Genomic DNA, 56,862 nt, shown 5'->3' with positions numbered 1-56,862 from the left:
TGCCGCTGCTGCCGGTGCGCCCGGTGCGGGCCGCCGAGCTGGCCGAGCTGTTCCAGGTGCGGCGGCTGAGCGAATCCGTGTCCGGGGCGGTCGACTCCGAGGGCGCCGAGCACGACGTGCCCGAGTCGGTGCGGGTGCTGCTCGGCCCGCGTACGCCCTCGTCGTACGTCGAGCACGAGGAACTGGTGGTCGACGGTGTGGAGATCGACTGGCGGCTGACCGACGACGGTGTGCTGCACGCCTCGACCCTGGAGGGTGTCGCCGCCGGGCTGGCCTGGGCGGCGGGGCAGTGGCCGCGCCGGTTCGAGGTGGCCGCGCTGCTCGAAGACCCCTCCCGTACCGCGGAGTTGGCGCGGGACCGCTGGTTCGACTGAGTCCCACCCGGGGTTCAGCCACGTCGATCCGGTCGTGCGAGTCGACCGGCTCCGCGATCGGTCGGCGTGGGCGAAAACGGGCATGCGCGAGCGAGTCACCCCGGGCGTCGTCACCGGCGCCCCGGCCTCTCCACCCGTGCCGTCCCGGCGCCCCTACAAGCCTGCCCCGGACCGGCGTGGGCGACCGAAAAACTTCGCACAAAATCTCCGCAGTCCGTACAACCATTCCCCTGCGTCACTGATCTGATCATCCGAGTCAACAGACTCCTCGACCACTTAGGCCTCGCCACGCTCACGGACCGTGTGCATCGAAGGGCAACGAGGCCTCTCCTTACGTGGGGAACAGACATGCGTATGCGTGCCACCCTCGGCGTCGTCACCGGCGCCCTGGTCCTGTCCGCTTTCGCCGCGCCGGCCGCCATGGCCGACGGTTCCGAGGGCGACACCAAGATCACCAAGGTTGTCGTGGACGGCGACAACGCGGTGGCTGTCGGTACGACCGCGAAGAAGTTCAAGGTCAGCGTCACGGCGACGGACAACTCGGGCATTCTGGGCGCCGAGGAGTTCACCCTGTACGGGCCGGGCTACGGCATCCTCGACAGCACCAAGCCCACCTGCGTGGCCGCCAACGCCACCACCTCGACCTGCACCGGCTGGGTCACGGTCGACCCGAAGGTCGACATGCTGTTCAACAACAACGCCGGCACGTGGTACGTCGACGCGTGGATCGACGCGAAGGACGACGACTACATCTGGAAGGAGAAGGCGGGCCCCTTCAAGTTCCAGCGCCACACCAAGCTGACGACCAACGCCTCTCCCGAGCCGGTCCGCAAGGGCAAGGCCATCACGGTCACCGGCAAGCTCACCCGCGTCAACTGGGAGACGCTGAAGTACAACAACTTCAGCAGCCAGTACGTGAAGCTCCAGTACAAGAAGAAGACCGCGACCGCCTGGTCCACGCTGAAGACGATCAAGTCGAACAGCCTCGGCAACCTGAGCACGACCACCACGGCCACGTACGACGGTTACTACCGCTTCGTCTACGCCGGCACCAGCGCCGCCGCGCCGGTCTACTCGGCCGCCGACTACATCGACGTCCAGTAAGTCTCCCGGTCCCACAAGACCGTCGACCGGCCCCGGCAACCAGCCGGGGCCGGACCCGTTCGCACACCGAATCACGAAGGATCTGCATGCGTACCCGTGCCACCGTGGCCACCGCTCTCGCCGCTCTCGCCGTGTCCGCCCTCGCCGTCCCGGTCGCGCAGGCCGACGACGGCGCCGGGGACACGACGATCTCGAACGTCGTCGTGAACGGGGGCAAGCCGGTCGTGGTGGGCGCCACCACGACGAAGCGGATCACGGTCTCCTTCACCGTCAAGGACCCGTCGGGCGTCAAGAACGCCATGGCCCTGCTCTGGCACGGCACGACGTTCGACACCTCCGACAGCGGTGCCGTGGCCAACACGAGCAACCACTACTCCGTCTGCACCGCGGTGAGCGCCACCACCTCGACCTGCAAGGCGACCTACGACCTCAAGCCGCGCTACAACGCCGTCGACCAGGTCGCCGGCTACTGGAAGGTCTGGGCGATCGCCTCCGGCAAGGACGCCGACTTCGTCCAGAAGGACAACGTCAAGACCTTCAAGCTCCAGCGCCTGTCCCGGCTCGCGGCGGCCAACGCCTCCCCGGAGCCGGTCCGCAAGGGCAAGACGCTCACCGTCACGAGCAAGCTGACCCGTGCCAGCTGGAACTACGCCAACTACGGCAACTTCAGCAGCCAGTACGTGAAGCTCCAGTACAAGAAGAAGGGCGCGACCGCCTGGTCGACCCTGAAGACGGTCAAGTCGAGCTCCACGGGCGCCCTGAGCACGACCACCACGGCGACCTACGACGGCTACTACCGCTTCGTCTACGCGGGCATCACCACCAGCTCCTCGGCCGTCTCCGCGGCCGACTACATCGACGTGCAGTAGTCCCGTCGGGTCCTCGTGACCCCTCGTCGGCATGCGCCGAGCCGCGCTGCCGCCTACGCCGGGAAGCGGCGGTCGACCCCTCTCCACAGGAGTTCCAGGGCGGCCGCCGCGACCGCGGCGATACCGACGGCGAGCCAGGGCATCGTCACCCCGACCAGCCGCAGCGCGAAGAACTCCTGGAGCCACGGCACCACCAGCACCAGCAGGAAGGCGCCGCCCATGGAGGCGACCAGCAGGACGCGCCACCAGGTGTAGGGGCGGGCGATGATGGCCAGCACCCACATCGACACCAGGAACAGCGTCAGGGTCGCCGCGCTGGTCTCGGCGTCCAGCGCGTCCTCGCCCGAGTAGTACCGGCCGGCGATCAGATACGTGGTGAAGGTCGCGGCCGCGGCGACGACCCCGCCCGGGATCGCGTAGCGCATGACCCGCCGCACGAAGTGCGGTTTCGCGCGTTCCTTGTTGGGCGCGAGGGCCAGGAAGAACGCCGGGACGCCGATGGTGAGGGTCGACAGCAGGGTCAGATGGCGGGGCAGGAACGGGTAGTCCACCTGGGTGCAGACCACCAGGACCGCCAGCAGCACCGAGTAGACCGTCTTCACCAGGAACAGCGTCGCCACGCGCGTGATGTTCCCGATCACCCGGCGGCCCTCGGCCACCACCGACGGCAGGGTGGCGAAGCTGTTGTTCAGCAGCACGATCTGCGCGACCGCCCGGGTCGCCTCCGAGCCGGTGCCCATGGCGACGCCGATGTCGGCGTCCTTCAGCGCGAGGACGTCGTTCACTCCGTCGCCGGTCATGGCGACCGTGTGCCCGTGGGACTGGAGGGCGCCGACCATGTCCCGCTTCTGCTGCGGGGTGACCCGCCCGAACACTGTGCCCTCGTCCAGCGCGGCGGCCATGCCGTCCCGGTCGGCGGGTATCCGGCGCGCGTCCACCGCCGAACCGGCGAGGCCCAGCTTGCCCGCGACCGCGCCCACCGACACCGCGTTGTCGCCGGAGATGACCTTCGCGCGGACGTTCTGCTCGGCGAAGTAGCGCAGGGTGTCGGCGGCGTCCGGGCGCAGCCGCTGCTCCAGCACGACCAGTGCGGCGGGCCGGGCGTCGCGGCCGACCTCCGGGTCGTCGAGTTCGCGCGCGGTGCGGGCGAGCAGGAGCACCCGCAGCCCCTCCTCGTTCAGCCGCACGGTCTCGCCGAGGGCCGGGTCGTCGTCGGCGAGCAGCACGTCGGGGGCGCCCAGCAGCCAGCTGCTGGACTCCCCGTCGCCCTCGCTGAAGGCGGCGCCGCTGTACTTGCGCGCGGAGGAGAAGGGCAGCGCCTGCACGCACCGCCACTCCTCGCTGTCCGGGTAGGCGTCGATGATCGCCTTCAGGGAGGCGTTGGGCCGCGGGTCGGACTCGCCGAGCGCGCCCAGCACCCGGCGGACGTAGGTCTCGTCGAAGCCGTCGAGGACGCGCAGGGAGGTGACGTCCATGCCGCCCTCGGTGAGGGTGCCGGTCTTGTCCAGGCAGACGATGTCGACCCGGGCGAGGCCCTCGATGGCGGGAAGTTCCTGCACGAGGCACTGTTTGCGGCCGAGCCGGATCACGCCGATGGCGAAGGCGACGGAGGTGAGCAGCACCAGCCCCTCGGGGACCATCGGGACGATGCCGCCGACCGTGCGGGCGATGGAGTCCCGCAGGTCGTTGCTCTCGACGACCAGCTGGGTGACGATCAGGCCGAGCGCGGCCGGGATCATCATCCACGTCACGTACTTCAGGATCGTGGAGATGCCCGAGCGCAGCTCGGAGTGGACGAGGGTGAAGCGGGAGGCCTCCTCGGCGAGCTGGGCGGCGTACGCCTCGCGGCCGACCTTGGTGGCCCGGAAGGCGCCGCCGCCCGCGACCACGAAGCTGCCGGACATCACCTGGTCGCCGGGGCGTTTGACGACCGGGTCGGCCTCACCGGTCAGCAGCGACTCGTCGATCTCCAGGCTGTCGGCCTCGACGCACACGCCGTCCACGACGATCTTGTCGCCCGGCCCGATCTCCAGGATGTCGTCCAGCACGATCTCCGAGGTGCCGACCTCCACGGCCGTCCCGGCGCGGCGCACGGTCGGCCGGACCTCGCCGATCACCGCGAGGGAGTCCAGGGTCTTCTTCGCACGCCACTCCTGGAAGATGCCGATCCCGGTGTTCGCGATGATCACGAAGCCGAACAGGCTGTCCTGGATCGGTGCCACGACCAGCATGATCAGCCACAGCACACCGATGATCGCGTTGAACCGGGTGAAGACGTTGGCGCGGACGATCTCGGTCAGGGACCGGCTGCTGCGCACCGGTACGTCGTTGACCCGGCCGGCCGCGACCCGCTCGGCGACCTCGGCCGCGGTCAGTCCGTGCGCCGGGTGGGACGGCACGGGTATGGGATGCACAGGATCGAGTTCGGCGCCCGCGTCGATGTGCGACATGCCTTCGACGGTACGTGCGGAGCGTGGCGTTCACCCGCCGAGTGCGCACAAGTTCCGACCACGGGAGGAGACGGCTCCTGCCGTGGTTGTACGGGGGACGTCGTGGGCGTGCCCGGCGGACCCGCCCGGCCGCTCCCCGTGTCCGCCCTGCCTCGGCGCGGCTAGGAGGCCGGTGCTTCCAGCCCCGCCGCCTCGGCGCGCTTGATCGCGGCGTCGCGCCGGCGGACGTACCAGATGCCGATCAGCCCGAGGCCGGCGCCCGCCAGACAGGTCCACACCCACCAGGCGTGCCCGTGGTCGTCGAACCAGCCGTAGAACGGCAGCTGGACCAGGAAGAGGACGAACCAGAGGATCGTGCCGCCGACGACGACGGGCACCACCGGACCCTCCAGGGGTTCCGGCGCCTCGTGCTTGGGGATCCACTTCGCCATGCGCACAGCTTACGAGGCCGATCGGGCGTGCCCGCAGCTGCACGCCCCGAACCGGGTCTACGCGCGGAGATGGCGGCTGAGAACCTCATATGTTCATACTGAAACCGTTTATGTCTGACCACTTCTGTTCGTAGGAACCAACAAAATGCCCACCTCGGCCCCCGCCAAGGTCCCCGCTCCGGAGCAGCCCGGCGGCGCGCCGGCCTACGGCGCCCTCGACCGTTTCTTCAAGATCTCCGAGCGCGGCAGCACCCTGTCCCGCGAGGTCCGCGGTGGTTTCGCCACCTTCTTCGCGATGGCCTACATCATCGTGCTGAACCCGATCATCCTCGGCAGCGCGAAGGACATGTACGGCCACCAGCTCGACAATGGCCAGCTGGTCACGGCCACCGCGCTGACGGCCGCGTTCACCACCCTGCTCATGGGGGTGATCGGCAACGTCCCGATCGCGCTGGCCGCCGGCCTCGGCGTGAACTCCGTCGTCGCCCTCCAGCTCGCCCCGCGGATGTCCTGGCCGGACGCCATGGGCATGGTCGTGCTGGCCGGCTTCGTGGTGATGCTGCTGGTCGCCACGGGTCTGCGCGAGCGCGTGATGAACGCGGTGCCCTTCGGGCTGCGCAAGGCGATCTCGATCGGTATCGGCCTGTTCATCATGCTGATCGGTCTGGTCGACGCCGGCTTCGTCTCCCGCATCCCGGACGCCGCCCACACCACGGTCCCGCTCCAGCTGGGCCTGGACGGTCACCTCAACGGCTGGCCGGTGCTGGTCTTCATCCTGGGCGCGCTGCTGACCCTGTCCCTGATCGTGCGCAAGGTACCCGGGGCGATCCTGATCTCGATCGTCGCCATGACCGCCCTCGCGATGATCATCGAGGCCGTCGCACACATCCCGTCGTGGGGTCTGACCACCCCGAAGTGGCCGGGCAACCCGGTCGCCACCCCCGACTTCGGGCTGGTCGGCGAGGTCAGCCTGTTCGGCGGCTTCGGCAAGGTCGGCGTGCTGACCGGCGTGCTGTTCGTCTTCACCGTGCTGCTGTCGTGCTTCTTCGACGCGATGGGCACGATCATGGGCGTCAGTGACGAGGCCAAGCTGACCGACGCCCAGGGCCAGATGCCCGGCATCAACAAGGTGCTCTTCGTCGACGGCCTCGCGGTCGCCGCGGGCGGTGCCAGCTCCTCCTCGGCCACCACGGCCTTCGTGGAGTCCACCGCCGGTGTCGGCGAGGGCGCCCGCACCGGCTTCGCGAACCTCGTCACCGGCGGTCTGTTCACGCTGGCGCTGTTCCTCACGCCCGTCGCCACGATGGTTCCGTCCCAGGCCGCCACCCCGGCGCTGCTCGCGGTGGGCTTCCTGATCCTGGCGGGCTCGGTCAAGGACATCGACTGGGCCGACTACACGATCGCCGTCCCGGCCTTCGTGACCATGGTGATGATGCCGTTCACGTACTCGATCACCAACGGCATCGGGATGGGCTTCATCACCTTCGTGGTGATGCGGCTGGCGGCCGGCCGGGGCAAGGACATCCCGGTGGCGATGTACGTCGTCTCCGCCGTGTTCCTCTTCTACTACCTGATGCCCGCCCTCCAGCTCACCTGACGGGTGGCGGCCGGGGCGTCGGCGGAAGGCCGTCGCGGGGCGCCTCAGGCGTGGCCGTAGAACTTCTCGGTCTCCTCGACGGCGGCCTGGAACCGCTGGTCGAAGTCGTCGCGGATGAGCGTCCGGACCACATAGTCCTGGACGCTCATTCCTCTTTTCGCCGCATGATGCCGGAGCCGTTCGAGCAGCTCCCCGTCTATGCGCAGGCTGAGCACGCTGGTCCCCATGCGTACGAGGGTCGCGGCATGCGGGCGGCCGATGGGTCGCTTTTCGCCACCCTCTCACTCATATGGGTGACCTTGCGTTAGCCCGGATGACGAGGGCGTTCGAGTGGCGCGGGTCACGGGTGTCCCGGCGCGCCCCGAGTGGTCTTTAGCGAGAGTAATGAGTTACGCTAAGGACATGCCGGACCTCACCCATGGCGACGACGCTGCCGCCGTGAACTCCCTGCGCTCCGCCGTGATGCGGCTCTCCCGCCGACTCAAGCACCAGCGGGTCGACGAGTCGCTGAGCCCCACCGAGATGTCGGTGCTGGGCACCCTGTCCCTCTGCGGCCGGGCGACCCCGGGCGAACTGGCCCGCAAGGAGCACGTCCAGCCGCCGTCGATGACCCGCATCGTCGCGCTGCTGGAGGCCAAGGGCCTGGTCCGGCTCGAGCCGCACCCCGAGGACCGACGCCAGAAGGTGGTCACCCGCACCGAGCAGGCCGAGGCGATGCTCGAGGAGAGCCGCCGCAAGCGCAACGCCTTCCTGGCGGCTCTGGTCGAGGACCTCGACGAGGACGAGTGGGCGAAACTGCGCGCCGCCGCCCCCGTGCTGGAGAAGCTCGCGCATCTGTAAGCAGACACCGAGGAGGCGAACCCTTTTGAGTACGGGACCCGGAGCACACTCCGCCCCCGCACCGACCACCCACGACTCCGACTCGCCCCCGACCGGGGATGCCCGCCGGACCCCCGCACCACCGCCCGAGGCCCGTCGCCGGACCTCGATGTTCGCCTCGCTGAGAATCCGTAACTACCGCCTCTTCTTCCTGGGCCAGGCGGTGTCGAACATCGGCACCTGGATGCAGCGCATCGCCCAGGACTGGCTGGTACTCAGCCTCACCGGCTCGGCCACCGCCGTGGGTGTCACCACGGCCCTCCAGTTCCTGCCCATGCTGCTGCTCGGCCTCTACGGCGGCGTCCTCGTCGACCGGCTGCCCAAGCGCGGCACCCTGCTGGTCACCCAGGCCGCGATGGCCGTCACCGGCCTGGCGCTGGCGCTGCTGACCCTCACCGGCCGGGTGGAGGTCTGGCACGTCTACGTAGCCGCCCTCGCCGTCGGACTCGCCACGGTGGTCGACAACCCGGCCCGGCAGTCCTTCGTCACCGAGATGGTCGGCCCCGACCAGCTCCAGAACGCCGTCAGCCTGAACTCCGCCAACTTCCAGTCGGCCCGGCTGGTCGGCCCCGCCGTCGCGGGCCTGATGATCACCGGGGTGGGCACGGGCTGGGCGTTCCTGTTCAACGGCCTGTCCTTCGTGGCACCGGTCGCCGGACTGCTGCTGATGCGGGCCCGTGAACTGCACGCGGTGGAACGCGCCCCGCGCGGCAAGGGCCAGCTCCGCGAGGGCCTGCGTCATGTCTCCGGCCGGCCCGAGCTGATCTGGCCGATCGTGCTCGTCGGGTTCGTCGGCACCTTCGCCTTCAACTTCCCGGTGTATCTGTCGGCCTTCACGGACGACGTCTTCCACGGCGGCGCGGGCACGTACAGCCTCTTCAACACCCTGATGGCCGTCGGCTCGCTCGCCGGCGCGCTGCTGGCCGCCCGGCGCGGCACGGCCCGGCTGCGCGTGATGAGCGTGGCGGCCATGGCCTTCGGCCTGATCGAGATCGTCGCCGCCGCGAGCCCCGCCCTGTGGATGTTCGCGCTGCTGATGATCCCGCTGGGCCTGTTCGGCATGACGATCAACGTCACGGCCAACACGGGCATCCAGATGGCCACCGACCCGGCCATGCGCGGCCGGGTGATGGCGCTCTACATGATGGTGTTCCTCGGAGGATCGCCGATCGGCGCCCCGATCGTCGGCTGGGTCACGGACACCTACGGCCCGCGCGTCGGCCTGGCGGCGGGCGGTGCCGTCGCCGCGCTCGCGGCCGCGGTGATCGGATTGATCCTGGCCCGCACGAGCGGGCTGCGGCTCTCGGTGGGCTGGGCGCACGGACACCCGGTGGTGCGGTTCGTGCCGCGCGAGCGGCGCGAGGAACTGGCCGCGGTGGCGTGACCCGCGGCGGCCGTCCGGACCGGACCGACGGCCCCCGCGGGGCCGGCCCCGCCCGGACGGCCGCCTCCGGTCCCGGCCGGTGGCAGGGTGGCCCCTATGAGACTCTTCGCCGCCGTGCTGCCCCCCGCCGACGTGATCAGCGAACTGGCCGCAGAGGTCGCCGAGTTGAAGAAACTGCCCGGCGCCGACCGGCTGCGCTGGACCGGCCGCCCGGGCTGGCACTTCACCCTGGCCTTCTACGGCGAGGTCGACGACACCGTCGTACCGGAACTGTCGGAGCGGCTGGAGCGGGCCGCGCACCGCGGTGACCCCTTCCCGCTGGCCGTGCGCGGAGGGGGCCAGTTCGGCCACGGCCGGGCCCTGTGGGCGGGGGCCGAGGGCGATCTGGAGGCACTGCGGCGCCTCGCCGACCGCAGCGAGGCGGCGGCGCGCAGGGCGGGCGTCGACATGGGCGCCCACCGGCGCTACACCCCGCACCTCACGGTGGCCCGCAGCCGCGACGCGGTCGACGTGCGGCCCCAGCTCGACCTGCTCGCCCGATTCACCGGCAGCACCTGGACGGTGGGCGAGCTGGCCCTGGTGCGCAGCAGCCAGCCGGTCTCCGGAGTGCCCGGCGAGCAGCCCCGCTACGAGGCGGTCGCCCGACTGCCGCTCGGCGCGTCCGGTTAGGCTCGGTCCCGTGGACCCGAAGACCAGGAACCGGATCATGGCCGGTGCGCTCGTACTGATGTTCGTAGTCGTGGCGATGGCGGCGGCCGTGGGGAAGTAGACCAGGCCGCCGCATCGCTGAGCCGCCGTGCGCGCCTACCAGGCGAAGGCCTCCGGGGAGGGGCCCGGGCCGGGGAAGATCTCGTCCAGTTCGCCGAGCAGCTCGGGGGCGAGGTCCAGCTCGACGGCCCGCAGCGCGGAGCCGAGCTGTTCCGCGGTGCGCGGGCCCACGATCGGCCCGGTCACTCCCGGCCGGGTGAGCAGCCACGCCAGCGCGACCTCGCCGGGCTCCAGCCCGTGCTTGTCGAGCAGGTCCTCGTAGGCCTGCACCTGCGCCCGGACGGCTGTGTCGGTGAGCGCCTCGGCCGTGCGGCCGCCGGCGCGCCGGCCGCCCTCGACCTCCTTGCGGATCACCCCGCCCAGCAGTCCGCCGTGCAGGGGCGACCACGGGATGACGCCGAGCCCGTACTCCCGCGCGGCCGGGACGACCTCCATCTCGGCGCGGCGCTCGAAGAGGTTGTAGAGGCACTGCTCGCTCACCAGGCCGTAGGAGCCGCGCCGGGCCGCGGTCTCGTTGGCCTGGGCGATCTTGTAGCCGGGGAAGTTGCTGGACCCGGCGTAGAGGATCTTGCCCTGGGCGACGAGGGTGTCGACGGCCTGCCAGATCTCCTCGAACGGCGTCGACCGGTCGATGTGGTGGAACTGGTACAGGTCGATGTGGTCCGTGCCCAGCCGCTTCAGCGAGGCGTCCACGGCCCGCCGGATGTTGAGCGCGGACAGCTTGTCGTGGTTGGGCCAGGCCTCGCCGTCGGCGGCCATGTTGCCGTACACCTTCGTGGCGAGCACGACCTTGTCGCGGCGCTCGCCGCCCTTGGCGAACCAGCTGCCGATGATCGACTCGGTGCGGCCCTTGTTCTCGCCCCAGCCGTAGACGTTCGCCGTGTCGAAGAAATTGATGCCGGCGTCCAGCGCCGCGTCCATGATGGCGTGGCTGTCGGTCTCGTCCGTCTGAGGGCCGAAGTTCATCGTGCCGAGGACCAGTCGGCTGACCTTGAGTCCGGTGCGTCCGAGCTGCGTGTACTCCATGGTCCCCAGCCAACGGCCTGGAGTGCGCTCTAGGCAAGGACCCGCCGTCGCGTCACCGGTGCGGCGTGTACCTGTCTCCCAGGCCCCACGCCTGGTGCATCGCCTCCGCGAAGGCCGCCGCCAGTTTGTGCTCGCCGCTCGCGCTCGGGTGGGTGCCGTCGTAGGTGTCGGTGAGGAGGTCGTAGGACTCCCCGACCGAGGCCAGCAGGAGCGGGGAGCCCGGTTCGTCGAGGTCGGCGATCTCCTTGGCCAGCAGCACGTTGAACTGCGCGACCTGCTCGGCGAAGTCCGCGTCGTCCTGGGCCCGGACGTTCGGGATGACCGGCAGCACGACCATGCGGACCCGGGGGTTGGCGGACCGCGCGGCCGTCACGAAGGCGCGGACGTTCTCCGCGGTCTGCTCGGCGTTGGTGTAGAAGCCCAGGTCGATCAGGCCGAGCGAGACCAGCAGGACGTCGGCCCGGCAGCGCCTGACCGCGTCGGCGATCAGCGGGGCCATGTGGAGCCAGCCCTCGCCCCAGCCGGCCAGGTGGGCGCGGGGGAAGTCCGGGTCGGCGTACTCGTGGGAGGTGGGCTCGCCCGTGGCCGGGTCGTGGAGCGTCTCGCGGGGGCCGACCAGCGCGAAGGGACCGCCGTGGGTGTCGCGCAGGTGCTGCCACATCCGGTGGCGCCAGGTGTGTTCGCCCGCGCTGCCTATGGTCATCGAGTCGCCTACGGGCATGAACCTGAGCATCCGCTCATCATGGAGGATCGGGCGTCCCGCCGGAGTCCCCCGGCGGTGTGAGGACCACCACCCGGCAGGTCCCGCGCGGTCCCCGGGCCGATCAAACCGCCGCCGAGGTGGCAGGCTTGAGCGCATGCGCCGATCCCTCGCCGCCGTGCTGTCCGCGGCCGCCGCCTGCCTGCTCGTGGGCCTCGCCCAGCCCGCCTCCGCCGCCGACGGGGACGAGGGGTTCACCATCAAGGACCCGCGCATCACCGAGTCCAGCGGCCTGACCGCCTCCCGGCAGCACCCGGGCATCTACTGGACCCACAACGACCAGGACACCGGCGCCTTCCTCTACGCCGTCGACAGCGCCACCGGCGAGACCGTCGCCACGGTCACCATGACCGGTGTCGGCGCCCCGCGCGACGTCGAGGGCATCGCCATGGGACCCGACAACCAGCTCTACGTCGGCGACATCGGCGACAACCTCGGCGGCACCTGGGAACACGTCTGGGTGTACAAGCTCCCCGAGCCCAAGGAGCTGAAGGACCAGTCGGTGCGGGCCACCCAGTACGTCGTCAAGTACGCCGACGGCCCCCGCGACGCCGAGTCGATCCTGGTGCACCCGAAGACCGGGGACGTCTACCTCATCGACAAGAACGAGGACGGCGGGCACCTCTACGCCGCCCGCGCCCCGCTGTCCCCCTCCGGCACCAACATGTTCGAGCGGGTCGCCCCGATCGACCTGTGGGCCACCGACGCCGCCTTCTCCCCGGACGGCGAGCGGTTCGTGGTGCGCGGCTACCTGGGCGGCATCGCCTACGACTGGAACGACGGCAAGCCCCGGCGGCTGGAGCGGGTCAGCGTCCCGCTGGGCCAGGGGGAGTCAGTCAGCTACTCGGCCGACGGCACGAAGCTGATGCTCGGCATGGAGGGCGCCGGCAGCGCGGTGGAGGCGCAGGACGCGCCCGGCGGCTCCGGCGGCTCCGACTCGCCCTCGTCCGGCGGCGGTTCGGGCGCCGCCGCCGACGGCGACGAGAGCGGGTCGGGCCTGCGCGTCGAGTACGTCGTCATCGGCGCCGTCGCCCTCGGCCTGTTCGGCGTCACCCGGCTCAGGAGGCGGCGCTCGTAGGGACTTGGGTTCCGGTGGCCCGGCGTTCAGGTGTGCCGGGCCCGGGCCGGTGAGCCGTGCTCACCTGTTCCAGTGCCGGCGTACGTGCTCCTCGACGGCCTGCGCCCACTTCTCCCGGTCCATGTCCGCGTAGGCGAGCGTCACCGGCGGGTTGCCGCCCGGGTGGACGTCCATCTCCTCGGCGAAGCTGATGAGGACGGTCTCCAGCTCCCAGCCCTGGTAGTCCCAGGACTCGGGGAAGTGGAAGTCCAGCTCCTGCCAGTAGTCCGTGGAGCGGCGGGCCTTGTAGCGCTCGGGCCAGGCCTGGGAGAAGACCTTCACCTCCGACTCGTGGAAGCGGAAGCCCAGGTCCTCGTAGATGTCGAAGAGCATGTCCTGCGCCGGCAGCGCGTGCACCTCGATCTCGTCGAAGTCGCCGCGGTCGACGGCCCCGTCGACGGCCAGCTCGGTGCGCACGGCCACCCGGCTGCCGCGCAGGCGCTCGCCGCGGGCGTGGGTGAACGGCATGGTCCAGGGCACGTCGACGCGGACCTGGCGGGTGAGTTCCGCCCCGGCCGGGAGACGGAAGGGCTCCTCGGTGACGGCGGTGACGGCGTACGGGCGGTTCCAGGCGGTGGAGCCGTCCACCTCGCGGTCCTCGGCCCGGACGACGAGCTCCAGGTGCAGCCGCTCCACGTCGAGGTCGGCGCCGCCGCCGCGGAGCCGGACGGTGAGGTCGAGCGGGGCGCCGGGCAGGACGCGCCCGGTGTCGACCACGGTGTCCACCGTCGGGGCGTTGGAGCCGAGCGTGCGCAGGAACGTGCGAAGTGCCATGTGGCGGGTCCCCTCCCGTTGGTGACGGTCCGTTCGGGGGCCGTCGTTCCGGGAGCCTATGCCGAAATGATCAATTCCGGGCGCGCTGTGACACCAGCGACTCGAGGCCGTCGAGCATCCGTTGCAGTCCGAACTCGAAGTGGTCGAACTCGGGGCCGAAGGCGTCCTCGGAGAGGGCGGCGAGGGCGGGGTAGCGGCCGCTCGTCATGACCCGCTCGAGGAACGGGTACTGCGCCTGCCAGAACTCGGCGTCGGTCAGGCCGGTGTGCCGCTCGGCCTCCTGTGCGTACAGCTGGGTGCGGGCGGCGCCCACCACGTACGCGTCGATCATGATGATCACGGAGACCAGCTCGGGGTCGGTCAGGCCCATGGGCGGCTTGATGCGGGTCAGCACCGCCTCCATGCCGCCGAGGGCGCTGGGGCCGAGGATCGGGCGGTACTGGTTGACCCCCAGCAGCCAGGGGTGGCGGCGGTAGAGGCCGAGGAGTCCGCGGGCCGAGGCCTCCAGGGCGGCCCGCCAGCCGTCCTCGGGGGCGGTGGCGGTGAGTTCCGGCGACGGGACCTGGACGCGGTCCAGCATCAGGTCGAGCAGCTCGGCCTTGCCGGGGACGTGGCGGTACAGGGACATGGCGCCGGTGCCGAGCTCGGTGGCCACGCGGCGCATGGAGAGCGCCGCGAGGCCCTCGGCGTCCGCGACCCGGACGGCCGCGTCCACGATCCGGTCGAGCGACAGGGCCGGTTTCGGCCCCCGGGTGGGCCGGTGTCCGGTGTCCCACAGCAGTTCGAGGGTGCGGACGATGTCGCCCCTGCCGCTGGCCTGCGTACCGCTGTCACCGCTCGTCATACGGGTCAGTTTAGGACCTCGCGAAAAAACTGAGTACGGCGTACGCGTAATCGGGTACGGTGTACTCAGTTCTGGAGGAGGGGCTATGGACGACGACGGATACGCGGTACGGGCGCACGGGCTGGAGAAGAGGTACGGCGACAAGCGCGCCCTGGACGGCTTCGACCTGACCGTCCGGGAGGGCACCGTGCACGGCCTGCTCGGGCCGAACGGCGCCGGCAAGACGACCGCCGTGCGCATCCTGTCCACGCTGGTCGGGCTGGACGGGGGCAGCGCCACGGTGGCGGGCCTGGACGTGGCCCGGCAGCCGCGCGAGGTGCGCGCGCGGATCGGACTGACCGGGCAGTACGCGGCGGTCGACGAGGTGCTCACCGGCCGGCAGAACCTGGAGATGTTCGGACGGCTGTTCCACCTGGGCGGCAGGCTCGCCAGGTCCCGCGCGAGCGAACTGCTGGAGCGGTTCGACCTGACCGACGCCGCCGACCGGGGCGTCGGCAAGTACAGCGGCGGCATGCGGCGCCGCCTCGACCTCGCCGCCTCGATGATCCTCGCCCCGGCCGTGCTGTTCCTCGACGAGCCGACGACCGGGCTGGACCCGCGCAGCCGCGGCGAGGTCTGGGAGTCCGTACGGGCGCTGGTGGCGAGCGGCACGACCGTGCTGCTGACCACCCAGTACCTGGAGGAGGCCGACCGGCTCGCCTCCCGGATCACCGTCATCGACCAGGGACGGGCCATCGCCGACGACACCCCCGACGGACTGAAGAGCGCGGTCGGGGGCGACCGCATCGAGGTCGTCGTCGCCGAACGGTCGGACATCCCCCGGGTCGTGAAGACCGTCGCCCGGGTCTGCGACGGCGAACCCGAGGCGGACGAGGCCGAGTTGAGGGTGCACGCCCAGGTCACGGACCGGGTCGCCGCGCTCACGGAGGTGGCCCGCACCCTTCAGGACGAGGGCGTCCGGGTGGAGGACATCGGACTGCGCAGGCCGAGCCTCGACGACGTGTTCCTGCGCCTGACCGGACACCGCACCGAGAAGGAGGAGGCGGCCGCATGAGCGCCCCGGACCTCACCGCCCCGCGCCGCGGACGCGTCCACTGGGCGCTCGCCGACTGCTGGAACATCGTCCGCCGCGGCCTGACCCACTACCAGCGCCAGCCCGTCAACATCGCCTGGCAGCTGGGCTTCCCGATCCTGTCGGTACTGCTGTACGGGTATGTCTTCGGCTCGGCGATGACCGTGCCGGGCGGCGGCGACTACACCGAGTTCCTGATGCCCGGCATGTTCGTGATGACGATGGCGTTCGGCTTCATCAACACCGCGACGGTTGTCGTGTACGACTCCACCAAGGGGGTCATCGACCGGTTCCGCTCCATGCCGATGGCCTCCTCGGCCGTGGTCGCCGGGCGCGGCGTCACCGATCTGCTGATCGCCTGCGCCGAGTTGGCCATCATGATGCTCACCGCCCTCGCCATGGGCTGGCGGCCGGACGGCGGCTTCGGCTTCCTGGCCGCCTTCGGGCTGCTGCTGTGGCTGCGGTTCGCGCTGATCTGGCTCGGCGTCTGGCTCGGGCTGCTGGTACCCAACCCGGAGGCCGCGGGAGGGCTGTTCGCGGTCGCCTTCCCGCTGACGATGATCTCCAGCATCTTCGTCGCACCGCAGCTGATGCCCGACTGGCTGGGGTGGGTCGCCGCGTGGAACCCGATCTCCTCGACCGCCGCCGCCACCCGTGAGCTGTTCGGCACGCCCGCCGGGGCCGGTGACTCGTGGGTGGAGCAGCACGCGCTGCTGATGGCGGGGGTGTGGCCCGTCGTCCTCACGGCTGTGTTCCTGCCACTGGCCGTCCGGCGGTTCCGGGGCCTTAGCCGCTGAGAGACGGCGAAGGGGCGCCCGCCGTCCTGGCGGGCGCCCCTTACCGTCGTACCGGTTACGGCTACAGCTTCTCGATCACGTAGTCGACGCACTTCGTCAGCGCCTCGACGTCCGCCGGGTCGATCGCCGGGAACATCGCGACACGCAGCTGGTTGCGGCCCAGCTTGCGGTAGGGCTCGGTGTCCACGATGCCGTTGGCGCGCAGCACCTTGGCGACCGCGGCCGCGTCCACGTCGTCGGTGAAGTCGATCGTGCCGATGACCGCCGAGCGCTTCGCCGGGTCGGTGACGAACGGGTTGGCGTACTTCACGTCCTCGGCCCAGCCGTACAGCGTGCGCGCGGAGGTGGCCGTGCGGCGGACCGACCAGTCCAGGCCGCCCTGGCCGTTGATCCACTCCAGCTGCTGGTTCAGCAGGAAGAGGGTGGACAGGGCCGGGGTGTTGTACGTCTGGTTCTTGCGGGAGTTGTCGATCGCCGTGGGCAGGCTGAAGAACTCCGGGATGTGCCGGCCGGACGCGTGGATCCGCTCGGCGCGCTCGATCGCCGCCGGGGAGAACACGCCGATCCACAGGCCGCCGTCGGAGGCGAAGGACTTCTGCGGGGCGAAGTAGTAGACGTCCGTCTCGGCGATGTCGACCGGCAGGCCGCCCGCGCCGGAGGTCGCGTCGACCAGCACGAGGGCGCCCTCGTCGGCGCCGGCCACGCGCTTGAGCGGCATGGCCACGCCGGTGGAGGTCTCGTTGTGGGTGAGGGCGTAGACGTCCACACCCTCCTGCGCGACGGCCTCGGGGTGCGTGCCCGGCTCGGAGGCGATGACGTCCGGCTCGGCGAGCCAGGGGGCCAGCTTGGCCGCCTTGGCGAACTTCGAGGAGAACTCGCCGAAGTTCAGGTGCTGCGACCTGTTCTCGATCAGGCCGTGGGTGGCGATGTCCCAGAACGCGGTCGAGCCGCCGTTGCCGAGGATCACCTCGTAGCCCTCGGGCAGCGAGAACAGCTCGGAGATGCCCTCGCGCACCTGGCCGACCAGGTTCTTCACCGGGGCCTGGCGGTGGGAGGTGCCGAGCAGGGACGTGCCGGTGGCGGCCAGGGCGTCCAGCGCCTCCGTCCGCACCTTGGAGGGACCCGCGCCGAAACGTCCGTCGGCGGGCTTGATGTCAGCGGGAATCTGGATCTCAGCCACGGGGGGAGCGTAGCCGGTGGGGGTCGGCTCGGTGAAACGTCGTCCGTCGCGTGAGACGGGGTGCGTGTCGAGGGGCTGGGGGCTGTGCCCCCTTGTCCTCAAGCGCCGGACGGGCTGGGAGTGCCTGCGGCGGCCCGTTCCTGTCCGGTGGGGGTCGGCGTGGCGCGTTCGGTGGGGCTGTGGTGCGGGGCCGGGCCGGGGGGTATCCGTCCTCGGTCCGCCGATCCGGTCTCCTACGGGGGTTCTGGTGTCTGACGGCGGCCGCTGCGGGCGGACACCCCCCGCCCCGTCCCCTTGCCGCCGTACGCGTCTTTCCGCCGCCGCTGCGGGCATGCGTGCCTCCCCCAGTGCCTTAAGGGCCTGGGAGGTACCCCCAGGGCGGCACGGGTGGGCGCTGCGGCACCTCGTCGCGCCGAGTTGCGCACCGCCCCCGCATCAGCAACCGCCGGGCGGCACCTCGCTGACGCCGAGTTGCGAAACGCCGCGGCTTCCCGACGTCCCTCGCCTCACGGCTGGTTGAGTGGCGGCATGTCCGAGTTGCAGGCCGACCTGCGTTCCTCAGTCCGCGGCGACATCCGTTTCGACGTCACCTCCCGTGCCCTGGTCACCATGGACGCCTCCAACTACCGGCGAGTCCCCCTCGGCGTGGTCGCCCCCCGGGACGCCGAGGACGTGGTCACCGTACTGGAGGTGTGCCGCGAACACGGCGTGCCGGTCGTGCCGCGGGGCGGCGGTACGTCCATCGCGGGGCAGGCGACCGGGACGGGCGTCGTCCTCGACTTCACGCGGTACATGAACCGGCTGGTCGGCCTGGACCCCGAGAGCCGGACCGCCGTCGTCCAGCCGGGGCTCGTCCTCGACCGGCTCCAGGAGGCCGCCGCCCCGCACGGGCTGCGCTTCGGGCCCGACCCCTCCACGCACAGTCGCTGCACCCTCGGCGGGATGATCGGCAACAACGCCTGCGGCTCGCACTCGGTGGCCTGGGGGACGACCGCGGACAACGTGCGGGAGCTGGAGGTGCTCACCGCGCGCGGGCGGCGGCTGCGCCTCGGGAAAGGCTGGGCCGGGGCTCCCGACGGGCTGCGGGAGCTGGCCGAGGGCGAACTGGCCCGGCTGCGGACCGGATTCCCCGCGCTGCCCCGCCGTATCTCCGGCTACGCCCTGGACGCCCTGCTGCCGGAGAGGGGTGTGGACGTCGCCCGCTCCTTCTGCGGATCGGAGGGGACGTTGGGCGTGTTGACGGAGGCGGTCGTCGGTCTCGTGGAGGTGCCCCGCGCGCGTGCCCTCGCGGTGCTCGGATACGCCGACGAGAGTGCGGCGGCGGAGGCGGCGGTCGGGCTGTTGTCGTACGGGCCGCTGACCGTGGAGGGCATGGCCGCCGATCTGGTGCCGTCGCTCGCCGATCTGCCCCTCGGCAGGGCCTGGCTGTTCGTGGAGACCGGCGGGGAAACGCAGGGGGAGGCACGCGCGTGTGCGGACGCGATCGTCCGTGCGGCCGACTGCCTCGACGCGATGGTGGTGAGCGATCCGGTCGGGCAGCGGGCGCTGTGGCGCATCCGTGAGGACGCGGCCGGCACGGCGACACGTATGCCGGACGGTACGGAAGCCTGGCCCGGCTGGGAGGACTGCGCAGTACCACCCGCGCGGCTCGGAGGGTATCTGCGTGAGTTCCGGGGGCTGCTGGGCGCGCACGGGCTGCGCGGGACGCCGTACGGTCACTTCGGGGACGGCTGTGTTCATGTCCGCATCGACTTCGATCTGCTGAGTGAGGCCGGGGTGGCCCGCTTCCGGCGCTTCTCCGGGGATCTGGCCCGTCTGGTCGTCGCCCACGGCGGTTCGCTCTCCGGCGAGCACGGCGACGGGCAGGCGCGTGCCGAGCTGCTGCCGGTGATGTACGGCCTCGAGACGGTCGCCCTGTTCGAGCGGGCCAAGGCCGTGTGGGACCCCGACGACCTGCTCAACCCGGGTGTCCTCGTGCGTCCCGCACCCTTGGACGCCAACCTGCGGTTCGCCGTGCTGCCCCGTGAGCCCGTCGACGTCGCCTTCGGCTACCCCGCCGACGGCGGCGACTTCTCGGCCGCCGTCCGCCGCTGTGTGGGCGTCGCCAAGTGCCGTACGACGGGGTCGGGCGGGGCGTCCGTGATGTGTCCGTCCTTCCGGGCGACCGGTGAGGAGGAGCACTCCACGCGCGGGCGGGCCCGGCTGCTGCACGAGATGCTCGCCGGGGAACTGGTGACCGACGGCTGGCGGTCCACCGAGGTCCGTGACGCCCTGGACCTCTGCCTGTCCTGCAAGGGCTGCCGCTCGGACTGCCCGGTCGGCGTCGACATGGCCACGTACAAGGCGGAGTTCCTGCATCACCACTACGCGGGGCGCCGCCGCCCGGCCGCGCACATCGTCATGGGAAGGCTGCCGGAGTGGCTGCGGTGGGTGGCCCGGCTGCGGGCGGCCCGCGTGCTGAACGCGCTGGCGGGCGTACGGCCGCTCGCCCGGTTCGCCAAGCGGCTGGGCGGTGTCGCGGCCGAGCGGGAGATCCCCCGGCTGGCGGCCGAGCCCTTCGGCCGGTGGTGGCGCCGCCGCCGCGAGCCGGGAGCGAGTGCGGGCGCTCTGGTGGTGCTGTGGCCGGACACCTTCACCGAGCATCTGTCCCCGTCCGTGGGGCGGGCGGCCGTACGCGTGCTGGAGGCGGCCGGGCTGCGGGTGGCGCTGCCGCCGACGCTGCTGCCGCGAGGGCGGCGGCTCGCGGACGGGCGCACCCGGTCCGCCGCCGCGCTGCTGGGGGTGCGCCGGGGGCGCGTGTGCTGCGGGCTGACCTACGTCTCCACCGGGCAGCTCGACCGGGCCCGTACGGTGCTGCGGCGCACCGTGGATCTGATGGAGCCGGTCCTCGACTCCGGGGCGCCGGTCGTCGTGCTGGAGCCGAGCTGCGCGGCCGCGCTGCGGACCGATCTGCCCGAGCTGCTCGGCGACGACCCCCGTGCGGCACTGCTGGCCGGGCGGGTGCTCACGTTCGCGGAAGTGCTGGAGCGGCATGCCCCGGACTGGCGGCCGCCTGTGCTGGACCGGTCTGTGACCGGGCAGACCCACTGCCATCAGCACGCGGTCCTCGGCGACGCCGCCGAACGGCGGCTGCGGGCGGCGGCGGGCCTGACCGGGGAGCTGGCGGGCGGCTGCTGCGGCCTGGCCGGGAACTTCGGCTTCGAGCGGGGGCATTTCGAGGTCTCGGTGGCCTGTGCGGAGGAGCAGCTGCTGCCGTCCGTGCGTTCGGCCCCGGCGGGGACCGTGGTGCTGGCGGACGGGTTCTCCTGCCGTACGCAGCTGGAGCAGGTGGGCGGGGTGCGGGGGCGGCATCTCGCGGAGATCCTGGCGGAGGGCCTGGCGGAGGGCCTGACCGACGGGGAGTCAGGGGTGTGAGGGCTGTACACGCCTGACGTGAGTCCATTACTGTGGACTGGTAAGTGCATCGTGATGAACATGATCATGTCCGCGCCCAGCCTCAGGAAGCCCCCGTGAGCACTTCGAGCACCACTCCCACGCCGGCCCCGGCGTCCACGGCGGCGTCCGCGCCGGTGAGCGCGGGCGGGCCCGGCCGGCGACGCGGCGGCTCACTGGGGTCCCTGGGACCCGTCGGGCTGGTGCTGGCGGGCGGGATCTCCGTGCAGTTCGGCGGGGCGCTCGCCGTGACGCTCATGCCGCGGGCCGGCGCGCTCGGCGTGGTGACGCTGCGGCTGCTGGTCGCGGCGGTCGTGCTGCTGATCGTGTGCCGGCCCCGGCTGCGCGGCCACTCGCGTGCCGACTGGGGCACGGTGGTCGTCTTCGGCATCACCATGGGCGCGATGAACGGGCTGTTCTACGAGTCCGTCGACCGCATCCCGCTCGGTGCGGCCGTCACCCTGGAGGTGCTCGGCCCGCTCGCCCTGTCCGTGATCGCCTCCCGGCGTGCGGTGAACCTCGTCTGGGCCGGGCTGGCCCTCGCGGGGGTGTTCCTGCTCAGCGGCGGAGGCTTCAGCGGACTCGACCCGGTGGGTGTGGCGTTCGCGCTGGGGGCGGGCGCGATGTGGGCGGCGTACATCGTCTTCAGCGCCCGCACGGGCCGCCGCTTCCCGCAGGCCGACGGCCTCGCCCTGGCCATGGCAGTGGCCGCCCTGCTCTTCCTCCCCCTGGGCCTCGCCGAGTCCGGCGCGAAGCTCACCGACCCGGTGACCATCGCCCTCGGCGCGGGCGTGGCGATCCTCTCCTCCGTCCTGCCCTACACCCTCGAACTCCTCGCCCTGCGCCGCCTCCCGGCCCACACCTTCGCCGTCCTGATGAGCCTGGAACCGGCCATCGCCGCGGCAGCCGGCTTCCTCATCCTCGACCAGGCCCTCACCACCACCCAGTCCGCCGCGATAGCCCTCGTCATCGCCGCGAGCATGGGCGCGGTGCGAACCCAGGTGGGCCGCCGGAAGGCAGTCCCCGAGGTTTGAGCCGCCCGTGCGGTCCGGCCGGACTAGAGTCGGACTCGTGGTCCGAACCAACCGGCAGCCGGCGCTCGGCCGGTCCGTCGGCCCCCCGGGCACGAAGGGAACGGCAGCATGAGCCTGCAGCACAACGAGGCCGCCGACGACCGCCCCACGATCCCTCGCCCTGAGCGGTCACCGGGCGCTCTGCGTGCGGCCTGTGCCGTTGTGGCCCCGGCGCCCCTCCCGGCCTGTGACAGGGCCAAGGACCAGGCGCTGGCCGAGGCCGTCGAGCATGGGTCGCTGAAGCCCGTGCACGCCTATCTCGCCCACTGGGCCGCCCTGATCGAGATCGAGAGGCACCCGGAGACGGCCAAGCGGTACCACCGCGCCGAGTATCTGGCCCGTATAGCCGCAGTCCCGGAGGAGGCCCGCGAGCACCTCACCACGGCGAGCGTCCTCTACCGCGCCGCGGCCGAAGCGGTGGCGACGCGGTGACCTGGAGTCGGGAGTACATCCCGGACGAGGAAACCGTGGCGGCGGGTGCGCCGCCCGGATTTCTGGCCGAAGTGGAGAAAGCCGCCGACGAACTGGTTCGTGCCGCGGCGGCTCTGTATCTTCACGGGCCTGCGTACCCGGAGGCGGACGAAGGCGCGAAGCACGCCTTCGTCCGCCGGGTGGCTTCTTCGTCTACATGGTCACGCCGAGGTCGGAGCTGGTCACCATCTGGCAGATCACGCCCGACCCCGAGCTGTGACTGTGTCAGTGCTTGACCGACTCCAGGAAGGCCGACCAGGCGGTCGCGGGGAAGACGAGTGCCGGGCCGTCCTTGGTCTTGGAGTCGCGGACGGCCAGGTGGGGGGTCAGACCGGCGACCTCGACGCAGTCGCCTCCTGTGCCTCCGCTGTACGACGACTTACGCCACTGCGTCTTGGTCAGGCGCTGGCTGTTCTGCATAGCGTTCCTCCCGTACGCGGGCGATCAGTGCTGCCGAGTCCTCCACGGAGAGGGCCGCGGCCTGCAGATGATCGTAACGATGCGAACAGTCCGTGACGACGTCTGGGTTGGCGGTCATGTACCCCTTGTCGTAGTTCTCGGAGTAGACGAGGTCGGGGTCGCTGTCGAAGCGTAGGACGTTGAACGACCCGGCTGTGGCCGGGTGGTGCCCTACGCCGAGCGGCAGCACCTGCATCCGCAGCCCCCGCTGCTTCTGGAGGCTCAGTAGGCGCGTGAGCTGTTCCCGCATGACCTTCCGTCCACCGAACGGTCTGTGCAGCACCACCTCGTCCAGGACCACCCACACCAGGGGCGGCTTCTCCCGCGTGAGGATGCGCTGCCTGTCCATGCGCGCCGCAACCTGGTCGTCGAGCTTGTCCGCCAGGCCGGCCTCCAGAACCGCCCGCGCGTACCCAGGCGTTTGAAGCAGGCCGTAGACCACTTGGGACTGGAACGTAGAGATGTACGCCGCCCTGGCCTCCATCTCCGCATAAGGCTGAAACCAATGCGGCAACTGGCTGCGCAGCACCAACCCCACCAACCGCGAGAACAACCCGTCCGTCCCCAGCGCGGCGTCCACCCGTTCCGAGAACTCCCTCGTCGGGACCTTCAACGTCGTCTCGATCTGGCCGATCAGGGACCCCGTGCAGAAGACGATCGAGCCCAGGGCCTTCTGGGTCAGCCCGGCCGCCTCTCGCGCGGCGCAGCTCGTAGCCGTAGTAGTCCAACGGGGATGCGCTGGGGTCGAGTTCGCGGATGTGCACGGTGACCACCTCCTGTCACCGAGCGTAGCCACGCGATCGCGAACAGGTGCGGGGGTGTGGAGAACTAATTAATGCAAGCATGCTTGATTGTTTCTGGTGTCGCTGCCATGCTCCCCACCACGACACCCCGGAGGGGAGCGAACCCGTGTCCGATCCGACGCCCGTGTTCGACGATCTGCGTGCCGAGAGCGAGGAGCTCGACCGGCTCGTGGCCGAGCTGGAGCCGGGGGAGTGGGCCACGGCCACCCCCGCGCCCCGCTGGAGCGTGGCCCACCAGATCGCCCACCTGGCCTGGACCGACCACTCGGCCCTGCTGGCCGTGACCGACCACGACGGTTTCACCGCGCTGGTGGAGCAGGCGCTGAAGGCGCCCGGGTCGTTCGTCGACGACGGCGCCGACGCGGGTGCCGCGCTGGCGCCCGCCGAGCTGCTCGCCCGCTGGCGGGAGGGGCGCAGGGCCTTGGACGAGGCCCTGCGTGCTGCGCCGCCCGGCGCCCGTTTTCCCTGGTACGGGCCGCCGATGTCGGGCGCGTCCATGGCCACCGGGCGGCTGATGGAGACCTGGGCGCACGGCCAGGACGTGGCCGACGCGCTGGGTGTCGTACGGCCGCCGACCGACCGGCTGCGGCATGTGGCCCGGATCGGCATCCGCGCCCGCGACTTCGCGTTCGGCGCGCACGGGCTGACCCCGCCGGCCGAGGAGTTCCGTGTCGAACTCGTCGCGCCGTCGGGGGACCTGTGGGCCTACGGGCCCGAGGACGCCGCCCAGCGTGTCACCGGGAGCGCGCTCGACTTCTGCCTGCTGGTCACCCAGCGGGCCCACCGGGACGACGTCGCCCTCACCGCCACCGGCGCGGACGCCGACCGGTGGCTGGACATCGCGCAGGCCTTCGCGGGGCCGCCCGGTGAGGGCCGTAAGCCCAAGGGGGCCGGGGCGTGACGCTGCGCATCGGCAATGCCTCCGGCTTCTACGGCGACCGTTTCGACGCGATGCGCGAGATGCTCACCGACGGTGAACTCGACGTCCTCACCGGCGACTACCTCGCCGAACTGACCATGCTGATCCTCGGCCGGGACCGGCTGAAGGACCCCGGCGCCGGGTACGCCCGTACGTTCCTGGGGCAGTTGGAGGAGTGTCTGGGGCTGGCCCGGGAGCGCGGGGTGCGGATCGTCGCCAACGCGGGTGGGCTGAACCCCGCCGGACTGGCCCTGCGTGTCAGGGAGTTGGCCGAGCGGCTCGGCATCTCCGTCCGGGTCGCCCACGTCGAGGGCGACGACCTCACCGCCGCCCACCCCGGCAGCCTCGCCGCGCACGCCTACCTCGGCGGCTTCGGTATCGCCGAGTGCCTGCGGCAGGGCGCGGACATCGTGGTCACCGGGCGCGTCACGGACGCCGCGCTGGTCACCGGGCCGGCCGCCGCGCACTTCGGCTGGGGTCCGGGCGACCTGGACCGGCTCGCGGGCGCGGTCGTCGCCGGGCATCTGCTGGAGTGCGGCCCCCAGGTCACCGGCGGCAACTACGCCTTCTTCGCCGAGGGCGACGTCACCCGTCCCGGCTTCCCGCTCGCCGAGATCCATGAGGACGGCAGCAGCGTCATCACCAAGCACCCCGGCACCGGCGGCTTCGTCGACGTCGGCACGGTCACCGCGCAGCTGCTGTACGAGACGCAGGGCGCCCGCTACGCCGGCCCCGATGTCACCGCCCGTCTGGACTCCGTACGGCTCACCCAGGACGGGCCCGACCGGGTCCGCGTCGAGGGCGTGCGCGGCGAGGCCCCGCCGCCGACCCTCAAGGTCGGCCGCAACACCCTCGGCGGCTGGCGCAACGAGGTCGTCTTCGTCCTCACCGGCCTCGACATCGACGCCAAGGCGGCGCTGGTGCGGCGGCAGCTGGAGCCCGCCCTCGCCAAGGTCGCCGAGGCCCGCTGGGAGCTGGCCCGCACCGACCACGGCGACGCCGCCACCGAGGAGACCGCCAGCGCCCTGCTGCGGCTCGTCGTGCGCGACCCCGACCAGGCCGCCGTGGGCAAGGCGCTCGGCGGTGCCGCCGTGGAACTGGCCCTCGCGAGCTACCCCGGCTTCCACGTCGCCGACCTGCCCGGAAGGGGCACGCCCTACGGCGTCTTCGAGGCGGCGTACGTCCCTCAGGAGACCGTCGGCCATGTCGCCGTGCTGGACGACGCCAGGCGCGTCCCCGTGCCGCCGCCGGGCCTCACCCTCGTACCCGAGGACGTGCCGGAGCCCGCCCTGCCCGGACCGTTGCCCGCCGGGCCGGTGCGCCGCGCGCCCCTGGGGCTGGTCGCCGGGGCCCGCAGCGGCGACAAGGGCGGCGACGCCAACGTGGGCGTGTGGGCGCGCACGGACGACGCCTGGCGCTGGCTCGCGCACGAACTGACCGTCGGCCGGTTCCAGGAGCTGATCCCCGAGAGCCGCGACCTGACGGTCACCCGGCACGTGCTGCCGAACCTGCGGGCCCTGAACTTCGTCGTCGGGGGCGTCCTCGGCCAGGGCGTCGCCGCCCGGCACCGCTTCGACCCGCAGGCCAAGGCCCTCGGCGAATGGCTGCGCTCCCGCCACCTGGACATCCCGGAGGTACTGCTGTGACCGCCCCCGAACCGCTGGAGGCCCTGCTGTGACGGTCCTGTCCTCGGCCCTCGACCCCGCGAGCGCGGAGTACCGGGCGCACCGCGAGGCCATGCTCGCCAAGCTCGCCGAGTTGGACACCGAGCACGCCAAGGCGCTGGCGGGCGGCGGTGAGAAGTACATCGAACGGCACAGGAAGCGCGGCAAGCTGCTCGCGCGGGAGCGCATCGAGCTGCTGCTCGACCCGGACACGCCGTTCCTGGAGCTGTCACCGCTGGCGGCGTGGGGGAGCGAGTACGCCGTCGGCGGCTCGCTCGTCACCGGCATCGGTGTGGTGGAAGGCGTGGAGTGTCTGATCACCGCCAATGATCCGACCGTGCGCGGCGGTGCCTCGAATCCCTGGTCGCTGAAGAAGGCGCTCAGGGCCAATGACATCGCGCTCGCCAACCGGCTTCCCTGCATCAGCCTCGTGGAGTCCGGCGGCGCCGATCTGCCCTCCCAGAAGGAGATCTTCATCCCCGGGGGCGCGATCTTCCGCGACCTGACCCGGCTGTCGGCGGCCGGAATCCCCACGGTCGCGGTCGTGTTCGGCAACTCCACCGCCGGCGGCGCCTACATCCCCGGCATGTCCGACCACGTGATCATGGTCAAGGAGCGGGCCAAGGTGTTCCTCGGCGGCCCGCCGCTGGTGAAGATGGCGACCGGCGAGGAGAGCGACGACGAGTCGCTGGGCGGCGCCGACATGCACGCGCGCGTGTCCGGCCTCGCCGACTACTTCGCCGTCGACGAGCACGACGCCCTGCGGCAGGCGCGGCGGGTGGTCGCCCGGCTCAACCACCGCAAGGCGTACGGCGATCCGGGCCCGGCCGAGCCGCCCAAGTACGACCCCGACGAGCTGCTGGGCGTCGTGCCAGGCGACCTCAAGGTCCCCTTCGACCCGCGCGAGGTGATCGCGAGGATCGTCGACGCCTCCGACTTCGACGAGTTCAAGCCGCTGTACGGGACGAGCCTGGCCACCGGCTGGGCCTCCCTGCACGGCTACCCGGTCGGCATCCTCGCCAACGCCCAGGGCGTGCTGTTCAGCGAGGAGTCGCAGAAGGCCGCCCAGTTCATCCAGCTCGCCAACCAGCGCGACATCCCGCTGCTGTTCCTGCACAACACCACCGGCTACATGGTCGGCCGCGAGTACGAGCAGGGCGGCATCATCAAGCACGGCTCGATGATGATCAACGCGGTCAGCAACTCGAGGGTCCCGCACCTGTCCGTCCTCATGGGCGCCTCCTACGGCGCCGGGCACTACGGCATGTGCGGCCGCGCCTACGACCCGCGCTTCCTGTTCGCCTGGCCCGGCGCCAAGTCGGCCGTCATGGGCCCGCAGCAGCTCGCCGGCGTGCTGTCCATCGTGGCCCGGCAGTCCGCCGCCGCGAAGGGGCACCCGTACGACGACGAGGCGGACGCCGCCCTGCGCGCCATGGTGGAGCAGCAGATCGAGTCGGAGTCGCTGCCCATGTTCCTGTCCGGGCGGCTCTACGACGACGGCGTCATCGACCCGCGCGACACCCGCACCGTCCTCGGCCTGTGTCTGTCCGCCGTCCACACCGCGCCCTTCGAGGGCGTGCGCGGCGGCTTCGGCGTCTTCCGGATGTGAGACGAATGATTACTTCTGTTCTGGTCGCGAACCGGGGCGAGATCGCCTGCCGCGTCTTCCGCACCTGCCGTGAGCTGGGCATCCGTACCGTCGCCGTGCACTCGGACGCCGACGCGAACGCCCTGCACGCGCGCGTCGCCGACACGGCCGTACGCCTCCCGGGCGCGGCCCCCGCCGACACCTATCTGCGCGGCGACCTCGTCGTGAAGGCCGCCCTCGCCGCGGGCGCCGACGCCGTGCACCCCGGCTACGGCTTCCTCTCCGAGAACGCCGGCTTCGCGCGGGCCGTCCTGGACGCCGGACTGGTGTGGATCGGGCCGCCGCCGGAGGCCATCGAGGCCATGGCGTCCAAGACCCGTGCCAAGGAGTTGCTCGGGATCGCGCCCCTGGCCGAGGTCACCGAGGCTGATCTGCCGGTGCTGGTGAAGGCCGCCGCGGGCGGCGGCGGGCGCGGCATGCGCGTCGTACGCCGCCTGGCGGACCTGCCCGCCGCCCTGGAGGGCGCCCGCGCCGAGGCGGCGAGCGCCTTCGGCGACGGCGAGGTGTTCACCGAGCCCTACGTCGAGAACGGCCGCCACGTCGAGGTGCAGATCCTCGCCGACACCCACGGCACGGTCTGGGCCCTCGGCACCCGCGACTGCTCCCTCCAGCGCCGCCACCAGAAGGTGATCGAGGAGGCCCCGGCACCCGGCCTGTCCGCCGGACTCGCCGAGGAACTGCGCACGGTGGCCGTCCGCGCCGCGCGGTCTGTGGACTACGTCGGCGCGGGCACGGTCGAGTTCCTCGTCGCCGACGGCCGGGCGCACTTCCTGGAGATGAACACCCGCCTCCAGGTCGAGCACCCCGTCACGGAGGAGATCTTCGGCCTCGACCTCGTGGCGGAGCAGATCAGGATCGCCGAGGGCGAGGCGCTCGCCCAGGACCCGCCGCCCGCCCGCGGCCACGCCGTCGAGGCCCGCCTCTACGCCGAGGACCCGGCCCGCGACTGGGCCCCCCAGACCGGCACCCTGCACCGCCTCGTTGCCCCCGGTGCCGTCCGCCTGGACACCGGCTACACCGACGGCGACGACATCGGCGTCCACTACGACCCGATGCTCGCCAAGCTGGTCGCCCACGCCCCGACCCGGGCCGAGGCCGTCCGCAGACTGGCCGGCGCCCTGGAACGCCTGACCCTGCACGGCCCCGTCACCAACAGGGCCCTGCTGCTGGCGTCCCTGCGGCACGAGGAGTTCGCGTCGGCCCGCATGGACACCGGCTTCTACGACCGCCATCTCGCGGACCTCGGCGCGCCGGGCGACCCGCTCGCCCCGCTGGCCGCCGCCCTCGCCGACGCCGCCCACCGCGGCTCCCGCTTCGGCGGCGGCTGGCGCAACGTCCCCTCCCGGCCGCAGCTCAGGCGCTACGAGCTGGCGGGGGAGGAGGTGGAGGCCCGCTACTCGTGGACCCGGGAGGGACTGCGGGCGGACGGCGTGCGGGTCGTCCACGCGAGCGCCTCTCTCGTCGTCCTCGAAACCGACGGAGTGGCCCGTAAGTTCGAGGTCGCGGCCTACGGCGACCGGATCCACGTCAACGACACGGCCCTGCGCGCCCTGCCGCGCTTCCCCGAGCCCGAGACCCAGCACGCCCCCGGCTCCCTGCTGGCCCCCATGCCGGGCACGGTCGTCCGAGTGGCCGACGGCCTCACCCCCGGCTCACCCGTAAAGGCGGGCGACCCCCTGATCTGGCTGGAGGCGATGAAGATGCAACACCAGATCACCGCCCCGGCGACCGGAACCCTGACAGCTCTGCAAGCGACCCCGGGACAGCAAGTGGAGGTAGGAGCACTCCTGGCCGTGGTCGAAAGCGACGCCGCCTAGGGGCGAGGGCCCGTACCGATCTACTACTCCGCCGAGTGAGCGCGACCAACCTGCTTCTAGGGGCGCGGGCCTGTATCGATATGCGGCTCCGCCGAGTGAGCGCGAGCCACCCATCTTTTAGGGGCGCGGGGAACTGCGCGACCAGCCACCCACGACGGAAAGCCCGAGGAGAACAGTGACCACCCACATCGAATCGGAAGAACACAAAGCCCTCCGAGACGCAGTCGCCGCCCTCGGCAAACGCCACGGCCCCGACTACAACCGCGAACACCTCTGGGCAGAAGCCGGCAAACTGGGCTACCTGGGCGTCAACCTGCCGGAGGCATACGGCGGTGGAGGCGGCGGCATCACAGAACTCTCCATCGTCCTGGAGGAACTGGGAGCCGCGGGCTCACCCCTGCTCATGCTGGTGGTCAGCCCCGCGATCTGCGGCACCGTGATCGCCCGCTTCGGAACGGAGGCCCAGAAACAGCACTGGCTCCCGGCCCTCGCCGACGGCACGAAGACGATGGCCTTCGGCATCACCGAACCCGACGCGGGGTCCAACAGCCACCGCATCACGACGACCGCCCGCAGGGACCCCGCGTCGGGCGACTGGCTGCTCACCGGCCGCAAGGTGTTCGTCTCCGGCGTGGACATCGCGGACGCGACCCTCATCGTCGGCCGCACCGAGGACGCCCGCACGGGCAGCCTGAAGCCCTGCCTGTTCATCGTCCCCCGGGACGCCGAAGGCTTCCAGCGCCGCCATATCGACATGGAACTCCAGGCCGCGGAGAAGCAGTTCGAGCTGGTCCTCGACGACGTCCGGCTGCCCGCCGACGCCCTGGTCGGCGACGAGGACGCCGGGCTGCTCCAGCTCTTCGCCGGACTCAACCCCGAGCGGATCATGACGGCCGCGTTCGCGATCGGCATGGGCCGCCACGCGCTCGGCAAGGCCGTCGAGTACGCCCGCGACCGCACGGTGTGGAAGACGCCCATCGGTGCCCACCAGGCCATCGCCCACCCCCTCGCCCAGGCGCACATCGAGCTGGAGCTGGCCCGGCTGATGATGCAGAAGGCGGCCCACCTCTACGACGCCGGTGACGACATCGGCGCCGGAGAGGCCGCGAACATGGCCAAGTACGCGGCCGGAGAGGCCTGTGTGAAGGCCGTCGACCAGGCCGTGCACACCCTCGGCGGCAACGGCCTCACGCGCGAGTTCGGTCTCGCCCGATTGATAACCGCCGCACGCGTGGCTCGTATTGCTCCGGTGAGCCGGGAGATGATTCTCAACTACGTCTCCCACCAGACCCTGGGCCTGCCCAAGTCGTACTGACCGGTGCCGCGCCCAGCGAGGAGGAACCGTGTTCCGCAGCGAGTACGCAGACGTCCCGCCCGTAGAACTGCCCATCCACGAAGCGGTCCTGGGCCGGGCCGCCGAGTACGCAGACACGCCCGCGCTGATCGACGGCACGGACGGCACGACCATCACGTACGCCCAACTGGACCGGTTCCACCGGCGGATCGCCGCCGCGCTCGCCGAGGCGGGCGTGCGCAAGGGCGACGTCCTCGCCCTGCACAGCCCGAACACGGTCGCCTTCCCGACCGCGTTCTACGCCGCCACCCGGGCGGGTGCCTCGGTGACCACCGTGCACCCGCTCGCCACCGCGCAGGAGTTCGCCAAGCAGCTCGACGACAGCGCGGCCCGCTGGATCGTCACCGTCTCCCCGCTGCTGGAGACCGCCCGCCGGGCGGCCGAACTCGCGGGCGGGGTGAGAGAGATCTTCGTGTGCGACAGCGCGCCCGGGCACCGCTCGCTGCTCGACATGCTCACCTCCGAGGCGCCCGAGCCCGACGTCGCCGTCGACCCGGCCGAGGACGTCGCCGCCCTGCCCTACTCCTCCGGCACCACCGGCGTCCCCAAGGGCGTCATGCTCACCCACCGCCAGATCGCCACCAACCTCGCCCAGCTGGAACCGGCGATCGACGCCGAGCCCGGCGAACGCATCCTCGCGGTCCTGCCGTTCTTCCACATCTACGGCCTCACCGCGCTGATGAACGCACCCCTGCGGCAGGGCGCCACCGTCGTCGTGCTACCCCGCTTCGAGCTGGAGACCTTCCTCGCGGCGATCCAGAACCACCGCATCACCGGCCTGTACGTCGCCCCGCCGATCGTGCTCGCCCTGGCCAAGCACCCGGCGGTCGCGAAGTACGACCTGTCCTCGCTGAAGTACGTGGTCAGCGCGGCCGCCCCGCTGGACGCCGAGCTCGCCGCGGCCTGCTCCGCCCGGCTCGGCCTGCCACCCGTCGGGCAGGCGTACGGCATGACCGAGCTGTCGCCCGGCACCCATGTCGTCCCGTTGCACGCGATGGAACAGGCCCCGCCCGGCACGGTCGGCCGGCTCATCGCCGGCACCGAGATGCGGATCGTGTCCCTCGACGACCCGGGCAAGGACCTCGGCGCCGGCGAGACCGGCGAGATCCTGATCCGAGGCCCCCAGGTGATGAAGGGCTACCTCGGCCGCCCCGACGCCACCGCCGCGATGATCGACGGCGAGGGCTGGGTGCACACCGGCGACGTCGGCCGGGTCGACGAGGACGGCTGGCTGTTCGTCGTCGACCGGGTCAAGGAACTGATCAAGTACAAGGGCTACCAGGTCGCCCCCGCCGAGCTGGAGGCCCTGCTGCTCACCCACACCGGCATCGCCGACGCCGCCGTCATCGGTGCGTACGACGCCGACGGCAACGAGATACCGCACGCCCACGTCGTACGGCAGCCCGGCGCCGCCGGCCTCACCGAACAGGACGTCATGGCGTACGTCGGCGAACGGGTCGCCCCCTACAAGCGGGTCCGCCGGGTCACCTTCATCGACAGCGTGCCGCGGGCGGCCTCCGGGAAGATCCTGCGGCGAGAACTCAGGGAGCGCACGTGACACTGATCGGCCGTACCCGCACACGGGGAGTCGAGACACTGTCCCTCGACTCCCGGGCCACCCGCAACGCGCTCTCGGCCGCCCTGGTGGGCGAGCTCGCGGACGCGCTGCGGGACTGCGGCAAGGACGCCGAGGTGCGCGCGGTCGTCCTCACGCACTCCGGCAACACCTTCTGCGCGGGCGCCGACCTGCGCGACCCGCCCGACCCGGACGCGCTGGTCGCGCTGCTGCGGCAGATCGTCGAGCTGCCCAAGCCGGTCGTCGCCCGGGTCACCGGGCACGTCCGCGCGGGCGGCCTCGGCCTGCTGGGCTGCTGCGACATCGCGGCCGCCTCCGCCACGGCGAGTTTCGCCCTCACCGAGGTCCGCATCGGCGTCGCCCCGGCCGTCATCTCACTGCCGCTGCTGCCCCGCACCGAGCCGCGCGCCCTCGCCCGCTACGCCCTGACCGGCGAGCGCTTCGACGCCGCCGAGGCCGCGCGCATCGGCCTGCTCACCGTGGCGGGCGGGGACGGTGAGGACGGTGAGGATGTGGACGCCGTACTGGAGCCCGTCCTGGACGGGCTGCGGCGGTCCGCGCCCGAGGCCCTGGCGGAGACGAAACGGCTGCTCACGGCTAGGGTGCTGGCAGCATTCGACCGGGACGCGGCCCAGCTCACCGCGCTCTCGGCCCGGCTGTTCGCCTCCGCGCCCGCCCGCGAGGGGATGACGGCCTTCCTCGAACGACGGGATCCCCCATGGGTGCTGTGACGGCAGACGAACGTGTCGACCGCGCCGACCGTGTCCCCAAGCAGGACCGCAGCCGGGCCACCCGGCAGCGGCTCCTGGAGGCCGCCGTGGCCTGCCTCGCCGAGCACGGCTGGGCGGGCTCCACGGTGTCCGCGGTCGCCGAGCGCGCCGGTGTGTCCCGGGGCGCCGCCCAGCACCACTTCCCGACCCGCGAGGACCTTTTCACGGCCGCCGTCGAGTACGTCGCCGAGGAGCGGTCCACGGCCCTGCGCGACCTGTTCCCCGAGGGCCCGGGCGACCGGCGGGCGGTCGTCGCGGCCCTCGTCGGCCTCTACACCGGCCCCCTCTTCCGGGCCGCCCTGCATCTGTGGGTGGCCGCGTCCAACGAGGAGCAGCTACGCGGGCGGGTGACCGAGCTGGAGGGCCGCGTCGGCCGGGAGAGCCACCGGATAGCCGTGGAGCTGCTCGGCGCCGACGAGTCCCGGCCCGGAGTCCGCGAGACCGTCCAGGGGCTGCTGGACATGGCGCGGGGCCTGGGCCTGGCGAATCTCCTCACCGACGACGGGGCGCGGCGCGAGCGGGTCGTGGCGCAGTGGGCGGAGCTGCTGGACGAGGCGCTGGACTGAGGCCCGGCGGGCGGGCGTCCGGGGCATCCACCCCCTTCAGGAAGCGGGCTCAGGGCGCGGGCTCAGGCCGCGGGCTCAGGACACATGCTCAGGCCGCGGGCTCAGGGCGCGAGCCGCTCCACCTGCCAGCTGCCGTCCGGCCGGGCGTCGTAGCGCAGCCGGTCGTGCAGCCGGTTCTCGCGGCCCTGCCAGAACTCCACCGTGTGCGGGGCCACCCGGAAACCGCCCCAGTGCGGCGGCACCGGCACCTGCTCGCCCTCCGGGTAACGGGCCTCCAGCTCGGCGTAGGAGGCCTCCAGGTCGGCGCGGCCGGCGATCACCGAGGACTGCGTGCTGGCCCAGGCGCCGAGTTGCGAGCCGTGCGGGCGGCTGCGGAAGTACGCGGCCGTCTCGTCGCGCCCGGTGCGCCGGGCCACCCCCTGCACGATGACCTGCCGGGCCATCGGATGCCAGGGGAACAGCAGCGAGACGTGCGGGTTCCCGCCGAGGTCACGGCCCTTGCGGGAGTCGTAGTTGGTGTAGAAGACGAAGCCCTGTTCGTCGAAGTGCTTCAGCAGCACCGTCCGGGAGCTGGGCCGGCCCTCCGCGTCGACCGTGGACACGATCATCGCGTTCGGCTCGAACATGTGCGCCTCTACGGCGGCCTGCTTGAACCACCGCGCGAACTGCTCCACGGGCGTCGCGGCCAGATCGGTCTCGGCGAGCCCCTCCGTCCGGTACTGCTTGCGCATCGCGGCGGGATCGGGCATCGCGGGCACGGCGTCGGCGTCGGTCACGCGGCCATCTTCCCCCATGCGCCGCCCCGGCCGTAGGCACTTGCATGGCACTGAGTGCCGCGAAACCTCCCCGCCTCCGGCACCCGGGGATAAGGTGCTGGTGCCATCCTGGTTGGGTGACCGCCGACCGTACGGGGCATCACTGGGATGACAGCCAGGACCGCCAGTCCCCGCACGGACCGTGGATCCATCGGCGTCATCTCCCGAACGATCATGAGGAGCCGCATGATGTCGGACTTCGTACCCGGACTCGAAGGAGTCGTCGCGTTCGAAACGGAGATCGCCGAGCCGGACAAGGAGGGCGGCGCACTCCGCTACAGGGGCGTCGACATCGAGGATCTCGTCGGCCACGTCTCCTTCGGCAACGTATGGGGCCTGCTCGTCGACGGCGCCTTCAACCCCGGACTGCCGCCCGCCGAGCCCTTCCCGATTCCTGTGCACTCCGGCGACATCCGCGTGGACGTGCAGTCCGCGCTCGCCATGCTCGCCCCCGTCTGGGGCCTGAAACCCCTCCTGGACATCGACGCCGAACAGGCCCGCGAGGACCTCGCCCGCGCCGCCGTCATGGCCCTGTCCTACGTCGCCCAGTCCGCCCGCGGCCAGAGCCTGCCCATGGTCCCGCAGCGCCGCATCGACACGGCCCAGTCCGTCGTCGAACGCTTCATGATCCGCTGGCGCGGCGAACCCGACCCCAAGCACGTCGCCGCCGTCGACGCCTACTGGACGTCCGCCGCCGAGCACGGCATGAACGCCTCCACCTTCACCGCCCGTGTCATCGCCTCCACCGGAGCCGATGTCGCCGCCGCCCTCTCCGGAGCCGTCGGCGCCATGTCCGGCCCCCTGCACGGCGGCGCCCCCTCCCGCGTCCTGCACATGATCGAGGAGATCGAACGCACCGGCGACGCCGAGGCCTACGTCCGGCAGTCCCTCGACAAGGGCGAACGCCTCATGGGCTTCGGCCACCGTGTCTACCGGGCCGAGGACCCCCGCGCCCGCGTACTGCGCCGCACCGCGCGCGAACTGGGCGCACCCCGCTTCGAGGTCGCCGAGGCCCTGGAGAAGGCCGCCCTGGAAGAACTCCACAACCGCCGCCCCGACCGCGTCCTCGCGACGAACGTGGAGTTCTGGGCGGCCATCGTCCTCGACTTCGCCGAGGTCCCGGCCAGCATGTTCACCTCGATGTTCAGCTGCGCCCGGACCGCCGGCTGGTCCGCGCACATCCTGGAGCAGAAGCGGACGGGACGCCTGGTGCGCCCCTCCGCCCGCTACATCGGCCCCGGCCCGCGCAACCCGCGCGAGATCGAGGGCTACGGCGACATCGCCCACTGATCCCGTTCCCGCCACCGAGGCTGACCTCGTGCCCGGGACCGTGACCCCGCGCCTGAGGCCGTGACCCTGAAGGAACGTTTCTCAGGCCGGGGTCAGCAGCTCCGCGTGATGCCGCCTCGCCACCAGCGGATGGGCGCGGAGCTTGCCCTTGAGCTCGTTGTAGCCGTACTCCGCGAACAGCGGATTGGACGGGTCGGCCGAGACACCCGGCGCCGTGTCCGCGTAGGGGAACACCAGCGGCTCGACCCGGGCGTCCAGGCGCGGGTTGTAGAAGAACGGCACCGAGTACCGCTCGGTGGCACCGGGCGGCGAGACGACCCGGTGGTTGGTGGCCACCAGATAGCCGTTCGTGGCCACCTCCAGCAGCTCGCCCAGGTTCACCACGAACGCCCCCGGGATCGGCGGCACCTCGTGGAACAGCCCGTCCTCCCGCTGCACCTGGAGCCCGCCCACCTGGTCCTGGAGCAGCAGCGTCAGGAACCCGTAGTCCTTGTGCGCCCCCACGCCCTGGTCCGCCCCGTCCCCGGCGCTGCCCGGGTACCGGACCAGTTTCAGATGCGGGTGCGCGTGCTCGCCGAAGGCGTGGTCGTAGAAGTCCGGGGACGCCCCGATCGAGGCCAGCAGCTCGTGCAGCAGCTTCTCGGCGACCCCGCTCAGCCGCTCCACCCACCGCAGCGCGGCCGTCCGCAGCTCCGGCAGCGCCTCGGGCCACTGGTTCGGTCCCTGGAGCCACCAGTACGCGGGCTCGCCGGGGCCGGGCACGTGGGCGGGGCGCTCCGCCCCGATGTCGAGCTGGTCCCGCCAGTCCTGCCGCCCGCCGGTGCGCTCGTCGCCGGTGCGGGTGTAGCCGCGGAAGTGCGGCGAGTTCACGTTGTCGATCGCCAGCCGCTGCTCCTCCGGCAGCGCGAAGAACCGTCGCATCGCGGTCAGCAGCCGGTCGGTCTCCTCGCCGGTGACCCCGTGCCCCACCAGTTGGAAGAAGCCCACGTCGTGGGCAGCCCGGTGCAGCCGGGACCGCAGCCCGGCCCGCGCCTCGGGGCCGCCGTCGGCGGCGGAGAGATCGATGATCGGCAGTTGCTGGTACGACGGGTTCGTCGAGTCGTTCGTCATGAGATGCGTCCGCGGGTGTACGGGTCCCGGTCCCGCCGGGGGTGGGGCGGGTGCACGGGTGCCAACTGTGCAGGAGAGGTGGGCGAGGCCCGGGCGGCCCGGCGCTGCGGGACCGCGAGAGGGGAATGCGGAGAACGGGGGGCCGGAAGGCTCAGACCGAGCGTCGACAGCCCATGCTCGTGACGCGGAGGAAGTCCACGTGGCGGCGTCGAACGAGCGAAAGCATGTGCCCAGAGTACTGCGTGCCGAAGGATTCACAGGTGACGGGGGTCACTCGCCGTAGATCATCCGGCGGGGCGACGCAAACGACCCGCGAGTCGGGTCCTCCGGTAAGGAGGGCCGGCCGGACGTACCGGCGACTCGCGGGTCGGGTGACTGCGTTGGTTTGGCCGGCTGCGTGCACGACACACACGCTGGTCCGGCGCCGAACCGAGTTTGACGACGGGCCGCTAGCCCGCAGTCACCTCTTCCGTCCGGTATGCATACATCTGCCGAACCACCTCCTCTCCGAAGTGACAGCCACACTAGGAACCGATCGGCGCGGACTCAACCTCTTTTTTCGGAATCCTCGTGTGCCGGGAACGAGCGGGGCCGGCCGTCACTGCTCCGTCATCGTCACCAGCAGATTCGCCACCAGTGGGCTTCCGTCCGCCCGGCGCCAGGCCGCCGCGACCGTCGTGTGCGGGGCGGGCGGGGTCAGCGGGCGGTAGGCGACGCCCCTCAGGCGCAGACGGCGGATCGCGGCGGGTGCGAGGGAGACGCCGAGACCCGCCTCGACCAGGCCGCAGACCGTCTGCCACTCGACGGCGTGCTGGGCGACGCGTGGGGTGAATCCGGCCGCGGCGCAGGCACCGGCGAGGCGGTCGTACAGACCCGGGCCCGTCTCGCGCGGGAGGAGGACGAACGGCTCCTCGGCCAGGGCGGCCGGCGCGACCGTGCGGTGGCGGGCCAGCGGGTGGGCGATCGGGAGGACCGCGACCAGGGGCTCGGTCAGCAGCGTCCGGAAGCTCAGGCCGTCCCCGTCCCCGGGCGGCTCGCGGAGCAGGCCCACGTCGATCGTGCCCTCGCGCAGCGCGGTCAGCTGCGGGGCCGTGGTCATCTCACGGATGTCCAGCTCGACGCCCGGGAAGCGGTGGCGGTGGGCCCCCAGCAGCCCCGGCAGCACGGTCAGCGCCAGCGACGCCGAGAAGCCCACGCGCAGCCGGCCCGTCTGACCGGCGCCCACCGCGCGAGCGGCTGCCAGCCCCTCCGCGAGGCCGCTGAGCGCCTGCCGGGCCGCGGGCAGCAGCTCCCGGCCCGCGGGCGTCAGCGACACCGGCCCCGGCGGCCGGGTGAACAGCGGATGCCCCACCTTCTCCTCCAGCCTGCGGATCTGCTGGCTCAGCGGCGGCTGCGCGATGCCCAGCCGGGCCGCCGCGTGCCCGAAGTGGAGTTCCTCCGCGAGGACCACGAACGCGTGCAGCTGGGGAAGGGGCAGTTCCGGGCGCTCCATCCCGGGAGCATACGTCTGGGCGTATCAGATCTGTCTCCGATGCGTATTCGACGTATCGCCGCCGCTCGCCTAGCTTTCCGGCCATGACTGAGCGACGCGCCATCCTCGGCGGTTCACCGTTCGAGGAGCAGATCGGCTATGCCCGCGCCGTGGTCGACGGGGACCGGGTCCATGTGTCGGGGACGACCGGCTTCGACTACGCGACGATGACGATCTCCGACGACGTGGTGGAGCAGGCCGAACAGTGTCTGCGCAACATCGGGGACGCCCTGGCGCGGGCCGGGTGCGGGTTCCGGGACGTGGTCCGGGTGCGGTACCTGCTGCCCGAGCGGGAGGACTTCGAGCCGTGCTGGCCGGTGCTGCGCCGCTGTTTCGGGGAGGTGCGGCCGGCCGCCACGATGATGGTCTGCGGGCTGGCCGACCCCCGGATGCGGATCGAGATCGAGGTCTGCGCGCGCGTGCCGCAAACGCGTTGACGTCCGGGCGGCGCCCCCTGTTCGCTGGCCTGTGTGACTGATCTTCGTATCGAGACGGTGGACGGCGACGCCATGCTGCGGCAGTGGCAGCACGTCCACAACGTGATCGTGCCGCCCGCCGCGATGTCCCTGGACGAGGTCCGCGAACGCGCCGCCCGCCACCGGCTGTGCAACGCCTACGCCGGCGACGAGCTGGTCGGCTGCTCCACCGTGCGGGCGCCGGAGGGCGAGGAGCGGGCGGTGATGGTCATCGCGCGCGTGCTGCCCGGCCACCGCGGCCACGGCTACGGCACGGCCCTGTACGAGGACGGCCTCGCGCACGCGCGCGGGATCGGCGCCGGGGCGGTGGACACCTGTGTGCTGGCGGTGAACGAGGAGGGCCTCGCGTTCGCCCGTGCGCGGGGGTTCGCCGAGACCGAGCGCTACACGCTGGACGGCGAGAGCGACGTCTGGGTCGACCTGCGGCTGGCTCCCGCCGCAGACTAGAGGGAAGGGCCGCGGGATATCCGCCGTACAACGATTCCCCGGCAATCTTGCAGGAACCATATGTGGGCTGCGTCACGTTCGAGTTGAATGATGACCAGTGAGCAACCGACGCGCCGTTCGTGCGGACGCAGCCTGCTTGGGGGTCCAGGTGAGTGCTTCACGGCGTAGTGGGACCACGGACGAACTGGGGCCCGACGAGCCCGAGCAGCCGCAGCAGCCGGGTCAGCCGGAGCAGTCCCAACAGTCGGATCGCGACGGCTCGGACCTGCTCGCCGCGCTGCTGGACGGGATGGACGCGGCCCTGTGCGCCTTCGACGCGGACGGAGCCGTCACCCACTGGAACCGCGAGGCCGAGCGCATTCTCGGCTGGACCGCCTCCGAGGCGGTCGGCCGGCAGGGCCTCGCCGGCTGGGCCGTGCGCAGCGCGGACGCCGAGGAGGTCGAAGGCCGTCTGCTGTCGGCCATGAACGCCCCTGGACGTCAGGTGCACGAGTTCGCGCTGCTCACCAAGGACGGCGGCCGGGTCCTGGTGCGCACCCAGTCCGCGGCGGTCCGCGGCGCCGACGGCAGGCCCGCGGGCGTGTACTGCGCGTTCAGCGAGGTGCACGCGCAGATAGACCTGGAACGGTCCATCGCCCTGAGCGAGGCGCTGTTCGAGGACGCCTCCTGGGGCGTCGTCCTGGTGGACGCCGATCTGCGGCCCGCCGTCGTCAACGCCCACGCCGCCCGCGCGCTCGGCACGGGCCGTACGTCGGCGCTCGGACGTCCGCTCGGCGAACTGCTCGTGCAGGGCGTGGAGGAGCTGGAGAGCGCGCTCACGCATGTGCTGGCCGAGGGTGCCCCGCCCGCGCCCGCCGAGATCTGGGTGGGGGTGCGCACCCCCGACGGCGAACGGCGCCGCTGCTGGCGCTGCGGCTTCGTCCGCCTCGCCTCCCCGCTCGCCGAGGAGCCCGTCCCGCTGGGCGTGGGCTGGCTGTTCCAGGACGTCACGGAGGCCAGACAGGGCGAACAGGAGGCCTCCCTGCTGCGCTTCCGCGGCAACCAGCTGCACCGGGCCGCCCGCGCGGCCGCCGAGTGCGAGGACCCGACCGAGGCGGCCACCGTCCATCTGGACTTCGCCCTCGCCGGGTTCGCCGACCACGCGCTGATCGACCGCGTCGCGGGCGGTACGGCTCCCGAGGGCGAGAGCGCAGCGCCGGTACGGCTGGTGCGGCTCGCCGCGACCCCCTCGGGCGCGCCCGGCCCGAGCCTTCTCGCGGGCCGCGCCGGGCTTCCGGTCCGCTACCCCGAGGGCCACCCGGCCCTCAGCTGCGTCGACCGCGCGAGCACCGTGCGCGCCGGGGTCGGCTCGGTGCCGCCCGAGCAGGCCCGTGAGTGGGCGCTGACCCGACAGTGGCCCGGCGACGCCGTCCACGCCCTGTGCGCGGTCCTGCGCAGCCGGGGGCGCACCCTGGGCGTCGTGACCTTCCTGCGCGGCGCGGGCCGCACCTCGTTCGAACGCGCCGACGCCTCCTACGCCGAGGACGTCGCCGTACGGATCGCGGCGGCACTGGATCTGGCGGGGCTGGTGGGGCGGGAGTAGCGGTCCCGCCCGCCCGCACCCGGCCGGCGCTCCGGACCCGGTACGGCCGCCCCCTCGCCTCACTGCCGGTAGAAGATCCGGTCCCGGTACTCCTCCATCACGCGGCTGTTCCACTCGTGGCCCCCGTCGACGTTGCCCGAGCGCAGCAGGGGCGGTTCGATGCCGCGGGCCGCGAGGGTGCCGGCGGCGGTGGCCATGACGGCCTGGAGGAGGGCGGTGGTGACGACGGTGGAGGCGGGGGCGAAGGGGGCGGGGACGGTGTCCAGGGTGAGTTCGGCGTCGCCGACGGGGATCTTGGAGTCGAGGACGAGGTCGCAGTGGTCCTTGAGGAAGGTGCCGGAGCTGTGCCGCGAGGTCGTCTCGGCGGTGTAGGCGACGGAGGTCACGCCGATGACGCGCACGCCGAGCTCGCGGGCGTGCAGGGCCATCTCGACGGGCAGCGCGTTGCGCCCGGAGAGCGAGATGATCACGAGCGCGTCGCCGGCCCGCAGCGGGGAGCAGTCCAGGACGGCGCTCGCGAGGCCGTCGACGCGTTCCAGCGCGGAGCCGAGGGGTGCGGGCATCACGTCGACGCCGACCACGCCGGGCACGGTGAGCAGGTTCATCAGCGCGAGGCCGCCCGCTCTGTATACGACGTCCTGGGCGGCCAGCGAGGAGTGCCCGGCGCCGAAGGCGAAGAGACGGCCGCCGTCCGCGACGGTGTCGGCGAGGAGGGTGCCCGCGTCCGCGATCGCCTCGGCCTCCTCGTCGCGGACCCGGCGCAGCAGGCCGATCGCGGCGTCGAAGTACTGGTCGGCCAGCTTGCTGTCGCCCATGCAGAGCCCCTTCGCTCCTCGCGGTGCCCGGCGCGTGCCCGGCGGTTCCCGCTTCCGGCGGTGCCTGTGTCGCGGATCACCGTGCGGTCTGGACCACTGGGATGTCAATACGGCCGTCCGGTCGGTGCGCCGGTCCGGTTCAGGTGTTTGCTGCGGGTTTGCCCCGCACTCGGCCGGGAGCGGTTCCGGCCAGGGGGCGGCCCCCGTCGGCCGGTCCCGGGTCGAGGGCGGGTCGGGGCTTACCCGCGCGTAACAGTCGCGTTCCGCCGGCGCGGCCCGGTTGTCAGTGGGATCCGGCAGAATTGAATCCTGGGCCAGCGCATGGGCCGGAGACCGTTCGAGCCTCCGGCAGATCTCACCGAGGGGCACGTATGTCCGGACTGATCGACACCACGGAGATGTACCTCCGCACCATCCTGGAGCTGGAGGAGGAAGGTGTTGTCCCCATGCGCGCCCGTATCGCCGAGCGATTGGACCAGAGCGGTCCGACGGTCAGTCAGACGGTCGCGCGGATGGAGCGCGACGGTCTGGTGTCCGTGGCGAGCGACCGGCATCTGGAGCTGACCGACGAGGGCCGCCGGCTGGCCACGCGGGTGATGCGCAAGCACCGCCTCGCCGAGTGTCTGCTGGTCGACGTGATCGGCCTGGAGTGGGAGCAGGTCCACGCGGAGGCCTGCCGCTGGGAGCACGTGATGAGCGAGGCCGTGGAGCGCCGCGTGCTGGAGCTGCTGCGCCACCCCACCGAGTCGCCGTACGGCAACCCGATCCCGGGTCTGGAGGAGCTGGGCGAGAAGGACGGCGCCGACCCGTTCCTGGACGAGAGCATGGTCTCGCTGGCCGAGCTGGAGCCGGGCGCGGACGGCATCACGGTCGTGGTGCGCCGGATCGGCGAGCCCATCCAGACGGACGCGCAGCTGATGTACACGCTGCGGCGGGCGGGTGTGCAGCCCGGTTCGGTCGTGAGCGTGACCGAGTCCGCGGGCGGTGTGCTGGTGGGCAGCAGCGGCGAGGCGGCCGAGCTGGAGGCGGACGTCGCCTCCCACGTCTTCGTCGCCAAGCGCTGACGCGGCCGAGTGCCGGCGTCGGCGAGCGCGGCCCGGGGCTGCGGCGCCCGGCGGTGGCTCCGGGGCGGGAGAGCCCTTGCGGTGTCCCTCGCTCGTGGCGATTCCCGGACCGGCTCCGGCGAATCGCAGACGTGCGGCGTCGCGCGTGCCAGGCTTTGGCGGTGGGGCATATGACCGGGAGGGGCAGGCGGATGTGCCGAGAGCGTGGGGAGGGCCCCGGCGCCGTGCGGCGCCGGGGCCTGTCCTCCCCGGTGTCGACCCGGAGCCCCGAGCTCTCAGGGTCGTTCCCCTCGGACCGGTTTCCCCGAGCGGTCCGCCTCCCGCTGAAGATCTCCCCCGGGGGGCGGCGATCATTCCTCGGGCGATGTCACTCGAATGAGGGGTGTTCCCCGCGAAGACCGCGTTTTCGAATAGGGGTTCGATAGTCTGCGAGCGCGGCGGACGGCCCGAGGGGCCCCGCGGCACACCGGGGTACGGCACCCGCACGACAGGTCCGTACGACACCGGCACGACGAGTACCTACGACACGGGTACGGCCGCAGCGGCAGCGTGGCCCGGCGACACGGCCAGCAGCACACGGCGGTACCGGGGCGGCGCGGACGCGGATCGGGCGGACGCGTGGCCCGGCGGCAGCGGGCGGTCCGAGCGGAGCTTGGGGGGTGCCAGAACGAATGGCGCGGCGCATCGATGTGACCGGAACGGGCGGCGTACGTCTCGCGGCCTGGGAGTTCGGCGACCCTCCCAAGCCCGGAGACCCGTCGGCCGCGGCCGGTGACCCGCACACCGCGGAGCCCGGCGCTCCGGGTGTGCTGTTACTGCACGGCCTGATGGGCCGCGCCTCGCACTGGGCGTCCACCGCCCGCTGGCTCTCCGAGCGCCACCGTGCCGTGGCGCTCGACCAGCGAGGCCACGGCCAGAGCGACAAGCCCCCGCAGGCCGCCTTCACCCGTGAGGCCTACGTCGAGGACGCCGAGGCCGCCCTCGAACAGCTGGGCCTCGGCCCGGCCGTGCTCATCGGCCACGCCATGGGGGCGCTGACCGCCTGGCAGCTCGCCGCCAAACGCCCCGATCTGGTCCGCGCCCTGATCATCTGCGACATGCGGGCCTCCGCGCTCGGCGCGGCCTCGCAGCGTGAGTGGTCCGACTGGTTCCGGGCCTGGCCCGTTCCCTTCGCCACCCTGGCCGACGTACGCAAGTGGTTCGGCGAGGACGACCCGTGGGTGGAGCGGCCGAACCGCGCACGGGGCGCGTTCTACGCCGAGGTCATGCAGGAGTCGCCCGACGGATGGCGGCCCGTGTTCGAACCCGAGCAGATGCTGCAGTCCCGCGAGACGTGGGTGTACGACGCCCACTGGGAGGAACTGGCCCAGGTCCGCTGCCCCGCGCTCGTCGTCCGCGGCCTGGACGGCGAACTGGGCCGTGCCGAGGCGCAGGAGATGGTCCGGGTCCTGCCGCGCGGCCAGTACGCGGAGGTCGCCGAGGCCGGCCATCTCGTCCACTACGACCGACCCGAGGCATGGCGCGTGGTCGTCGAGCCTTTCCTGGAGGGCGTGCTGACGCCGTGACGGCCCGGGGCGGCGCCCCGCAGGACGTCAAGGCCGTGCCCGGAGGCCGTCACGCCCTCTCGATCCCCTCGACGCAGCGCAGCACCGCCGCCACCGCCGCCCGGTGCGCGGGGAGTTCGAGCCGGATGGCGAGCGCGGGGTCACGGGCCCCGGCCAGGATCTCCCCGAGGACCGGGGCGAGCGGGGCGTGGGAGGGGTCCGCGCGGAGGCCCGCCAGGTTCTCGCGGGTGACCTCGGAGGTCTCGCCGTATCCGGTGGCGGCGGCCGCCAGGTTGCCCAGCGCCAGCCCCAGGTGCATCACCGGCCACAGTTCCGCCGCCACGTCCGTGCCGCCGTGCAGCGCGGCCAGGGCGCGGGCGGCGACCGGCTCGTCGAGCGGCCCCAGCCCGGCGGCCACGGCCGGATCGCGCTCCCCGTCGAGCAGCCGCCGCAGCACCGCGGCGGGCGGGGCGAACCGCTCGTCCAGCTCGCCCCAGCGGTGCAGATGCTGACGCAGCTTCACCCGGGCCGCCGTGTTGCCGCGTTCGGCGGCCAGCAGCGCCCCGAGGGCGGGCTCCCAGACCAGCAGCCACACCAGCCCCGCGGCGACGGCCGCCCCGCCCGCCGCAGGCCCCGTCCCCGCCGCCTCCCGCGCCTGACGGACCAGGCCCGCCAGCGTCTCCGCGACCCGTTCCCCGTCCGGGCACAGCCGGGTCAGCAGCCGGTCCAGGGCCACCCCGGGCACCTCGGCGACCCGCTCGCACAGCTCCCGCGGACCGGCGGGCAGGGGCGTGGCGGCCGGGCCGAAGACCCGGACGTCGTTCACCACCGCGCCCAGCGCGTCGGCGGTCCGCCCGCCCGTGAGCAGGCCGAGCAGCGCGCCGGCGAGGTGGTGCGCGGCGGCGCCCGCCGCGTCCCGGGCGTGGGCGTGCAGATAGGAGCCGTGGTTGACGTGGCTGACGGCGATCGCGGCGGGGTAGCCGCCGCGGTAGGCGTAGCGCAGACAGTCGCGGCCCCGGGCCAGCGCGAGCGACCCGCGGCCGCGGGCGTGCTCGACGGTGGCGAGCGCGCCGAACACCTCGCCCAGGTGCAGTACGTCCTGCGCGGCCTCGAACACCTCCCGGCACGTCTGGAGCAGCGTCAGCGCCTCGGCCGCCCGGCCCAGGCGCAGAAGCGGGGTGTACGCCGGGAACCGCGCCTGCGCCAGATCGGTGCCGGGCGCGCCCCGGCCCGCCTTCACCGCGCACAGCTCGGCGTTGAACTCCAGTGCCGTGTTCCACCGTTCGGCCTCGATCGCCGCGCGCTGCCCGGTGTCGCAGAACTCCTCCCAGACCCGCCACCACACCGTCCCGTCCGCCGACCGGGACTCCGGGTCGCGCGGCAGCGCGGCCATCCGGCCGCGCAGTGCGGCCGCCTCCGTCAGCACCCGCGCCGCCGATCCGCGCTCCACCAGCACGCGCAGCCGGTGCACCTCGCCGACCAGCCCCGCCCAGCCGGTGAGCCCGGCCGCGCGGGCGTGGGCGATCTCGGCGTCGGCGAAGTCCAGGGCCTCGTCGAGCCGTCCGGTGCGCAGACACAGCCCGGCGAGCTGGCCTGCCGCCGACGAGGCCGCCGCCGTGTCCTCACGCGCCCGCGCCCGCGACAGCGCGGTACGGGCCATCCGTTCGGCCGTCGCCGGGTCGGTCGCCCACAGGACCTCCGCCAGGGCGTCCGTCGGCGGGGCCGTGCCGTCGCCCGACGCGGCACGGGCCGCGATCCGGCGCAGCACCGGCAGCACCCGCGCCACCGTCGGCCGTGAGTCGTCGCGCCGCAGCACGGCCTGCAGCAGCGCCTCCGCGCCCTGGGCCAGACCGGTCCTGAGCAGATACGGCGCCGCGGACAGGCCCGCCCTCGCCAGCACGGGCCCGGCCGCCGACGCCCCCTGCGCAGCGGTGCCCTCGCGCTGCCAGGCCATCTCGAAGACCCGCGTCCAGTAGCCGGCCATCCGCTCGTCGACGAGTCGGCGGAAGTCCGCCCCGGCCCCCTGCCGCCCCTGGTCCGCCACGGCGGCCTGGATGTCGTACGGCGCCGTCGGGCGGGGGGTGAGCAGGCCCTGGGCGGAGAGGGCCGCCAGGGCGGCGGGGACGGGCTCGGCGGGGTGGCCGAGCCGGGCGCGCAGGTCGGGCCAGTTGTGCTCGACGCAGGCGTCGACGCGGTCGGCCTCCTCCAGGCAGCACAGGAAGCGGAACAGATCGGCGTGGGCGGGGGAGAGGCCCGTGGTGATGCTCTCGGTCCAGGCGGCCAGCACCCGCAGATGGTCGGTGTCGTCGGACGAGCCGGGTGCGCCGGTGAAGAAGCCCTCGGGCAGCCCGCCGCGCTCGGACCAGGCCCGGTCCGCCGTACCCAGCAGGGTCCGCAGCCGTGCCGGTTCGGCGGCCTGGGCGTCGGCGAGCTCCAGCAGCCGGGGGTGGCCCCGGGTGACCTCCAGCAGACCGGTGACCAGGCGCCGCCCGGCGTCCGCGGTCACCCCGGGCGCCCGGCCGTCGGCCAGCGCGGCCAGCCGGGGCAGCTCACGGGCCAGCAGCAGTGCCTCGTCGGAGGTGAGCAGTTCGACGGGGGCCGTGGGCAGGCCGGTGTCCGGCGGGCGGACGCGGGAGGTGAGCAGGGTGCGGCCGGGGCCGGGATGCGAGGCCAGGGCGGCCGTCACCGCCGCCCAGCGCGTGTCGCGCCAGGAGCCGTCCTCGGCGAGCAGCGCGTCGAGGTGGTCGACGACCAGCAGCACCCGGCGCGTGGCCAGCCGGCCGGCGAGGGCCTCGGCGAAGCGTGCCGTGCCGGCCTCGTCGTCCGCCGGGTGCGGGCAGGGCAGGCCCGCCGACTCCAGGGCGAGCGCGAACCGCGCGAGGACGTCCGGCGCGTCGGCGTCCGGGCCGCGCGGCTCCGGCACCTTGAACCACACGACCGTCTCGAAGGTGTGCCCGTGTGTCTCGGCCAGCTCCCGCGCGCACGCCGTCTTCCCCGCCCCCGGCATCCCGTGCAGGACCGCCCCGCGGTGCCCGCCGCCGGGCGCGAGCAGGGTGCTGAGCCGGGCCATCAGGGCGACCCGGCCGACGAAACGGCCGGGCAGGGGCGGCAGCGCGGTGCCGGCCGCGGGTGCCGACGGGGGCAGCGCGGTGCCGGCCGCCGGTACCCGCGGGGGGTGCGTGGCGGGGCGCCGGGCCGCCGCCAGGCGCAGGGTCGCCGCACGCCGTCCGAACAGCGCCGGGGTGGCGGCCGACAGGGCCGGTCCGTGGAGCGCGGAGGTACCGGTGAGCGCCCCGGCGAGCGCGCGCGGCAGCGGCAGCCCCTCCACGACCAGCCGCCGGTACAGCTCCTCGGCCAGCGCGACGGCGAACCCGTCGGCCACCGGGTACCGCATCGCCAGCACCGCGCAGTCCAGCCGCGCCACCAGTTCCCCGGCGAGCGCCCCGACGTCCGGCGCGTCCGCCCCGGCTCCCCCGGTGGCACCTGGGGTCCCCGCTTCCGCGGCGGTGTCCAACGGCACCCCGAGCACCCCGCGCTGCTCCCGTGCCGTGAGCGCCGCCGACCAGCAGGAGGACAGGGTCACCAGCCCGACGCGGCGGGCCGTGGCGAGCAGTTCGGCGAGTTCGGCGGCGGTGACCAGGTCCGGGTGCCCGCTGTCGGTCTCCAGCAGCAGCCGGCCGGGGCCGCCGTGGCCGGAGACATGGACGATGTCCCAGCCGCCGGGTTCGGCGAGCACGGCCCGCAGCCGCTCCCGGCTCACCCCGTACTGAAGGGCCCGTACCTCCACAGCGAGGTCCGTCCCGGCGAACAGGGCGGTGAGCGCGGCGCGTTCGCGGCGCAGGTTCAGCGCCCGGCTGCCCTCGGGCAGGCTGAACAGGGCCAGCATCCGCAGCGGTGCGGCGCCCGCCCCGGCGGGGTCCGGGCCGGCCGGGCCCACCTGCATCACCAGGGTGACGTCCTGGAGCGCCAGCGCCCGCCCCCGCACATGGGCCAGCTCCAGCGGCGCGAACAGCAGCCTGCGCGCGGCGGGCAGGCGGGCGGGGACGACGACCCGTACGACGGCCGGGGCGGCGGCGAGCAGCACTGGCCCCACGGGGCCGAGCACCCGCGCGCCGGTCCACTCGCCGACCTCCCGCACGATCTCCCGCTCGCGCGCCGCCCGCCGGTCCGGCGGGGCGTGCCGGCGCAGATGCCCGGCGAGGTCCCAGAACGCCTCGTACTCGGGCGAGGAGACGTCCAGCCGTACGTCGTGCCGGGCCAGGACCTCTCCGGTGTCCCCGGACAGCTCCCAGCTCCAGCGGCCGGGGCCGGTGAAGTCGCGTACCTCCAGACGCAGTCGGCGCACGGCTCAGAAGCCGAACCGCTGCCGCAGCTGCCGGAGCCGGCGCACCGCCCCCTCCACCTGCCCGCGGGCCGGATGGCCGCGCGGCAGTCCGCGAAGCCCCCGCTCGTACATCTCGTGCGCCTCGATCAGATGGTTCAGCTGCCCGTTCTGCGCCAGCGAGAACAGCACCCCGCCGAGGTTGACCAGCCGTGCCGCGTGCATCGGATCGTCCGGCGGGGTCGCGGCGAGGGCGGCCCTGGCGTGCCGTACGGCCTCGTCCAGGACGGCCGGGTCGGGGTACTTGCGGGCGCGCCGCAGCAGGGAGTTGGCGAGGTTGGACTCGATGCCCGCACGCTCGGCGTGGTCGCCGGGCAGCAGGTCGAGGCAGGCCCGGTACAGGACGATCGCCTCGTCGATGTCCTGCTGCCGGCCGCCCTGGTCGAAGGACTCCTGGAGTGAGGTGGCCAGTGCCGACATGTGCCGGGGCAGGTTCTCGTCACCGGGCGGCGAGTCCTCCACCGACCGCCGCCCGTACTCCAGCGACCGTTCCAGCAGCCGTGTGTCGCGCTCGTGCTCCCAGCGCAGCCGGTGCAGCATGCACAGCGCCGACAGCGCGGAGGCGTGCCGGAGGTCCTCGGCCGGGTACAGCCCGGCGGCCGTCTCGGCGGCCTGCGCGGCCCGGACCAGCTGGGCGGGGTCGCCGGTGCGGCCGTACTCCAGCCGCAGCCGGTCGGCGAGGGCGAGCGGTTCCTCGCCCGACGCAGGGGGCGCGGCCGCCCCCTGCCGCGCCGTGCCGTCCCCGCCCGATCTGCGGAACCATCTGGCCACGCCGACCCCCCGGTCACTGTCGTCCCCTTACCCGCGTGCGTACGCACGGTGTACCCAACGAGAGCCGGGATCAGGCGAGTTGATTCACCCCTTGCTCACCGCCGCCAGGATCTCGGGCAGCCGCCGGGCGGTGCGCGGCGCGGCCAGCCGCAGCCCGAGAAGGGCGAGCCCGGCCCCGTACGCCGTGCCGACGGGCAGCAGAAGCCACAGCAGGTCGTCGCCGTCGGCGCTCACATGCAGCCAGATGGTGGCGGCGATGACGGGGGAGCACAGCAGGGCCGCCGCGACCATGCCGCCGAAGACGGAGATCCAGGCGAGCCCGGCCTGGCCGGGCGCGACGTTCTTGTAGCCCTCCTGCGGGATGGAGTACGGGAACGAGGCGGAGGTCCAGGCCCCGGTCGCCAGCATCGCGCCGAGCAGCGCGAAGGACAGCCCCAGCACCTCGGGCAGCGACTCCCAGTCGCCGAGCAGGGCCGTCGTCACCACCGTCACCAGCGCCGCGTACGGCACGGTGATCACCATCAGCGCCAGGGCCCGCGCGCGCAGCTCGGCGTAGGCGTCCCGGGTGGAGGAGATGGTCGTCGCGACCATCCAGAACGCGGAGGTGTCCTGCCCGAACTGGTTGTACATCTGGATGCCGAGCATCCCGGCGGCGAAGCAGGCGAAGTAGATCGAGCCGGTGCCCTGGAGCGCGTTGAACACGGGCACGATCAGTCCGATGGCGAGCGAGGTCACCCAGGCGGCCTTGGTCTTGGGGTCGCGCCAGATGTAGCGCAGGCTGCGTTCCATGACCGTGCCGGTGCGCCCGCCCGGCAGCAGCCGGGCCAGGCCGGTGGAGGGGCGGGCGCGCGGGCCGGGGTCGGCGGCCTGGAGGGTGGAGCCGTCCGGGGCGGTCATCAGCCGGGTCAGATGCCGTGCCCACACCGCGAGCGCGGCCACCACCGCCGCCGCGCTGACCGCGAGCTGCGCGGCGGCGGTTCCGTAGTCCCCGTCGCTCACCGAGTGCACCGCGCCGACGGCCGAGGCGGGCGGCACCCAGCGCAGTACGTCGGCGAACGGGTCGAGCTGTCCGAGACCGCCCGAACCGAGGCGCTGGACACCGAAGTTGACCAGCTGGGCGCCGACGGCGATCACCAGACCGCTGAGCACGGCGAGATCGCGGCCCTTGCGGCTGCTCAGCAGCCGGATGTTGGCGGCGGCCACGGCCCGCGCGAGGGCCACGCACACCAGCAGCACCAGCGCCACCGCCACCACTCCGACCGCGACCGCGGCGCCGCCGTGCGCGACCGCGATCACCGAGCCGACGGCCAGGCACAGGGTGAACAGGGGCCCTGTCCCGACCAGCGAGGCCACCAGCAGCGCCCGCACCAGCGGCATCGGCCGCAGCGGCAGCATCACCAGCCGGGTCGGGTCCAGCGTCTCGTCGCCGCCGGGGAAGAACAGCGGCATCACGGCCCAGCCGAGCCCCAGCACGGCGGTCAGCAGCACCACCACGGCGTCCGCGTGCGCGGTGTCCCGCAGCAGGATCAGCCCGATCAGCTGGGCCACCGCGAAGAGCAGTGCGAACACGGCCGAGAGCACATAGGCGGCCAGCCGTCCTCCGGACTGCCGCAGCCCGTTGCGCAGCAGGGACAGCTTCAGCCGGACGAAGGTGGAGGTGAGGGACGTCATCGGGCGCCGCCGCCGAGCCAGTCGAGATCGCTGCCGGTGTCCCGGACGCCCGCGCCGACCAGTTCCAGGAAGGCCTGCTGGAGGGTGGGCGCCGCGCCCCGCACCTCGGCCAGCGTCCCGTGGGCGCGGATCCGCCCGGCGGCCATCACGGCCACCCAGTCGCACAGCGACTCCACCAGCTCCATCACGTGCGAGGAGAACACCACGGTCGCGCCGGAGGCGGTGTACCGCTCCAGCACACCGCGGATGGTCTGCGCCGACACCGGGTCGACGCCCTCGAACGGCTCGTCCAGGAACAGCACTTCGGGGTTGTGCAGCAGCGCGGCCGCCAGCCCGATCTTCTTGCGCATACCGGTCGAGTAGTCGACCACCAGCTTGTGCTGGGCCCCGGCCAGGTCGAGCACGTCCAGCAGCTGCGCGGCCCGCTTGTCCACCTCGCCACCGGGCAGCCCCCGCAGCCGCCCGGTGTACGCCAGCAGTTCCCGCCCCGACAGCCGCTCGAACAGCCGCAGCCCCTCGGGCAGCACCCCGATGCGGGCCTTCACCTCGACGGGATCGCGCCACACGTCGTGCCCGACGACCTCGACCGACCCCTGATCCGGCCGCAGCAGCCCGGTCACCATGGAGAGGGTCGTGGTCTTGCCGGCCCCATTGGGCCCCACCAGCCCGATGAACCGCCCGGCCGGCAGCTCCAGATCGATCCCCCCGACAGCCACCTGCTGCCCGAACCGCTTCCAGAGCCCCCGCACCACAACAGCGTTCTTGGTCATACCGAAACCCTAGGCCCGCCCCCAAGTGACGCACGGCCCCCCGCAACCCTTCGGAGACGCGAGGAACGACGCGCCTCTTGGGGGCGCGGGGAACTGCGCAATCTTTTCAAGGGGCGCGAGGAACTGCGCAGGCTTTCAGGGGCGCGGGGAACGGCGCAATCCTTGAAGGGGCGCGGGGAACTGCGCGACCAGCCACGACGGCGAGCAGGCCGGACGACGACAGCAGCCCCGCAGACGGGGACCCGCTACCGATCCCGCCCACACGCATACGCAAGCGGCGAGATCAACTCCTCCGCATCCGGCAACCACCGATTGGCGGGCGTAGGCCGGCACGCCCACTGCACAGCCCCCCGAGACCCGAACCGCGTAGGCGGCGCAGCCACATACGCCCCCTCGCCCAACGCCACCAGATCCAGCGAAGACGGCGCCCACCCCAACTTCCGCACCAGGTCGGGGACCTTCACCGAAGCCCCCGGCAGCACGAAGAAGTGCATACGCCGGTCCGGCGTCAAGGTCACCGGCCCCAGGGTGAGTTCCATCCGCTCCATCCGCGCCAGCGCCAGGAACCCGGCCGTCTCCGGGACGGAGAGCGCGTCGAAGGTCCGTCCGGTCGGCAGCAGGATCGCGGCGTTCGGCTGCTTCTGCCACATCCGGCGGGCGACGGTCGCGCTGCCCGTCGCCTGCGTCGCCCAGTCCGGGCGCGTGGGGTGCGCGCCGGGCGCCTCGCACTCCGGCTGCCCGCAGGAGCAGCGCTGCACCCCGTCCACGGCATCCAGCCAGGCGCCGGGGAACACGTCCCAGTGGCGTTCCTCGGCGTAGCGTACGGCTGTCTCCAGCAGTGATTCCCCGCGCTGCTGAGGAAGCTGTGCGGTTTCGGTGCCCTGGATCGTCTCTTCCACGCTCATCACAACTCCAGCCTCCACCACGGGTTACGGGCGCGCCCGCGCGCGGACGAGGAGCATCGATTCGTCGTCCGGGGCGCACGGGTGCACAGGTGGGGGCGCGCGGGAGGAACGGGGGAGCGGGCCGGGTAGTCACCCGGGGTCGGCTTGCGCCCCATCCCCGGCAATCCTGGCATGCCTCGCATTTTCGGTATGTCCGCTGGGCATCGATCTTCCCGGCCGGAACTTTTCGGAGCATGAGCCAGTGCGTCCGATCCGCGTTCGGTTCTGAACAGACACGTCCATCGGTGCACGGGCAGGCACCGCAGCCACAGGGGGTCAGGACCATGGCCGCAAGGCCTCTCGTCGCGCGGCAGCCGAACGAACGGCTGCAGGCGCTCATCCAGGAAGCGGGCTGCTCGAACGCCGGGCTGGCCCGCCGGGTCAACATGTGCGGGGCCGAGCACGGCCTCGACCTGCGCTACGACAAGACGTCCGTGGCCCGCTGGCTGCGCGGACAGCAGCCGCGCGGGCGCGCCCCGGCGATCATCGCCGAGGCGCTGGGACGCAAACTCGGCCGTGCGGTCACGATCGACGAGATCGGCATGGCCAACGGCAAGAACCTCGCCTCCGGAGTGGGTCTCCAGTTCTCGCCGACGGTACTGGGAGCCATCGAGCAGGTGTGTGAGCTGTGGCGCAGCGACGTGGGCCGGCGGGACTTCCTGTCCGGGTCCTCCGTCGCCGCGTCCGCGCTGGTGGAGCCCAGCCGCGACTGGCTGATCTCCTCGCCGGACGCGCAGGTGTCGCGCTCGGCGGGACCGCGGGTGGGCGTCTCCGACGTGGCCGCCGTACGGGCCATGACGCAGGCGCTGACCGATCTCGACCACCAGTACGGCAGCGGGCACGTCCGGCCCGTCGTCGTGCACTACCTCAACAGCGTGGTCTCCGGGCTGCTGGCCGGGTCCTACCGGGAGGCGGTGGGCCGCGAGCTGTTCGCGGCCGTGGCCCGGCTCACCGAACTCGCCGGGTACATGGCCGTCGACACCGGCCAGCCGGGCCTCGCCCAGCGCTACTACATCCAGGCGCTGCGGCTCGCGCAGGCGGCGGGCGACCGGGGCTACGGCGGCTATGTGCTGGCCGCGTCCATGAGCCACCTCGCCGCGCAGCTCGGAAACCCGCGCGAGATCGCGCAGTTGGCGCGGGCGGCGCAGGAAGGGGCGCGCGGCATCGTGACCCCGCGCGCGGAGGCGATGTTCCTCGCCGCCGAGGCCCGCGGCCACGCGCTGCTGGGCGACGTACGCGCGGCGCAGGCGGCGTCCTCGCGGGCGCTGACGGCGATGGAGCGGGCGGACCCGGACTCCGGGGACGACCCGGCGTGGATCGCGCACTTCGACGAGGCGTATCTCGCCGACGAGTTGGCGCACTGCCACCGCGACCTCGGCCAGCCCGAGGCGGCCGCCCGCTACGCCGAGCAGTCCCTGGCCGGGCATCCGCACAAGCGGGCCCGCCGCCGGGCCATCGGCTATGTGCTGCTCGCCACAGCGCAGGTGCAGCAGCGTGAGATCGAACAGGCCTGTGCCACGGGCCTGAAGGCGGTGGAGATCCTGGAGACCCTGCGCTCCAACCGCGGCGCCGAGTATCTGGAGGACTTCCAGCAGCGGCTGGAGCCCTACCGGGACGAGGCGGTGGTGCGGGAGTTCGGGGCGCGGCTGGATCTCCAGCAGGCGGCCTGAGTGCGTGTAACCGACGTCACAGGAAGGGAGATCGACGCCTGAGCTGCGTGGCATGCGGCTCGGGGGACCCGGTAGCGTGAGCCGACGATTCCGAAGGTCCCCCATTCGTAGGAGTCCCGGTGACGCAGAGTGGACAGGGCGAGGAGCCCTCGGCGCGACCCGCGCACGAAGGCGTCGTGCTGCCCTCCGACGGCGGTGCGCCGCTGCTGCCGGGCGGTCCGACGGCGACGCCACCCGGCGGTCAGGCCTGGGGCACGCCCTGGGGGCCCGAGGCCCAGCAGAGCCCGGCCCCCGGCCGGCCCTCCTGGCCGCAGCCGACCGACCAGCAGTGGGGCGCCGCGGACCAGGGCGCCTGGCCCGGCGCGCAGCAGGGCACCGCGCCGCCCGTGCCCGGTGCCCAGCCGCCCGGTTCCGCCCCGGCGGCGCCGTCGGCCGGCCCGCTCCCGCCGGAGGCCCCGGCCACAGCGTCGTACGGCTACCCGCAGGACGGGTACGGCGGTACGCCGGAGGCCCCGGCCGCACCGTCGTACGGCTACCCGCAGGACGGATACGGGGCTCCGAGCCCGCAGGGCGGGATACACGGTCCGCAGGGCGGGATACACGGCCCGCAGGGCGGGATACACGGTCCGCAGGGCGGGACGTACGGCGGCTCGCCGCTGCCTCCCGCGGCCGACGACGCCACCCGCTACATACCCCCGGTCGCCCCGGTCGCTCCCGGCGGTGACGACGGGGCGACTCAATACATCCCGCCCGTGGCGGCGGCCGCGCCCGCCGTGGACGAGGGCGCGACGCAGTACATCCCGCCGGTCACCCCGGGCGCGCTCCCGCCGGAGACGCCCGGCGCCTCCTACGGCGCCCCCGCCGCCCCGCAGGGCTCGTACGGCGGTCCCGCCGGGGCGTACGGCGGCGCGGTGCCCGAGGCGCCCGCGGAGACCACGACGTTCCTCGGGACGGGTCCCGGGGCGGCGGGTCCCGGTGCGGGCGGCCGGGCTCCGGCCGGTGCCGACGCCGAGGCCACCCAGTACATCCCGCCGGTGCCCGCGGGCGGCGACCGGCAGCCGCCCGCCGAGTTCGCCGGTCTCTTCCGCGACGAGCAGGGCCCGTCCGGCGCCACGCAGCAGATGCCGCGCGTGCCGGCGCCGCAGGGCGGCTACGCCCCGCAGCAGCAGTACGACCGCCACGGCGGCGGGGGACACGGTTCGCCCTACCCGGGCGAGGGCCGGCGCGACGACGGCGGCCGCGGCCGTGGCTCGGGCACCGGTTCGCGGGTGCCCGTGATCGCGGCGGTCGGCATCGGCATCGCGGTCCTCGGCATCGGCGCGGGCGCGCTGATGGGCAGCGACGGCGGCGGTGACGACGACACCAAGAACGTCTCCGCCTCCACCCCGGCGACCGCCGAGAGCTCCTCGCCCTCCGCCTCGGCCTCCCCGTCCGACGACCCGGCCGAGGCGCAGGCCGGGGAGCTCGACAAGCTGCTGGCCGACAGCGGCAACAGCCGGGCCTCGGTGATCAACGCGGTGGCGAACGTGCGCGCCTGCAACGACCTCGGCAAGGCCGCCCAGGACCTGCGGGCCGCGGCCCAGCAGCGCAACGGCCTGGTGACCCGGCTGGAGGGCCTCGCCGTCGACCAGCTGCCCGGCAACGGCGAGCTGAAGACGGCGCTGACGAACGCGTGGAAGGCGTCCGCGTCGGCCGACGACCACTACGCGGCGTGGGCGGACCAGGTGGCCGGGAACAAGAAGAAGTTCTGCCGCGGCGGCACGGCCCGTTCCACCGGCCAGACGCAGGCGGGCGACCGCGCGAGCGGCACGGCCACCACGGAGAAGGGCAAGGCCGCGGGGCTGTGGAACACCATCGCCGACAAGTTCGGCCTGACCCGGCGCGAGCCGACCCAGCTGTGACACGCGCGCGGGGGGGGGGGGGGGGGGGGGGGGGGGGGGGGGGGGGGGGGGGGGGGGGGGGGGGGGGGGGGGGGGGGGGGGGGGGTGTGGGGGGGGGTGTCG

Annotated in this window: 47 protein-coding genes and 1 pseudogene (1 of these 48 only partly in view); 29 read left to right on the top strand and 19 right to left on the bottom strand. The window is 72.9% G+C overall.

Features of this window, described 5'->3' with window-relative positions:
• The 3 genes from ACZ6SQ_RS26020 to ACZ6SQ_RS26010 form a co-directional block, all read left to right on the top strand.
• On the top strand, positions 1-374 hold the end of the coding sequence (locus tag ACZ6SQ_RS26020) for a sacsin N-terminal ATP-binding-like domain-containing protein (protein ID WP_469566118.1). Its footprint begins 2,749 nt before the window's first position; only the last 374 of its 3,123 coding nucleotides appear in the window; the start codon falls outside the window, past its left edge; the stop codon is at positions 372-374.
• A gap of 348 nt (positions 375-722) precedes the next feature.
• Entirely contained in the window at positions 723-1,478 is a 756-nt protein-coding gene (locus tag ACZ6SQ_RS26015; RefSeq protein WP_386377698.1) for a calcium-binding protein, read from the top strand.
• An 86-nt stretch (positions 1,479-1,564) separates the two neighbouring features.
• Positions 1,565-2,347 carry a DUF5707 domain-containing protein gene (locus ACZ6SQ_RS26010; protein WP_469566116.1) on the top strand — a complete coding sequence of 261 codons (783 nt, stop codon included), beginning with the start codon at positions 1,565-1,567 and terminating at the stop codon, positions 2,345-2,347.
• A gap of 53 nt (positions 2,348-2,400) precedes the next feature.
• On the opposite strand, the gene ACZ6SQ_RS26005 is transcribed toward ACZ6SQ_RS26010, so the two are convergent.
• Both ACZ6SQ_RS26005 and ACZ6SQ_RS26000 read right to left on the bottom strand, forming a co-directional pair.
• A complete protein-coding gene (locus ACZ6SQ_RS26005) occupies positions 2,401-4,797 on the bottom strand; it encodes an HAD-IC family P-type ATPase (RefSeq protein WP_469566114.1) in 2,397 nt (798 codons plus the stop codon).
• A gap of 161 nt (positions 4,798-4,958) precedes the next feature.
• On the bottom strand, positions 4,959-5,228 hold the full coding sequence (locus ACZ6SQ_RS26000) for a DUF2530 domain-containing protein (RefSeq protein WP_469566112.1): 270 nt from the start codon (positions 5,226-5,228) through the stop codon (positions 4,959-4,961).
• Between the two features lie 145 nt (positions 5,229-5,373).
• On the opposite strand from ACZ6SQ_RS26000, the gene ACZ6SQ_RS25995 reads away from it, so the two are divergent.
• Positions 5,374-6,825: an NCS2 family permease gene (locus ACZ6SQ_RS25995; RefSeq protein ID WP_469566110.1), complete on the top strand. Its 1,452-nt coding sequence runs from the start codon at positions 5,374-5,376 to the stop codon at positions 6,823-6,825.
• A 44-nt stretch (positions 6,826-6,869) separates the two neighbouring features.
• On the opposite strand, the gene ACZ6SQ_RS25990 is transcribed toward ACZ6SQ_RS25995, so the two are convergent.
• Positions 6,870-7,052, bottom strand: coding sequence for a ribbon-helix-helix protein, CopG family (locus tag ACZ6SQ_RS25990; protein WP_386377692.1), 183 nt, complete (start codon positions 7,050-7,052; stop codon positions 6,870-6,872).
• 175 nt (positions 7,053-7,227) lie between these two features.
• On the opposite strand from ACZ6SQ_RS25990, the gene ACZ6SQ_RS25985 reads away from it, so the two are divergent.
• From ACZ6SQ_RS25985 to thpR, 3 genes are all read left to right on the top strand, one after another.
• Positions 7,228-7,665, top strand: a complete 438-nt coding sequence (locus ACZ6SQ_RS25985) for a MarR family winged helix-turn-helix transcriptional regulator (RefSeq protein ID WP_386377691.1) — start codon at positions 7,228-7,230, stop codon at positions 7,663-7,665.
• Between the two features lie 25 nt (positions 7,666-7,690).
• A complete protein-coding gene (locus ACZ6SQ_RS25980) occupies positions 7,691-9,088 on the top strand; it encodes an MFS transporter (RefSeq protein ID WP_469566108.1) in 1,398 nt (465 codons plus the stop codon).
• Positions 9,089-9,184: 96 nt separating this feature from the next.
• Positions 9,185-9,757: an RNA 2',3'-cyclic phosphodiesterase gene (thpR, locus tag ACZ6SQ_RS25975; RefSeq protein ID WP_469566105.1), complete on the top strand. Its 573-nt coding sequence runs from the start codon at positions 9,185-9,187 to the stop codon at positions 9,755-9,757.
• Positions 9,758-9,892: 135 nt separating this feature from the next.
• Here thpR and ACZ6SQ_RS25970 read toward each other — a convergent pair whose 3' ends face one another.
• Both ACZ6SQ_RS25970 and ACZ6SQ_RS25965 read right to left on the bottom strand, forming a co-directional pair.
• Entirely contained in the window at positions 9,893-10,882 is a 990-nt protein-coding gene (locus tag ACZ6SQ_RS25970) for an aldo/keto reductase (protein ID WP_469566103.1), read from the bottom strand.
• 52 nt (positions 10,883-10,934) lie between these two features.
• Positions 10,935-11,615, bottom strand: a complete 681-nt coding sequence (locus ACZ6SQ_RS25965; protein WP_469566101.1) for an SGNH/GDSL hydrolase family protein — start codon at positions 11,613-11,615, stop codon at positions 10,935-10,937.
• Positions 11,616-11,739: 124 nt separating this feature from the next.
• On the opposite strand from ACZ6SQ_RS25965, the gene ACZ6SQ_RS25960 reads away from it, so the two are divergent.
• On the top strand, positions 11,740-12,720 hold the full coding sequence (locus ACZ6SQ_RS25960; RefSeq protein WP_469566099.1) for a WD40 repeat domain-containing protein: 981 nt from the start codon (positions 11,740-11,742) through the stop codon (positions 12,718-12,720).
• Between the two features lie 60 nt (positions 12,721-12,780).
• Here the strand turns inward: ACZ6SQ_RS25960 and ACZ6SQ_RS25955 are convergent, their stop codons facing one another.
• Both ACZ6SQ_RS25955 and ACZ6SQ_RS25950 read right to left on the bottom strand, forming a co-directional pair.
• On the bottom strand, positions 12,781-13,533 hold the full coding sequence (locus tag ACZ6SQ_RS25955; RefSeq protein WP_469566097.1) for a sporulation protein: 753 nt from the start codon (positions 13,531-13,533) through the stop codon (positions 12,781-12,783).
• 70 nt (positions 13,534-13,603) lie between these two features.
• Positions 13,604-14,377 (bottom strand): TetR/AcrR family transcriptional regulator, encoded by a 774-nt coding sequence (locus tag ACZ6SQ_RS25950; protein WP_469566095.1) that lies wholly within the window; start codon positions 14,375-14,377, stop codon positions 13,604-13,606.
• 85 nt (positions 14,378-14,462) lie between these two features.
• On the opposite strand from ACZ6SQ_RS25950, the gene ACZ6SQ_RS25945 reads away from it, so the two are divergent.
• On the top strand, positions 14,463-15,431 hold the full coding sequence (locus tag ACZ6SQ_RS25945) for an ATP-binding cassette domain-containing protein (RefSeq protein WP_469566093.1): 969 nt from the start codon (positions 14,463-14,465) through the stop codon (positions 15,429-15,431).
• Entirely contained in the window at positions 15,428-16,246 is an 819-nt protein-coding gene (locus tag ACZ6SQ_RS25940) for an ABC transporter permease (RefSeq protein ID WP_469566091.1), read from the top strand. The genes ACZ6SQ_RS25945 and ACZ6SQ_RS25940 overlap by 4 nt, the downstream gene beginning before the upstream one ends.
• A 61-nt stretch (positions 16,247-16,307) precedes the next feature.
• On the opposite strand, the gene serC is transcribed toward ACZ6SQ_RS25940, so the two are convergent.
• A complete protein-coding gene (gene serC / locus ACZ6SQ_RS25935; protein ID WP_469566089.1) occupies positions 16,308-17,426 on the bottom strand; it encodes a phosphoserine transaminase in 1,119 nt (372 codons plus the stop codon).
• A gap of 528 nt (positions 17,427-17,954) precedes the next feature.
• Between serC and ACZ6SQ_RS25930 the strand changes: the two genes are divergently transcribed.
• The 3 genes from ACZ6SQ_RS25930 to ACZ6SQ_RS25920 all read left to right on the top strand — a co-directional run bounded on the left by ACZ6SQ_RS25930 (position 17,955) and on the right by ACZ6SQ_RS25920 (position 22,363).
• Positions 17,955-20,840: an FAD-binding and (Fe-S)-binding domain-containing protein gene (locus ACZ6SQ_RS25930; RefSeq protein WP_469566087.1), complete on the top strand. Its 2,886-nt coding sequence runs from the start codon at positions 17,955-17,957 to the stop codon at positions 20,838-20,840.
• Between the two features lie 95 nt (positions 20,841-20,935).
• Positions 20,936-21,892, top strand: a complete 957-nt coding sequence (locus ACZ6SQ_RS25925) for an EamA family transporter (protein WP_469566086.1) — start codon at positions 20,936-20,938, stop codon at positions 21,890-21,892.
• 108 nt (positions 21,893-22,000) lie between these two features.
• Entirely contained in the window at positions 22,001-22,363 is a 363-nt protein-coding gene (locus ACZ6SQ_RS25920) for a DUF6247 family protein (protein WP_469566084.1), read from the top strand.
• 264 nt (positions 22,364-22,627) lie between these two features.
• Here the strand turns inward: ACZ6SQ_RS25920 and ACZ6SQ_RS25915 are convergent, their stop codons facing one another.
• Complete coding sequence (locus ACZ6SQ_RS25915) at positions 22,628-22,822, bottom strand: DUF397 domain-containing protein (RefSeq protein WP_469566082.1); 195 nt, start codon at positions 22,820-22,822, stop codon at positions 22,628-22,630.
• A pseudogene (locus ACZ6SQ_RS25910) lies at positions 22,782-23,625 on the bottom strand (helix-turn-helix domain-containing protein). The gene ACZ6SQ_RS25915 and the pseudogene ACZ6SQ_RS25910 overlap by 41 nt, the downstream one beginning before the upstream one ends.
• A 145-nt stretch (positions 23,626-23,770) precedes the next feature.
• Between ACZ6SQ_RS25910 and ACZ6SQ_RS25905 the strand changes: the two are divergent.
• From ACZ6SQ_RS25905 to ACZ6SQ_RS25870, 8 genes are all read left to right on the top strand, one after another.
• Positions 23,771-24,565, top strand: coding sequence for a TIGR03084 family metal-binding protein (locus tag ACZ6SQ_RS25905; protein WP_469566080.1), 795 nt, complete (start codon positions 23,771-23,773; stop codon positions 24,563-24,565).
• Positions 24,562-26,229, top strand: a complete 1,668-nt coding sequence (locus ACZ6SQ_RS25900) for an acyclic terpene utilization AtuA family protein (protein WP_469566078.1) — start codon at positions 24,562-24,564, stop codon at positions 26,227-26,229. Before ACZ6SQ_RS25905 ends, ACZ6SQ_RS25900 begins: the two co-directional genes overlap by 4 nt.
• Before the next feature lie 28 nt (positions 26,230-26,257).
• Positions 26,258-27,856 (top strand): acyl-CoA carboxylase subunit beta, encoded by a 1,599-nt coding sequence (locus tag ACZ6SQ_RS25895; RefSeq protein WP_469566076.1) that lies wholly within the window; start codon positions 26,258-26,260, stop codon positions 27,854-27,856.
• A 5-nt stretch (positions 27,857-27,861) separates the two neighbouring features.
• On the top strand, positions 27,862-29,712 hold the full coding sequence (locus ACZ6SQ_RS25890) for an acetyl/propionyl/methylcrotonyl-CoA carboxylase subunit alpha (protein WP_469566074.1): 1,851 nt from the start codon (positions 27,862-27,864) through the stop codon (positions 29,710-29,712).
• Positions 29,713-29,887: 175 nt separating this feature from the next.
• Complete coding sequence (locus ACZ6SQ_RS25885; RefSeq protein ID WP_469566072.1) at positions 29,888-31,027, top strand: acyl-CoA dehydrogenase family protein; 1,140 nt, start codon at positions 29,888-29,890, stop codon at positions 31,025-31,027.
• Positions 31,028-31,055: 28 nt separating this feature from the next.
• Entirely contained in the window at positions 31,056-32,624 is a 1,569-nt protein-coding gene (locus tag ACZ6SQ_RS25880; protein WP_469566070.1) for a 4-coumarate--CoA ligase family protein, read from the top strand.
• A complete protein-coding gene (locus tag ACZ6SQ_RS25875) occupies positions 32,621-33,373 on the top strand; it encodes an enoyl-CoA hydratase family protein (protein ID WP_469566068.1) in 753 nt (250 codons plus the stop codon). Before ACZ6SQ_RS25880 ends, ACZ6SQ_RS25875 begins: the two co-directional genes overlap by 4 nt.
• Complete coding sequence (locus tag ACZ6SQ_RS25870) at positions 33,361-33,978, top strand: TetR/AcrR family transcriptional regulator (RefSeq protein ID WP_386377664.1); 618 nt, start codon at positions 33,361-33,363, stop codon at positions 33,976-33,978. Before ACZ6SQ_RS25875 ends, ACZ6SQ_RS25870 begins: the two co-directional genes overlap by 13 nt.
• 101 nt (positions 33,979-34,079) lie before the next feature.
• On the opposite strand, the gene pdxH is transcribed toward ACZ6SQ_RS25870, so the two are convergent.
• Entirely contained in the window at positions 34,080-34,754 is a 675-nt protein-coding gene (pdxH, locus tag ACZ6SQ_RS25865) for a pyridoxamine 5'-phosphate oxidase (RefSeq protein ID WP_469566065.1), read from the bottom strand.
• A 228-nt stretch (positions 34,755-34,982) separates the two neighbouring features.
• Here pdxH and ACZ6SQ_RS25860 point away from each other — a divergent pair, with 228 nt between their 5' ends.
• Positions 34,983-36,083 carry a citrate synthase 2 gene (locus ACZ6SQ_RS25860; RefSeq protein ID WP_469566064.1) on the top strand — a complete coding sequence of 367 codons (1,101 nt, stop codon included), beginning with the start codon at positions 34,983-34,985 and terminating at the stop codon, positions 36,081-36,083.
• Positions 36,084-36,164: 81 nt separating this feature from the next.
• On the opposite strand, the gene ACZ6SQ_RS25855 is transcribed toward ACZ6SQ_RS25860, so the two are convergent.
• Both ACZ6SQ_RS25855 and ACZ6SQ_RS25850 read right to left on the bottom strand, forming a co-directional pair.
• Positions 36,165-37,193, bottom strand: a complete 1,029-nt coding sequence (locus ACZ6SQ_RS25855; RefSeq protein ID WP_469566062.1) for an isopenicillin N synthase family dioxygenase — start codon at positions 37,191-37,193, stop codon at positions 36,165-36,167.
• A gap of 598 nt (positions 37,194-37,791) precedes the next feature.
• Positions 37,792-38,685, bottom strand: coding sequence for a LysR family transcriptional regulator (locus ACZ6SQ_RS25850; RefSeq protein WP_469566060.1), 894 nt, complete (start codon positions 38,683-38,685; stop codon positions 37,792-37,794).
• A gap of 83 nt (positions 38,686-38,768) precedes the next feature.
• Here ACZ6SQ_RS25850 and ACZ6SQ_RS25845 point away from each other — a divergent pair, with 83 nt between their 5' ends.
• The 3 genes from ACZ6SQ_RS25845 to ACZ6SQ_RS25835 all read left to right on the top strand — a co-directional run bounded on the left by ACZ6SQ_RS25845 (position 38,769) and on the right by ACZ6SQ_RS25835 (position 41,229).
• Positions 38,769-39,161, top strand: a complete 393-nt coding sequence (locus tag ACZ6SQ_RS25845; RefSeq protein ID WP_386377659.1) for a RidA family protein — start codon at positions 38,769-38,771, stop codon at positions 39,159-39,161.
• Between the two features lie 33 nt (positions 39,162-39,194).
• On the top strand, positions 39,195-39,647 hold the full coding sequence (locus ACZ6SQ_RS25840) for a GNAT family N-acetyltransferase (protein ID WP_469566058.1): 453 nt from the start codon (positions 39,195-39,197) through the stop codon (positions 39,645-39,647).
• A gap of 148 nt (positions 39,648-39,795) precedes the next feature.
• The gene (locus ACZ6SQ_RS25835; RefSeq protein ID WP_469566056.1) at positions 39,796-41,229 is read left to right on the top strand and encodes a PAS domain-containing protein; all 1,434 of its coding nucleotides are present in this window, start codon (positions 39,796-39,798) and stop codon (positions 41,227-41,229) included.
• Between the two features lie 59 nt (positions 41,230-41,288).
• On the opposite strand, the gene ACZ6SQ_RS25830 is transcribed toward ACZ6SQ_RS25835, so the two are convergent.
• Complete coding sequence (locus ACZ6SQ_RS25830) at positions 41,289-42,044, bottom strand: SIS domain-containing protein (RefSeq protein WP_469566054.1); 756 nt, start codon at positions 42,042-42,044, stop codon at positions 41,289-41,291.
• 371 nt (positions 42,045-42,415) lie between these two features.
• Here ACZ6SQ_RS25830 and ACZ6SQ_RS25825 point away from each other — a divergent pair, with 371 nt between their 5' ends.
• Complete coding sequence (locus ACZ6SQ_RS25825) at positions 42,416-43,108, top strand: metal-dependent transcriptional regulator (RefSeq protein ID WP_386377653.1); 693 nt, start codon at positions 42,416-42,418, stop codon at positions 43,106-43,108.
• 671 nt (positions 43,109-43,779) lie between these two features.
• Positions 43,780-44,673 carry an alpha/beta fold hydrolase gene (locus ACZ6SQ_RS25820; protein ID WP_469566052.1) on the top strand — a complete coding sequence of 298 codons (894 nt, stop codon included), beginning with the start codon at positions 43,780-43,782 and terminating at the stop codon, positions 44,671-44,673.
• A gap of 49 nt (positions 44,674-44,722) precedes the next feature.
• On the opposite strand, the gene ACZ6SQ_RS25815 is transcribed toward ACZ6SQ_RS25820, so the two are convergent.
• From ACZ6SQ_RS25815 to ACZ6SQ_RS25795, 5 genes are all read right to left on the bottom strand, one after another.
• Complete coding sequence (locus tag ACZ6SQ_RS25815; RefSeq protein WP_469566050.1) at positions 44,723-48,997, bottom strand: CHAT domain-containing protein; 4,275 nt, start codon at positions 48,995-48,997, stop codon at positions 44,723-44,725.
• Positions 48,998-49,000: 3 nt separating this feature from the next.
• Positions 49,001-49,804, bottom strand: a complete 804-nt coding sequence (locus ACZ6SQ_RS25810) for a hypothetical protein (protein ID WP_469566048.1) — start codon at positions 49,802-49,804, stop codon at positions 49,001-49,003.
• A gap of 84 nt (positions 49,805-49,888) precedes the next feature.
• Entirely contained in the window at positions 49,889-51,475 is a 1,587-nt protein-coding gene (locus tag ACZ6SQ_RS25805; protein ID WP_469566046.1) for a transporter, read from the bottom strand.
• Positions 51,472-52,245 carry an ABC transporter ATP-binding protein gene (locus ACZ6SQ_RS25800; protein WP_469566044.1) on the bottom strand — a complete coding sequence of 258 codons (774 nt, stop codon included), beginning with the start codon at positions 52,243-52,245 and terminating at the stop codon, positions 51,472-51,474. Before ACZ6SQ_RS25800 ends, ACZ6SQ_RS25805 begins: the two co-directional genes overlap by 4 nt.
• Before the next feature lie 245 nt (positions 52,246-52,490).
• Positions 52,491-53,153: a bifunctional DNA primase/polymerase gene (locus tag ACZ6SQ_RS25795; protein WP_469566041.1), complete on the bottom strand. Its 663-nt coding sequence runs from the start codon at positions 53,151-53,153 to the stop codon at positions 52,491-52,493.
• Between the two features lie 320 nt (positions 53,154-53,473).
• Here ACZ6SQ_RS25795 and ACZ6SQ_RS25790 point away from each other — a divergent pair, with 320 nt between their 5' ends.
• Together ACZ6SQ_RS25790 and ACZ6SQ_RS25785 are read left to right on the top strand one after the other, a co-directional pair.
• On the top strand, positions 53,474-54,859 hold the full coding sequence (locus ACZ6SQ_RS25790) for a transcriptional regulator (protein WP_469566039.1): 1,386 nt from the start codon (positions 53,474-53,476) through the stop codon (positions 54,857-54,859).
• A gap of 119 nt (positions 54,860-54,978) precedes the next feature.
• Positions 54,979-56,760, top strand: coding sequence for a DNA polymerase III subunit gamma/tau domain-containing protein (locus ACZ6SQ_RS25785; protein ID WP_469566038.1), 1,782 nt, complete (start codon positions 54,979-54,981; stop codon positions 56,758-56,760).
• Positions 56,761-56,862: the final 102 nt, after the last annotated feature.

This window comes from Streptomyces sp. NPDC048600, from assembly GCF_055587025.1.
Note: the sequence above shows the minus strand (reverse complement) of the source record. Positions and strands in the feature narration are given on the sequence as shown.

Excerpts from the sequence above, each read along its gene's own strand:
- ACZ6SQ_RS26015 (WP_386377698.1), top strand. The coding sequence starts at position 723 with ATGCGTATGCGTGCCACCCTCGGCGTCGTCACCGGCGCCCTGGTCCTG.
- ACZ6SQ_RS26010 (WP_469566116.1), top strand. The coding sequence starts at position 1,565 with ATGCGTACCCGTGCCACCGTGGCCACCGCTCTCGCCGCTCTCGCCGTG.
- ACZ6SQ_RS26005 (WP_469566114.1), bottom strand. The coding sequence starts at position 4,797 with ATGTCGCACATCGACGCGGGCGCCGAACTCGATCCTGTGCATCCCATA.
- ACZ6SQ_RS26000 (WP_469566112.1), bottom strand. The coding sequence starts at position 5,228 with ATGGCGAAGTGGATCCCCAAGCACGAGGCGCCGGAACCCCTGGAGGGT.
- ACZ6SQ_RS25995 (WP_469566110.1), top strand. The coding sequence starts at position 5,374 with ATGCCCACCTCGGCCCCCGCCAAGGTCCCCGCTCCGGAGCAGCCCGGC.
- ACZ6SQ_RS25990 (WP_386377692.1), bottom strand. The coding sequence starts at position 7,052 with ATGGGGACCAGCGTGCTCAGCCTGCGCATAGACGGGGAGCTGCTCGAA.
- ACZ6SQ_RS25985 (WP_386377691.1), top strand. The coding sequence starts at position 7,228 with ATGCCGGACCTCACCCATGGCGACGACGCTGCCGCCGTGAACTCCCTG.
- thpR (WP_469566105.1), top strand. The coding sequence starts at position 9,185 with ATGAGACTCTTCGCCGCCGTGCTGCCCCCCGCCGACGTGATCAGCGAA.
- ACZ6SQ_RS25970 (WP_469566103.1), bottom strand. The coding sequence starts at position 10,882 with ATGGAGTACACGCAGCTCGGACGCACCGGACTCAAGGTCAGCCGACTG.
- ACZ6SQ_RS25965 (WP_469566101.1), bottom strand. The coding sequence starts at position 11,615 with ATGCTCAGGTTCATGCCCGTAGGCGACTCGATGACCATAGGCAGCGCG.
- ACZ6SQ_RS25960 (WP_469566099.1), top strand. The coding sequence starts at position 11,740 with ATGCGCCGATCCCTCGCCGCCGTGCTGTCCGCGGCCGCCGCCTGCCTG.
- ACZ6SQ_RS25955 (WP_469566097.1), bottom strand. The coding sequence starts at position 13,533 with ATGGCACTTCGCACGTTCCTGCGCACGCTCGGCTCCAACGCCCCGACG.
- ACZ6SQ_RS25950 (WP_469566095.1), bottom strand. The coding sequence starts at position 14,377 with ATGACGAGCGGTGACAGCGGTACGCAGGCCAGCGGCAGGGGCGACATC.
- ACZ6SQ_RS25945 (WP_469566093.1), top strand. The coding sequence starts at position 14,463 with ATGGACGACGACGGATACGCGGTACGGGCGCACGGGCTGGAGAAGAGG.
- ACZ6SQ_RS25940 (WP_469566091.1), top strand. The coding sequence starts at position 15,428 with ATGAGCGCCCCGGACCTCACCGCCCCGCGCCGCGGACGCGTCCACTGG.
- ACZ6SQ_RS25930 (WP_469566087.1), top strand. The coding sequence starts at position 17,955 with ATGTCCGAGTTGCAGGCCGACCTGCGTTCCTCAGTCCGCGGCGACATC.
- ACZ6SQ_RS25920 (WP_469566084.1), top strand. The coding sequence starts at position 22,001 with ATGAGCCTGCAGCACAACGAGGCCGCCGACGACCGCCCCACGATCCCT.
- ACZ6SQ_RS25915 (WP_469566082.1), bottom strand. The coding sequence starts at position 22,822 with ATGCAGAACAGCCAGCGCCTGACCAAGACGCAGTGGCGTAAGTCGTCG.
- ACZ6SQ_RS25890 (WP_469566074.1), top strand. The coding sequence starts at position 27,862 with ATGATTACTTCTGTTCTGGTCGCGAACCGGGGCGAGATCGCCTGCCGC.
- ACZ6SQ_RS25870 (WP_386377664.1), top strand. The coding sequence starts at position 33,361 with ATGGGTGCTGTGACGGCAGACGAACGTGTCGACCGCGCCGACCGTGTC.
- ACZ6SQ_RS25860 (WP_469566064.1), top strand. The coding sequence starts at position 34,983 with ATGTCGGACTTCGTACCCGGACTCGAAGGAGTCGTCGCGTTCGAAACG.
- ACZ6SQ_RS25855 (WP_469566062.1), bottom strand. The coding sequence starts at position 37,193 with ATGACGAACGACTCGACGAACCCGTCGTACCAGCAACTGCCGATCATC.
- ACZ6SQ_RS25850 (WP_469566060.1), bottom strand. The coding sequence starts at position 38,685 with ATGGAGCGCCCGGAACTGCCCCTTCCCCAGCTGCACGCGTTCGTGGTC.
- ACZ6SQ_RS25845 (WP_386377659.1), top strand. The coding sequence starts at position 38,769 with ATGACTGAGCGACGCGCCATCCTCGGCGGTTCACCGTTCGAGGAGCAG.
- ACZ6SQ_RS25830 (WP_469566054.1), bottom strand. The coding sequence starts at position 42,044 with ATGGGCGACAGCAAGCTGGCCGACCAGTACTTCGACGCCGCGATCGGC.
- ACZ6SQ_RS25825 (WP_386377653.1), top strand. The coding sequence starts at position 42,416 with ATGTCCGGACTGATCGACACCACGGAGATGTACCTCCGCACCATCCTG.
- ACZ6SQ_RS25820 (WP_469566052.1), top strand. The coding sequence starts at position 43,780 with ATGGCGCGGCGCATCGATGTGACCGGAACGGGCGGCGTACGTCTCGCG.
- ACZ6SQ_RS25805 (WP_469566046.1), bottom strand. The coding sequence starts at position 51,475 with ATGACGTCCCTCACCTCCACCTTCGTCCGGCTGAAGCTGTCCCTGCTG.
- ACZ6SQ_RS25800 (WP_469566044.1), bottom strand. The coding sequence starts at position 52,245 with ATGACCAAGAACGCTGTTGTGGTGCGGGGGCTCTGGAAGCGGTTCGGG.
- ACZ6SQ_RS25790 (WP_469566039.1), top strand. The coding sequence starts at position 53,474 with ATGGCCGCAAGGCCTCTCGTCGCGCGGCAGCCGAACGAACGGCTGCAG.